43 protein-coding genes and 2 pseudogenes (2 of these 45 cut by a window edge) are annotated in these 57,671 nt (G+C 34.0%); 33 read left to right on the forward strand and 12 right to left on the reverse strand.

Going from position 1 to position 57,671, the window contains the following annotated elements:
• From ACQKOG_RS17130 to ACQKOG_RS17180, 11 genes are all read left to right on the forward strand, one after another.
• A protein-coding gene (locus tag ACQKOG_RS17130) for an aldehyde dehydrogenase family protein (RefSeq protein WP_370076406.1) crosses the window boundary here: on the forward strand, positions 1 to 1,109 show its 3' portion. The gene continues 364 nt to the left of window position 1, outside the view; only the last 1,109 of its 1,473 coding nucleotides appear in the window; its start codon lies off the left edge, out of view; it ends in the stop codon at positions 1,107 to 1,109.
• Positions 1,110 to 1,255: 146 nt separating this feature from the next.
• Positions 1,256 to 1,459, forward strand: coding sequence for a DUF3311 domain-containing protein (locus ACQKOG_RS17135; protein ID WP_323645934.1), 204 nt, complete (start codon positions 1,256 to 1,258; stop codon positions 1,457 to 1,459).
• Positions 1,456 to 2,937, forward strand: coding sequence for a sodium:solute symporter family protein (locus ACQKOG_RS17140; protein WP_427447545.1), 1,482 nt, complete (start codon positions 1,456 to 1,458; stop codon positions 2,935 to 2,937). Before ACQKOG_RS17135 ends, ACQKOG_RS17140 begins: the two co-directional genes overlap by 4 nt.
• Before the next feature lie 77 nt (positions 2,938 to 3,014).
• Positions 3,015 to 4,721 carry a thiamine pyrophosphate-binding protein gene (locus tag ACQKOG_RS17145; RefSeq protein WP_427447547.1) on the forward strand — a complete coding sequence of 569 codons (1,707 nt, stop codon included), beginning with the start codon at positions 3,015 to 3,017 and terminating at the stop codon, positions 4,719 to 4,721.
• A 54-nt stretch (positions 4,722 to 4,775) separates the two neighbouring features.
• On the forward strand, positions 4,776 to 5,123 hold the full coding sequence (locus ACQKOG_RS17150; protein ID WP_427447549.1) for an aldehyde dehydrogenase family protein: 348 nt from the start codon (positions 4,776 to 4,778) through the stop codon (positions 5,121 to 5,123).
• 326 nt (positions 5,124 to 5,449) lie between these two features.
• Positions 5,450 to 6,619 (forward strand): Glu/Leu/Phe/Val family dehydrogenase, encoded by a 1,170-nt coding sequence (locus ACQKOG_RS17155; protein WP_427447551.1) that lies wholly within the window; start codon positions 5,450 to 5,452, stop codon positions 6,617 to 6,619.
• 101 nt (positions 6,620 to 6,720) lie between these two features.
• Positions 6,721 to 8,145 carry an amino acid permease gene (locus ACQKOG_RS17160; RefSeq protein WP_427447552.1) on the forward strand — a complete coding sequence of 475 codons (1,425 nt, stop codon included), beginning with the start codon at positions 6,721 to 6,723 and terminating at the stop codon, positions 8,143 to 8,145.
• Positions 8,146 to 8,530: 385 nt separating this feature from the next.
• On the forward strand, positions 8,531 to 9,649 hold the full coding sequence (locus ACQKOG_RS17165) for a mandelate racemase/muconate lactonizing enzyme family protein (RefSeq protein ID WP_370076417.1): 1,119 nt from the start codon (positions 8,531 to 8,533) through the stop codon (positions 9,647 to 9,649).
• Positions 9,650 to 9,706: 57 nt separating this feature from the next.
• Positions 9,707 to 10,843: an amidohydrolase gene (locus tag ACQKOG_RS17170; protein ID WP_427447553.1), complete on the forward strand. Its 1,137-nt coding sequence runs from the start codon at positions 9,707 to 9,709 to the stop codon at positions 10,841 to 10,843.
• A gap of 27 nt (positions 10,844 to 10,870) precedes the next feature.
• On the forward strand, positions 10,871 to 11,722 hold the full coding sequence (locus tag ACQKOG_RS17175; RefSeq protein ID WP_427447555.1) for a GNAT family N-acetyltransferase: 852 nt from the start codon (positions 10,871 to 10,873) through the stop codon (positions 11,720 to 11,722).
• Positions 11,723 to 12,699: 977 nt separating this feature from the next.
• Positions 12,700 to 13,641 carry a rhodanese-related sulfurtransferase gene (locus ACQKOG_RS17180; protein WP_427447557.1) on the forward strand — a complete coding sequence of 314 codons (942 nt, stop codon included), beginning with the start codon at positions 12,700 to 12,702 and terminating at the stop codon, positions 13,639 to 13,641.
• A gap of 221 nt (positions 13,642 to 13,862) precedes the next feature.
• On the opposite strand, the gene ACQKOG_RS17185 is transcribed toward ACQKOG_RS17180, so the two are convergent.
• Entirely contained in the window at positions 13,863 to 14,297 is a 435-nt protein-coding gene (locus ACQKOG_RS17185; protein WP_427447559.1) for a tyrosine-type recombinase/integrase, read from the reverse strand.
• Positions 14,298 to 14,536: 239 nt separating this feature from the next.
• Between ACQKOG_RS17185 and ACQKOG_RS17190 the strand changes: the two genes are divergently transcribed.
• The 3 genes from ACQKOG_RS17190 (at position 14,537) to ACQKOG_RS17200 (ending at position 19,328) form a co-directional block, all read left to right on the forward strand.
• A complete protein-coding gene (locus ACQKOG_RS17190) occupies positions 14,537 to 16,693 on the forward strand; it encodes an ATP-dependent helicase (protein WP_427447561.1) in 2,157 nt (718 codons plus the stop codon).
• A gap of 66 nt (positions 16,694 to 16,759) precedes the next feature.
• Entirely contained in the window at positions 16,760 to 16,966 is a 207-nt protein-coding gene (locus ACQKOG_RS17195) for a hypothetical protein (RefSeq protein WP_427447563.1), read from the forward strand.
• Between the two features lie 1,306 nt (positions 16,967 to 18,272).
• The gene (locus ACQKOG_RS17200) at positions 18,273 to 19,328 is read left to right on the forward strand and encodes an ankyrin repeat domain-containing protein (RefSeq protein WP_370076429.1); all 1,056 of its coding nucleotides are present in this window, start codon (positions 18,273 to 18,275) and stop codon (positions 19,326 to 19,328) included.
• 663 nt (positions 19,329 to 19,991) lie between these two features.
• Here ACQKOG_RS17200 and ACQKOG_RS17205 read toward each other — a convergent pair.
• Positions 19,992 to 20,897, reverse strand: a complete 906-nt coding sequence (locus tag ACQKOG_RS17205) for a DUF4261 domain-containing protein (protein ID WP_427447566.1) — start codon at positions 20,895 to 20,897, stop codon at positions 19,992 to 19,994.
• Positions 20,898 to 21,501: 604 nt separating this feature from the next.
• Between ACQKOG_RS17205 and ACQKOG_RS17210 the strand changes: the two genes are divergently transcribed.
• Complete coding sequence (locus ACQKOG_RS17210; RefSeq protein WP_427447568.1) at positions 21,502 to 22,218, forward strand: tyrosine-type recombinase/integrase; 717 nt, start codon at positions 21,502 to 21,504, stop codon at positions 22,216 to 22,218.
• 105 nt (positions 22,219 to 22,323) lie between these two features.
• On the forward strand, positions 22,324 to 22,734 hold the full coding sequence (locus ACQKOG_RS17215; RefSeq protein WP_427447570.1) for a hypothetical protein: 411 nt from the start codon (positions 22,324 to 22,326) through the stop codon (positions 22,732 to 22,734).
• A gap of 213 nt (positions 22,735 to 22,947) precedes the next feature.
• On the opposite strand, the gene ACQKOG_RS17220 is transcribed toward ACQKOG_RS17215, so the two are convergent.
• Positions 22,948 to 23,082 (reverse strand): tyrosine-type recombinase/integrase, encoded by a 135-nt coding sequence (locus ACQKOG_RS17220; protein ID WP_370076671.1) that lies wholly within the window; start codon positions 23,080 to 23,082, stop codon positions 22,948 to 22,950.
• A gap of 446 nt (positions 23,083 to 23,528) precedes the next feature.
• On the opposite strand from ACQKOG_RS17220, the gene ACQKOG_RS17225 reads away from it, so the two are divergent.
• From ACQKOG_RS17225 to ACQKOG_RS17235, 3 genes and pseudogenes are all read left to right on the forward strand, one after another.
• A complete protein-coding gene (locus ACQKOG_RS17225; protein WP_427447572.1) occupies positions 23,529 to 24,158 on the forward strand; it encodes a DUF998 domain-containing protein in 630 nt (209 codons plus the stop codon).
• Between the two features lie 871 nt (positions 24,159 to 25,029).
• Entirely contained in the window at positions 25,030 to 25,935 is a 906-nt protein-coding gene (locus ACQKOG_RS17230) for an NAD(P)/FAD-dependent oxidoreductase (protein ID WP_427447573.1), read from the forward strand.
• Between the two features lie 314 nt (positions 25,936 to 26,249).
• Positions 26,250 to 26,571 (forward strand): annotated as a pseudogene (locus ACQKOG_RS17235) (flavoprotein); the annotation flags it as partial.
• A gap of 540 nt (positions 26,572 to 27,111) precedes the next feature.
• Here ACQKOG_RS17235 and ACQKOG_RS17240 read toward each other — a convergent pair.
• Positions 27,112 to 28,563 (reverse strand): PLP-dependent aminotransferase family protein, encoded by a 1,452-nt coding sequence (locus ACQKOG_RS17240; protein ID WP_427447575.1) that lies wholly within the window; start codon positions 28,561 to 28,563, stop codon positions 27,112 to 27,114.
• Between the two features lie 140 nt (positions 28,564 to 28,703).
• Here ACQKOG_RS17240 and ACQKOG_RS17245 point away from each other — a divergent pair, with 140 nt between their 5' ends.
• The 7 genes from ACQKOG_RS17245 (at position 28,704) to ACQKOG_RS17275 (ending at position 37,033) form a co-directional block, all read left to right on the forward strand.
• The gene (locus ACQKOG_RS17245) at positions 28,704 to 29,750 is read left to right on the forward strand and encodes an ornithine cyclodeaminase family protein (RefSeq protein ID WP_402872844.1); all 1,047 of its coding nucleotides are present in this window, start codon (positions 28,704 to 28,706) and stop codon (positions 29,748 to 29,750) included.
• A gap of 30 nt (positions 29,751 to 29,780) precedes the next feature.
• Positions 29,781 to 30,650, forward strand: a complete 870-nt coding sequence (locus ACQKOG_RS17250) for a PhzF family phenazine biosynthesis protein (RefSeq protein WP_053595025.1) — start codon at positions 29,781 to 29,783, stop codon at positions 30,648 to 30,650.
• Positions 30,651 to 31,199: 549 nt separating this feature from the next.
• Complete coding sequence (locus ACQKOG_RS17255; protein WP_169786300.1) at positions 31,200 to 31,355, forward strand: hypothetical protein; 156 nt, start codon at positions 31,200 to 31,202, stop codon at positions 31,353 to 31,355.
• 642 nt (positions 31,356 to 31,997) lie between these two features.
• Positions 31,998 to 32,342: a hypothetical protein gene (locus ACQKOG_RS17260; protein ID WP_415730607.1), complete on the forward strand. Its 345-nt coding sequence runs from the start codon at positions 31,998 to 32,000 to the stop codon at positions 32,340 to 32,342.
• A gap of 762 nt (positions 32,343 to 33,104) precedes the next feature.
• Positions 33,105 to 33,539, forward strand: a complete 435-nt coding sequence (locus tag ACQKOG_RS17265) for a YxiJ family protein (protein ID WP_402872838.1) — start codon at positions 33,105 to 33,107, stop codon at positions 33,537 to 33,539.
• Between the two features lie 261 nt (positions 33,540 to 33,800).
• The gene (locus ACQKOG_RS17270) at positions 33,801 to 34,577 is read left to right on the forward strand and encodes a GNAT family N-acetyltransferase (protein WP_427447579.1); all 777 of its coding nucleotides are present in this window, start codon (positions 33,801 to 33,803) and stop codon (positions 34,575 to 34,577) included.
• Between the two features lie 893 nt (positions 34,578 to 35,470).
• Positions 35,471 to 37,033, forward strand: coding sequence for a glycoside hydrolase family 10 protein (locus tag ACQKOG_RS17275; protein ID WP_402872833.1), 1,563 nt, complete (start codon positions 35,471 to 35,473; stop codon positions 37,031 to 37,033).
• Positions 37,034 to 37,910: 877 nt separating this feature from the next.
• On the opposite strand, the gene ACQKOG_RS17280 is transcribed toward ACQKOG_RS17275, so the two are convergent.
• The 4 genes and pseudogenes from ACQKOG_RS17280 to ACQKOG_RS17295 all read right to left on the reverse strand — a co-directional run.
• Positions 37,911 to 38,018, reverse strand: a complete 108-nt coding sequence (locus ACQKOG_RS17280; RefSeq protein ID WP_427447582.1) for a YjcZ family sporulation protein — start codon at positions 38,016 to 38,018, stop codon at positions 37,911 to 37,913.
• Positions 38,019 to 38,320: 302 nt separating this feature from the next.
• Complete coding sequence (locus ACQKOG_RS17285; RefSeq protein ID WP_427447584.1) at positions 38,321 to 38,458, reverse strand: hypothetical protein; 138 nt, start codon at positions 38,456 to 38,458, stop codon at positions 38,321 to 38,323.
• 578 nt (positions 38,459 to 39,036) lie between these two features.
• A complete protein-coding gene (locus ACQKOG_RS17290) occupies positions 39,037 to 39,231 on the reverse strand; it encodes a hypothetical protein (protein WP_427447586.1) in 195 nt (64 codons plus the stop codon).
• A gap of 24 nt (positions 39,232 to 39,255) precedes the next feature.
• A pseudogene (locus tag ACQKOG_RS17295) lies at positions 39,256 to 39,321 on the reverse strand (YjcZ family sporulation protein); the annotation flags it as partial.
• Between the two features lie 531 nt (positions 39,322 to 39,852).
• Between ACQKOG_RS17295 and ACQKOG_RS17300 the strand changes: the two are divergent.
• Positions 39,853 to 40,458, forward strand: coding sequence for an undecaprenyl-diphosphatase (locus tag ACQKOG_RS17300; protein ID WP_427447588.1), 606 nt, complete (start codon positions 39,853 to 39,855; stop codon positions 40,456 to 40,458).
• A gap of 269 nt (positions 40,459 to 40,727) precedes the next feature.
• On the opposite strand, the gene ACQKOG_RS17305 is transcribed toward ACQKOG_RS17300, so the two are convergent.
• Both ACQKOG_RS17305 and ACQKOG_RS17310 read right to left on the reverse strand, forming a co-directional pair.
• Positions 40,728 to 40,838 carry a YjcZ family sporulation protein gene (locus tag ACQKOG_RS17305; protein WP_427447590.1) on the reverse strand — a complete coding sequence of 37 codons (111 nt, stop codon included), beginning with the start codon at positions 40,836 to 40,838 and terminating at the stop codon, positions 40,728 to 40,730.
• A gap of 223 nt (positions 40,839 to 41,061) precedes the next feature.
• Positions 41,062 to 41,193 carry a YjcZ family sporulation protein gene (locus ACQKOG_RS17310; RefSeq protein WP_427447622.1) on the reverse strand — a complete coding sequence of 44 codons (132 nt, stop codon included), beginning with the start codon at positions 41,191 to 41,193 and terminating at the stop codon, positions 41,062 to 41,064.
• A gap of 572 nt (positions 41,194 to 41,765) precedes the next feature.
• On the opposite strand from ACQKOG_RS17310, the gene ACQKOG_RS17315 reads away from it, so the two are divergent.
• The 3 genes from ACQKOG_RS17315 (at position 41,766) to ACQKOG_RS17325 (ending at position 46,835) form a co-directional block, all read left to right on the forward strand.
• Entirely contained in the window at positions 41,766 to 42,665 is a 900-nt protein-coding gene (locus tag ACQKOG_RS17315) for a cation diffusion facilitator family transporter (RefSeq protein WP_427447592.1), read from the forward strand.
• Positions 42,666 to 42,746: 81 nt separating this feature from the next.
• A protein-coding gene (locus ACQKOG_RS17320) for an IS3 family transposase (RefSeq protein WP_427447594.1) occupies positions 42,747 to 44,104 on the forward strand; the annotation gives its coding sequence in 2 pieces (ribosomal slippage) (positions 42,747 to 43,218 and positions 43,218 to 44,104; 1,359 coding nt in all).
• A gap of 1,429 nt (positions 44,105 to 45,533) precedes the next feature.
• Entirely contained in the window at positions 45,534 to 46,835 is a 1,302-nt protein-coding gene (locus tag ACQKOG_RS17325; protein ID WP_427447596.1) for a hypothetical protein, read from the forward strand.
• A 656-nt stretch (positions 46,836 to 47,491) separates the two neighbouring features.
• On the opposite strand, the gene ACQKOG_RS17330 is transcribed toward ACQKOG_RS17325, so the two are convergent.
• Positions 47,492 to 49,138: a hypothetical protein gene (locus ACQKOG_RS17330; protein WP_427447598.1), complete on the reverse strand. Its 1,647-nt coding sequence runs from the start codon at positions 49,136 to 49,138 to the stop codon at positions 47,492 to 47,494.
• 1,169 nt (positions 49,139 to 50,307) lie between these two features.
• Between ACQKOG_RS17330 and ACQKOG_RS17335 the strand changes: the two genes are divergently transcribed.
• The 3 genes from ACQKOG_RS17335 (at position 50,308) to ACQKOG_RS17345 (ending at position 57,615) form a co-directional block, all read left to right on the forward strand.
• On the forward strand, positions 50,308 to 53,880 hold the full coding sequence (locus tag ACQKOG_RS17335) for an AAA domain-containing protein (protein ID WP_427447600.1): 3,573 nt from the start codon (positions 50,308 to 50,310) through the stop codon (positions 53,878 to 53,880).
• On the forward strand, positions 53,881 to 55,362 hold the full coding sequence (locus ACQKOG_RS17340) for a phospholipase D-like domain-containing protein (RefSeq protein ID WP_427447602.1): 1,482 nt from the start codon (positions 53,881 to 53,883) through the stop codon (positions 55,360 to 55,362). It abuts the gene before it with no gap.
• A gap of 819 nt (positions 55,363 to 56,181) precedes the next feature.
• Positions 56,182 to 57,615, forward strand: a complete 1,434-nt coding sequence (locus tag ACQKOG_RS17345) for a PIN-like domain-containing protein (protein ID WP_427447604.1) — start codon at positions 56,182 to 56,184, stop codon at positions 57,613 to 57,615.
• Positions 57,616 to 57,654: 39 nt separating this feature from the next.
• Here ACQKOG_RS17345 and ACQKOG_RS17350 read toward each other — a convergent pair whose 3' ends face one another.
• Positions 57,655 to 57,671, reverse strand: the 3' portion of a protein-coding gene (locus ACQKOG_RS17350; RefSeq protein WP_427447606.1) for a hypothetical protein. 184 nt of this gene lie beyond the right edge of the window; only the last 17 of its 201 coding nucleotides appear in the window; its start codon lies off the right edge, out of view; its stop codon occupies positions 57,655 to 57,657.

Below are 57,671 nucleotides of genomic sequence, written 5' to 3' on the forward strand. Positions count from 1 at the left end.
AAACAGGTGTAATATATGAAGCAATGGAAGATTTACAAACGATGATTGTGAAAGAACCAATGGGAGTAGCGGGGTTAATAGTTCCATGGAACTATCCATTGTTAATGGCGGTTTGGAAAGTAGCTCCAGCACTTGCGGCAGGAAATTCAATTATATTAAAGCCGGCTGAAATTACACCGATAACAGCTGTCAAACTGTTTCAGTTAATCGATGAAACAGATTTACCGAAAGGTGTTGCGCAATTAATCCTGGGTGGTGGAACCGTCGTTGGCCAGACGATTGCTGAAAGTGACGATGTGGATGTTGTCTCCTTTACAGGAAGCACAGGAGTTGGGCGTAGTATCATGCATGCGGCGACTGGAAACTTGAAGAAAGTATCATTAGAACTTGGCGGGAAATCCCCTAATATTATTTTTGATGATGCTGATTTCGAAACAGCTGTTGACTATGCTTTATTTGGAATCTTTTATGGTAGTGGACAAGTGTGTTCATCTGGAAGTCGAGTGTTAGTGCAAGAGGGAATTTACGATAAGTTTGTTGAAGAATACGTAAAACGCGCACAACAAATTAAAGTTGGCCCCGGACATGATGAAAGCTCAAAAGCGGGTGCAATAGTTAGCGAGAATCATATGAACAGCATTCTTGAATATATCCGTATCGGTCAAGAAGAAGGGGCTACATTGGCCTGCGGTGGTAATCGTATTGAGCGAGATGGGATGGAGAAAGGTTTCTTCATTGAACCAACGGTGTTTACCAATGTAACGAGCGATATGCGAATTGTTAAGGAAGAAATTTTTGGACCAGTTGTTGTGATTCAAAAGTTCAAAGATGAAGAAGAGGCTATTCGTCTTGCAAACGACTCTGATTATGGATTAGCTGGTGCGGTCTTTTCTACCGACAGTAATAAAGCATTACGTGTCATTCAGAAAGTTCGCTCTGGAATTACATGGGTGAATGCTTATCACCTCACAAACATTCAGGCACCATGGGGCGGCTACAAACATAGTGGAATAGGTCGTAGCATTGGCACTTATGGACTGGATGAGTATCAAGAAACAAAACAAATTAATATGAATTTAAACCCACAACCACTCCATTGGTTTGAGTGATACAAAGACAATATTAGCTAATTGGAAAGATAGAAATAATCAAACCAATGAGAACTAAAGGTTTTGGTAAGCGTTTACACAGATGAAGATGTATGGTAAAGAGCCAAAATCTTTCGTCGAAAATTGGAATAAGGGGGGAACGAAGGATGAATAGGAGAATTTGGTTATACTTTTTCAGTTTAATTCCTGCTATCGGGAGTTTAAGTGTAATAAATAAGATAGAACCATATGTTCTTGGCATGCCTTTCGTTTTGTTCTGGCTTTTATTGTGGGTCATCTTAACATCACTTTTCTTATACATCGTAAACATTCTAGATCCTGCTAACCATGAAGGAGAAGAGGACATTTGAATATATCACTTTTTATTACATTTGCAATTTTAATATTCGCTTGTTATTTAGGCGTTAGCGCAAGGAAAGGTAAAGAAATGAATATGGAGCAATGGGCTGTTGGGGGACGAAGCTTTGGCTCATTAACTATATTCTTTATCTTAGCGGGGGAAATGTTTACCACATTCACTTTCCTAGGCGCAAGTGGGATGGCTTATGGTGTTGGGATGCCTGCAGTATATGCATTTAACTGTTTCTATTTTATTGTTGCATATTGGATGTTACCACCGATTTGGAAGTATGCAAAGAAACATAATGTTATGTCGCAAGCAGATTTTTATGAGAAAAAATATAAGAGTGTAGGTCTTGGAGTTGTTGTTGCGATTATTGGTGTGATTGCATCTGTATCCTATTTAGTCATGCAATTTGTTGGTTTAGGAATTATTGTTTCGGCATCATCGTATGGGTCGATTTCATCAGGACTTGCTGTTGTGCTTAGTGGTTTATTAGTCACCGTATATGTAACAATTTCAGGGATGCACGGATCTGCCTGGACAGCGATATTCAAAGATATTTTAATTCTTGGAGTTATCATATTTATGGGCGTTTATTTTCCATTCCACTACTATGGTGGATTCAAACCGATGTTCCAAGCGATTGAGAGCGTACATCCAGAAATGCTCTTGTTTCCTGCTGAAGGATTGAGTATTACATGGTTTGTTACAACGTCGATTATGATAGCGTTAGCATTTTATCTTTTTCCACATATGCAAACGGGTGTTTTCTCTTCCAAAAGCGCGAAGGCCCTTCGTTGGAATGCTGCAAGTATGCCTATATATCAACTTATTATCGTATTTTCTGTTTTTATTGGGTTTGCTGCGGTTTTACAAGTGCCGGGTTTAAACGACCCAGACATGTCTATATTTAAGCTTGCACAGGGTGCATTTCCACCTTGGTTTGTCGGATTAGTTGGAGGGGCAGGAGCACTGGCGGCACTTGTTCCAAGCTCAATTGTATTACTGTCATCCGCTACACTTTTATCGAAAAACATTTTTAAAGTGTGGAGACCTAAAACAACCGACCAGCAACTTGGAAGATTAAGTCGTCTATTGGTACCCATCTTAGTCGTCATTGCTATATTTTTCGCTTTGAATGAATCGAAGTTGATTGGTTTAATTTACATTATGGTCTACAGCATTATTGTCCAGCTGTTCCCAGCACTTTTCTTTAGTCTTCTGAAAAAGAATCCGATTACCAAAATAGGTGCTTTCGCAGGGATGATTGTTGGAGTCATTCTAGTTATTTATTCGACAGTAACCGATACTACATTGGCGACGTTATATCCAAATCTTCCAAGTATGATCAAAGACTTTGATATGGGACTATTAATTATGATGATAAACTTTGTTGTCACATATGTAGTTGGCGTTAATACAGAGAAGAATTTTAATAAAGAAACAGATGGTAATTTAGAAAAATATCAACAAGTTAAAGGCTAATTAAAATTGACAGTCGCAATTAACTTGCAACTTGCCATATCAATAATAAAAAAATATGTATTATTGGGAGGAACACAATGAAGAAACTATTAGAGAAAATAGCTGTAGAGAAAAGCAAAAACTACCAAGAATACACTGTAGCCGATGCAATTGTAGAAGAATTAGTTGACGCTGGTGTTGAAGTACTATTTGGGATTGTGAGTATTCATAATATGCCGATTTATGATGCGATACTCAGAGATGGGAAAATCCGTATGGCGACATCGCGTGGTGAAAGCGGAGCTGTCAATATGGCAGATGCTTATTCGCGCGCAACTGGAAAACTAGGAGTTGTATTAACAAGCACGGGTGCTGGAGCTGGAAATGGTGCTGGTTCACTAACAGAAACTTGGAACTCTGGTACACCTCTTCTTCACATTACAGGCGAAGCGAATTCAAACTATATTGGAACGGATCAACGTTATATCCATGAATGTAAAGATCAATTGAAAATGATGGAAGGTGTGAATAAATCTGCTTTTTTATTGAAACGTCCAAAACTAATTAAACCATTCATGAGAAAAGCAATTAAAGATGCAGTAACTGTTCCGACTGGGCCAGTTACTGTTCAAATTCCTACTGATTTTCAGGCCATGATTATTCCAGAAAATAATCTAGTTAATGTAAAAACTGTTGAAGATTTAGAAGTACAAGTTACCTTACCAGAAGAAATTATTGAAAAAATCGCTGCCGCAAGACGCCCAGTGATTTGGGTAGGAGATGGAATTATTCACGCTGGCGCATCAGAAGAGTTAGTAACGCTAGTGAACAAAATTAAAGCAGGTGTCATTACAAGTGAATCAGGAAAAGGTGCTATTCCAGAAGATCACCCACTATGTATTGGAAACTTTGCATGGTTCCCACGTGTTGAGGAGCATGTAAGCAAAGCAGACTTACTTATTAGTGTTGGCGTTCGTTTCCGTGGCACTGAAACAAATGGTTGGTCTACTCCTATTCCGGAGAATCATATTAACATTGACTTGAATCCAGAAGCATTTAACCGTAATTTTGATACACAAGACTTTTTAATTGGTGATGCAAAAGCTGTATTAGCAGCAATTAATAAAGGTATAGCGGATGTAGAAATCACTCGAGATCTAACTTATACAGAAGAGATAAAAGAAGTTCGTGAGGGAGTTCGTGAAGATCTTCGAAGTACAATCGAGCCTTACGGTGAAATTGCTGAAATTATGAACGAGCAACTTCCACATGACACAATTTTAGTAACGGATGTTACAATTCCTGGTTATACTTGGGCGAACAAATTAGTTGATGTACATGAACCAAGAAATTACCTCTACATGACAGGTGGAGGAATTGGTCAAGGTTTACCAATGGCGATCGGTGCTAAAGTGGGTCAACCAGACAAACCGGTAGTACTTGTAGCTGGCGATGGCGGGTTTATGGTAAATGCTGGTGAGATGATTACAGCTGTACATGAAGATGCGCCAATAATTGTTCTGTTATTTGATGATGGAGGGTACGGTATCTTGAAGTATTATCAAGAGGCTGCTTATGGTAGAAAAACTGCTGTTGATTTGAAAAACCCGGACTTTGTTATGATGGCAAAATCTATGGGGTATGAAGCGGAAAAAGTAACTTCTGTGGAAGAGTTTGAAAAGGAATTAGCGAATGCTTTAGCTAGCAAAAAATCTTACATGGTTGTTGTTGATGTTGAGGCAGTTGGAATTCTTAATTATAAAGATTCCAATGAATATATCCGCTCTTTCCGTCCGCACAAATAAGCAAACAAAATGATGGGCATAAAGAGATCGTTTTCTATATATGGCTGTCTCCTTTTGCAAAGAATTGAACACTATGTGACCAAAAGTAATGAGGTAATAAAGGGGGATCCAAAATTAAGCAGCGATATAAACTCTATTCGTCTTGCAAACGACAATGATTATGGTTTAGCTGGTGCGGTCTTCTCTAGCAACAGTAATAAAGTATTACGTGTCAATCAGAAAGCTCGTTCAGGAATTACATGGATGAATGCTTATCACCTCACAAACATTCAGGCACCATGGGGCGGCTATAAACAAAGTGGAATAGGTCGTAATATTTACACATATGGACTGGATGAGTACCAAGAAACAAAACAAATTAATATGAATATAATCCCACAACCACTCCATTGGTTTGAGTGATACAAAGACAATATTAGCAAATTGGAGGGGAGAAATAATCAAACCAATGAGATTTTCTATTTATGATTCCCTTTGATTCATCGATAGAAAGTAGTTAAATATACGCCTGAAATAACTCTATGGAATTGTAAAAAATAAAAACTAGTGAGTTTATTTGTATTGTGGATACAAACGCTACGCCCGGGTTATAGACAATAGGACATCTTGGACGTTGGAAATCGTCCGCCAAAGCGTGATTTTGAAAGTTCCAAAGCTCTATTTGTTGTGGAAATTAACTTTGTTAAAATGCAGAATCTATTCTATATTTCGACTTAGGAGGAGAATACATGTCTACAAAACCATATTTAATTGTTGAATGGAACGACACAGAAACAGATGCAAAAGGATGGATGGTTGTACACAACTTTGTAAAGGGTTACACAGGTGGCGGTACAAGAATGCACCCATCCGTTACAAGAGAGGAAGTTGAGCGTCTTGCAGAAGCGATGGCGTATAAATATGTAGCAAGTGAATCAGAAACTACTGGAGGTTGTAAAGGTGGTATTGCCTATGATTATAAAGCTCCAGATGCTTTTGAAGTATTGAGGAGATATATAATTGCTATGCTACCGTATATTGACAACGGAGTTTCTTTAGGAAGTGACCTTGGTACGAAATATAATGATGTACTGAAAATCTTCCGTGAATTTGGGATTGAAATTCCTCTTACACAATCTATGAAAAGTGATCCAGCTGTTTTAAAAGGGATAAAAGATTACGATGATTTATTACTTCAAAAAATCGATGGATTGTATATGAATGATGTAGTAACAGGTTATGGCGTTGCATTCTCTGCTGACGAAGCTTGGAAATATAAAGATGGTAGAGAAGGTGCAAGAGTTGTTATTCAAGGATTCGGCTGCGTTGGTGCAAGTTGTGCGTTAAAACTTTCTCAACTAGGGTATAAAGTTGTAGGAATTTCTGATGCGAATCTATTTGTCGCTAGCGAAGATGGATTAGATGTTCAAAAGTTAATTGATCATAAGAATGAGTTCGGTGAAATGGATCAAAATTATTTTGAAAATGACTATGTAGTACGTCCAAACTCAGAATGGCTTGATGTAGATTGTGATATTTTAATTCCATGTGCGCTAGAAGATGTTATTAATAAATCTAATGCTAATCAAGTAAAAGCAAGCCTAGTTGTTGAAGCAGCAAACATCCCGATTTCTGCTGAAGGAGACGAAATCATCAAGGAGAAAGCTATTGATATTGTAATTGATTTCGTAGCAAACCTTGGTGCAATTAGATCTTACGATGCTGTTATTTTTGGATTAGTAGAACCAAATCCACAAGCAGTAATTGATGATATTGAAAAGCTTTGCCGTAAAAATGTTCGCACTCTCTTTACGGAGGCTAAAATGCAAAGCAGATATCAAAGAGATGTTGCATATGAAATTTTTAAACCGGCGAAAAGTGATTCAATGGAATATGTTTTTATGTTTCACCAAATCTAACAGTAGTATATTAAATTTGATAGACAGGAGATGCAAAACGCATCTTCCGTCCGTTTTCATTATAGTACTACGAGTTAAATTAACTGAAAAGGGTGAATATTATGAAAAACGAGCTTGATAGCCGGCCGAAAGAATTACAACGGTCGATGAAAAGTAGACACTTATTTATGATTTCCGTAGGTGGAGTTATGGGTACTGGTTTCTTTCTAGGTTCAGGTTATGCTATTGGAGAAGCCGGTCCATTCGGAGCTATTGCAGCTTACTTATTTGGTGGACTTATTATGTATCTTGTTATGGTTTGCCTTGGTGAATTGTCAGTAATTATGCCAGTGTCTGGTTCGTTCCAAGCCCATGCGGAAAAATTTATTGGACCGGCCACTGGATTTATGATTGGTTGGATATATTGGCTCAGCTGGGCGATATATTTAGGTTTGGAGTTCGTAGCAGCTGGACTATTGATGGCTAGATGGTTCCCAGATGTTCCAATATGGATTTGGTGTCTTGTCTTCTCGACATTATTGTTCGGAATTAACGCATTAACAACTAGGGCATTTGCTGAAATGGAGTATTGGTTTACAGCGATTAAAGTACTTGCAGTAATCGCATTTATTATAATCGGTGGAGCCGCTATTTTTGGTATTGTACCAATTCAAGGTCAAGAAGCACCATTCTTATCGAACTTTACAAGTGCTGGCTTATTACCGGCTGGATTTATCGGAGTATTTGTTTCGATGATGACAGTTGTATACGCTTTCATGGGGTCGGAAATTGTTGGAGTAGCAGCTGGAGAAACCGAAAACCCGGAGAGAAATATCCCAGTAGCGATTCGCACAATTATTATACGTATTTTACTTTTCTATGTACTTGCAAACTTTGTATTATCTGCAATTGTTCCTTGGAAAGAAGCAGGAATTCTTGAGAGTCCGTTCGTCACAGTGTTTGATATGGTAGGTATTCCATATGCAGCTGATATTATGAACTTTGTTATTTTAACAGCAATTCTTTCTGTAGGTAACACGGGTATGTTTGCTTGTGCTAGAATTTTGTTCTCTTTATCACAGAGTGGTCAAGCTCCACCGATGTTTGGAAAAGTGAACAAGCGTGGATTACCAATGAATGCGCTTACTTTTACATTAATCTTTGCTTACGTATCTCTATTGACAAGTGTTATGGCTGAAGAAACATTATTCGTATTATTATTAGCGATTAGTGGTGTTGGTGGAATTGTCACTTGGATGGTGATTGCTTATTCGCAAATAAGATTCCGTAGGCAATATGTCGCTACTGGCGGTAAAGTTGAAGACTTAAAATATCGCGTCCCACTTTTTCCATTAATTCCAATTGTATGTATATCTATGTGTTTGGTTTTAGTAGCCATGACAGCATTCGATCCTACGCAACGTATTTCGTTATTTATTGGATTTAGTTTTGTAGTACTTTGCTATATCTTCTATTACTTTAAATTTACGCGAAAAAAAGAAGTGCCAGTTTCATTAGCTGAAAATGACGGTAGATTAGCAAGATAATTCATTTTTTCTTCATTCAGCGAAGCAAAAGGTGATTGCTAAAGTTCCAAAAGCGACTGCAATCGTACTGTCAATAAGTCGATTTCATAATTGAACAATCAACATTAAAATCAGAACAAGGTTGATTTCCGCTCCAGGCGGACGCTTTCCGTGGGCACGGCTTCAATTCCTCGTTACTGCGTTCCTGCGGGGCTTTCAGCTCGCGCTGTTCCCGCAGGAGTCGCCGCCTTACGCTCCAATCAACGAGAGTATTACACTATAGTGTCGAACAATGAATGAATTCAATATACGAATCGCTCGTTTTTATAACTAGAATAAGTAATTGTGAAATTGATTCAAATAAAAAAAGTTATAGATAACGAATGAAAAGGATGAGAATAGAACGATGAAGATTAAACAAGTAGATTTATTTGCAATTGAATTACAGCTTAATAATCCGTTTGTAATTAGTTATGGCGGATATAATAGTATTCAATCTATCATTGTTAAAATTACAACTGATAATGGATTTGTTGGTTATGGTGAAGCAGTACCTGATAGTTATGTAACTGGGGAAACATTAGAAAGTACGTATAATATTCTAGCTCATACGTTAGCGCCCATTATTATTGATGAGAATCCGCTTAATATTGAGCGGATTCACGACCTTATGGACGAGACAATTTTTGGTGTTTCAACCGCAAAAGCTGCAATTGATATTGCTTGTTATGATGTGGCAGGAAAAAGTGCAGGTTTACCAGTGTATATGTTAATTGGTGGTCGTTATCGTGAAAGTATGCCAATTACCCATGTTTTAAGTATTGATACACCAGAAAATATGGCGGATGAGGCAGCACAATGTGTAGAAGCTGGATATCGTTCTTTAAAGTTAAAAGTTGGTACAGAGCCATTAGAAGATGTTAAAAAAATCAAAGCAGTTCGTGAGCGAGTTGCGGAAGACATTGCCATTCGAGTTGATGTGAATCAAGGTTGGAAAAATAGTGCGATAGCCCTGCAAATCCTTGATAAATTAGCAGGTCTCTCCATCGATTGGATTGAGCAACCTGTAACAGCAATTGATATCGATGGAATGGTTGAAATTAAAAGCAAATCGACTATACCAATGATGATAGATGAAGGTCTGCATAGTAGTGTAGAGATGCGCCAAATCATTTCGAAGCGAGCAGCTGATAAAGTGAATATCAAATTAATGAAATGTGGTGGTATATATCCTGCAGTAAAATTAGCTCATATGGCAGAATTGGCAGGAATCGAATGTCAAATTGGATCAATGGTAGAGTCATCAATTGGATCTGCAGCAGGATTTCATGTTGCATTTTCAAAGAAGATCATAACAAGTGCCGAACTAACAGGGCCATTAAAATTTGAAAAAGATGTTGGTAATTTACAATACGACATTCCGATTATTAAGCTTAATGAACGACCTGGATTAGGCATTGATGTAAATGAAGATATTTTACAAGAGCTAACAGTATATTCTAAAAGCCTTAGGAGAAAAAGTTAATTTAGACATACATCTACTTAAATAAATGTATATTATTGATTAATTAAGGAGCTAATAATGAGCAATTTAAACCCAATCGATTTTATTAGTGATAATCAAGGAAATATTATCCAGACATATCGTGACTTACACGCTCTTGCAGAACCTAGTTGGGGAGAAAAGGAAACTTCAGCTTATTTGATTGCAAAGCTTCAAGCGGCTGGATTTACTGTACAAACTTTTTCAGGACATTACGGATTCATTGCAGAAATTGAAGGTAAAACAAGTAATGTTGTTGGACTAAGGGCAGATATGGACGCTCTTGTTCAAGAAGTTGATCATGTTGTTCGTGCAAACCATTCTTGCGGACATGATGCTCACAGCACAATGGTGTTACATACAGCGTTAGCATTAAAACAAGCTGGTATTCGTCCAGAAAAAACGATTCGATTCATTTTTCAACCAGCGGAGGAAACTGGAGAAGGTGCTAAGCGGTTTATGGAAGCTGGGATTTTGAATGATATTGAGATGTTATTTGGCATCCATTTACGTCCAACTTTCGAAGTTCCTTATGGAAAAGCTGCACCAGCTATTGTCCATGGTGCCTCTGTAACTACGGTTGGTGTTATTTATGGCTTGCAGGCGCATGCAGCGCGTCCAGAGAATGGAAGTAATGTGATTGAGGCTGCGTCTTTATTAATTCAAGTGTTGCAAGGGATTAGACTTCAAGTAGGTTGTTCTTTTTCTGTTAAAATGACACAGCTTCATTCAGGGGAAAGTGCAAACACTATTCCAGGAAAAGCTTCATTTACGTTAGATTTACGTGCTCAATCAAATGAAGGTATGACTGAGTTGCAAGAGAAAACAGCGAAAGTTCTTGAATCAGTAGGGAATTTAACGAATACTCAAATTAATTATGAATTTCAAGGGTTTGTACCCGCAGCTGCACTCAATGAGAAGATGATAGAAATAGCAAAAAAATCCATTGCGGATATATGTGGACCTGAACATCTCGTAGAACCTTGTATTACACGTGGAGGAGAGGATTTCCACTTCTATACAATGAAGCATCCGCATATTGCTGCAACGATGATTGGATTAGGGTGTGGTTTAGAGCCAGGCTTACATCATCCACAAATGTCTTTTCAAATTGATGCACTCAATTACGGTACAAAAATTTTAACAGTATGTTTATTAAATGCTGCAAAAATATAAATTGAAAAGAGAAAGGAAAACTAGTATATGGGTCAGTTCGAAAACCTTTCACTTACAATCCGTCCTATCCATGATGTAGAGGAGTTTGTTGAGGTAAGTGAATTAGAAAAAATCATTTGGCAGTCAGATGATCCGGTTCCCGTTGCCCATGCAGTTACATCGGTAGATAATGGTGGAATGGTAATTGGAGCATTTTTAGACGATAAAATTATTGGATTTCAATATAGCTTTGCTGGCTTTAATGGAATCAATACTTATTTATGTTCCTATTTACTTGGGGTGCATCCAGAATACCGCATCAGTGGAATTGGTGAACAATTAAAACTTGCTCAGTGTAAAGAAGCTTTAAAAATTGGTTATGATTTAATTACTTGGACGTATGATCCATTAGAAACAGTGAATGCCAATTTAAATATTAAAAAGCTTGGTGGAGTTTGCTCAACTTATATAGAGAACTATTACGGGGAAATGGAAGATATTCTCAATTCCGGTATTCCGTCTGATCGCTTTTATGTTGACTGGTGGATTCAAACTGATCACGTAAAAGATAAAGCTGATAGAGTTTATGGGAAGCTCACTAAATATCAAGAAGATTTGGCAGTTATCAGAGTGAAAGAAAGGGAGAATGAATATCCAGTTCCTGAAGAAGTGAATACAAATTTAACTGTTGATTATGAAATATTATTTGTTCCAGTACCTGGTGAATTTCAGAAAATTAAAGAGGAAGACTTTGATCTTGCTTTAGAGTGGCGTTTGCAAACACGGAAAGTGTTTACTCATTACTTTAAAGCTGGCTGGCAAGTAAGTGATTTTATTAGAAGTGAACGCGAAGAAAATTTTAGTCCTGTTTACTATTATGTTTTAACAAAAAGAGACTAGCACTTATTTCAATCGCGTTTGCAGGTGCTCTTAAAAAAGTGCTTTTATTTATGAGCCGTGAGAGCAATCGAGATGGGTAACGGTACGTGTTACTGAATCTCGATGCATCTCATAGCGTTATTTTTAATGTAAATGTCTAAAATTTCTTGGCTCAAGAATTTAAAAAAACTACATAATATAAATACCTAAGGAAATTCCACTTATTGGAAATATAATTATTTTGGTTTCAGCTTTTCTATTACTATTATCAATGAAATAAAACGTCTTAAACCTAAAAGAGATCATTAAACAAAAGCAAATATCCTTCAGATGCATCGTTTGGAAAGAAAGAGGACAATATAGTTTGAGACGGTTATTTGAAAATACTGGTAGAGTACAGAAGGCGAGCCATTACACTCAAAACACTCTAAAAGTTCGCGTTTTAATATTGTAGTGCTATTCGTCCATCGGCTGGATACTACACAGATTAAATAGAACACGAATATTATATATAAAATTAACTAACTAATAAAGACTATTTTTCTCAAAAATTGTTGCTATCTTGACCGAAGAAGGCAATCGTCACTTATTTTGCTAAAAATACTTTAAGTTCATAAAGTTTGTAGGGGTATACATAGTTTAGATCGTCTCAGACCTGTTGTTACTAGCATTTTAAACATAAATACTTTCCAATAATCGAAAAGTTTTATGAAGATAAAATATTTGAAGAAGCCTCTAAATCTATTCAAAAAGTTTTATTAAAAATCCTGTATCAAAGCAGTATTTTTTCTTATTCCACAATCGGACCAGATTGTGGAATGGCACTTTTTAATAAAAAAGGTTCGCTGACCACTTCACAAATTCTTTGAAAACAATTTTTATACCTATTTCAGTCTAATTACCGATAGCATATTAAATGAATATCCTGTAAGGTAAATAGGTCGTAAAAGACACTATCAGGTATATCCTGCAAATATATGAAATGATAGGTGGAAACAATGAATTATCAAGTATTATTATATTACCATTACACGCAAATTGAAGATTCAGCTGAGTTTTCAGCAACGCACTTAGCCATGTGTAAAGAAATTGGTTTAAAAGGTCGTATTTTAGTAGCCACAGAGGGCATTAATGGTACTGTTTCAGGTACGATTGAGCAAACTAAGCAATACATGGCAAACATGCAAGCAGACCCATTGTTTGAAGGCATTGTCTTCAAAATTGATGCGGCAGATGGGCATGCATTCAAAAAAATGCACGTACGCCCACGTCCTGAGTTAGTAAACTTAGGCTTAGAAAAAGACGTAAACCCACATGAATTAACAGGTCGCTACCTGTCACCAGAGCAATTCCTTGCTGAAATGCAAAATGAAAATACAGTAGTATTAGATGTGCGTAACACGTATGAATACGATGTCGGCCATTTTCGTGACGCGATTCGACCAGATGTACAAAACTTCCGTGATACACCGGAATGGGTACGTGCAAACCGCGAGCTGTTCGAAGGGAAAAATGTTTTAACATATTGCACGGGTGGGATTCGTTGTGAGAAGTTTTCGGGCTGGATGAAACGTGAAGGCTTTGGCGATGTCGGTCAATTACATGGCGGTATTGCAACATACGGAAAAGACCCTGTTACGAAAGGCCAATTATGGGACGGTCAAATGTACGTATTTGATGACCGTTTAACGGTGCCAATCAATCAAGTAGAACATGTGATTATCGGTCAAGATCACTATGACGGTGAACCTTGTGAACGTTACATTAACTGCGCAAACCCTGAATGTAACAAGCAAATCATCGCATCTGAAGAAAATGAAGCAAAGCATTTAGGTGGCTGTACAATCGAATGTACAAAGCATGCGCGTAACCGCTACATCGTGCGTCACAATTTAACAGAAGAGCAAGTAGCGCAAACAATTGAGGCGTTACAAGCATAAGCATGAAAAGCTGTGCGAGTGCAGGAAATAATATTGTTTAAACACAATGCCGTTCACATCCATTGTTGATTCTTGTATAATTGCTTTATTCAGATCAATCTATATTTCTATGTAGCCGGTGAACCTTTATATAAGGGTTTATCGGTTGTTTTTTGCTTAATTTTACTTAGGGATACAAGCCCTATTTTAATTGTAAGCGGAGTGTGTTACTCGTAAAAAATTTAAGCATGTAATTCTTCTTCATTTAATACTTTTATTGCCGAGTAGTTCTTGAAGTGTTTGCAAAACAACGTTTTCTTTATTTTGCTGTAACACAATGGTGCAAAAGTATGCCGTAAGTGATGGGGCGTGAAGCGGTTAGGTGGGAGGCCTGCCTTTATCAACACATCTTTAAAGATGACATGTAAACCTCGCGGATCTAATGCTTTACGATTTTTATTTAGAAAAACAGGTTCTGTTGGATAAATTTGATATACTCTTAAAGAAGCTTTATACGATGCCAGAAGCGGCTTTAAGTGTGGGTGAAGGGGCAATATACGTTCTTTTTTCCCTTTTCCATCAATTCGAATCGTTTCATTTACCAAATCAACTTGCTCCCATGTTAATGAAACAAGTTCAGAACGTCTTAGAACTGTTGTTGCTAATAATTTAAACATTAGCACGCAGCGGTAGATACGCTCATGCTCAGATCAGAGAAGATTCTGACTAACTTTAAGGTGTCGAAAAAATAATGATTTAAATTATGATAACAGTAGCGCCCCCCTAAACAACAGGTAGGCGCTATTTGACGCTTACATTTATTCTTTCTTTGCTTTAATATTGTGCTGCTTTCCTCGGTTGAATCCTCATCATTTGGTATAATAAAGTATAGATTTTTTAGAACGGAGCAATTGATATGAATGGAGCACAAAAAGCGTTTTTTGAGGAAAAGGAGCGTTCACTTGGCGTTCGTCTAAATGATGTGCAGACGCAGGCGGTGTTGCAAACGAATGGCCCGCTGTTACTATTGGCATCTCCCGGTTCAGGAAAAACGACGACGATTATTATGCGTATTGGCTATATGATTGAGGCGCTTGGTGTGAATCCTTCTCGCATAAAGGCTGTCACGTTTAGTAAGGCATCGGCAAATGATATGAAGGCACGTTTTGCAAAGTTTTTTCCGCATTTGCCACAAGTTGATTTTTCGACGATTCATAGTTTAGCATTTCAAGTTGTACGGCAGACACTTGAACGTCAGGGCATTTCGTACGGCATCATTGAAGAATCGGACAAGCCTGGTGTTGTTTCAAAAAAACGAGTGCTTCGCGAGATTTTTGAACAATTAAATGGCTCAAAAATGACCGAAGATCAGTTAGACGAGCTACTGACGTACATAACGTTTATCAAAAATAAAATGCTGCCAGAGCAGGAATGGGCAATTGCAGAAGTAAAGGTGCCAAGAAAAGTCGAGATTTTACAGCGTTATGAGGAATATAAACGCACAGGTAGTGACCGTTTGTTAATTGATTTTGACGATATGCTATTAATGGCGAATGATATTTTCACAAAAAATGGAGAGGTGTTGGCGCAATACCAACGCCGCTACGATTATTATTTAACGGATGAAAGTCAGGATACATCGCCCGTTCAACATGCGATTATCGCGAAGCTCGTCGAAGTCCATCAAAATTTATGCGTCGTTGCAGATGAGGATCAGGCCATTTATAGCTGGCGCGGTGCAGAGCCTGATTATTTGTTGAATTTCCAAAAGATATATCCGGAGGCGCATGTTTTACTTATGACGCAAAACTATCGTTCATCTGCAACGATTGTAGAGCCAGCCAATCTATTCATTCAGCGAAATAAAAAACGTTATAACAAACAAATGTTTACGGAAAATCCTGCAGCAGAGCCAATCTCGTTTAAAATCCTAGAGAATTACAATTTACAGGCCAAATATTTAGTGGACCAGTTGAAAAAACTATCTAAACACGGCTCAACGGCTATTTTATATCGAAATAATATGTCAGCCATTCCGCTTATGGACGCGTTTGATAGAGCAGGTTTGCCTTTCTATATGAAAGATTCCACGATTCGCTTTTTCACACATTGGGTCGTAGACGATATTTTGAACTTCATGCGTTTAGCGTACAATACAAAAAATATTACGGTATTTGAAAAAGTTTACAGAAAAATGAATGCTTATATTACACCAACGCAATTGAAGGCGCTACAGAAAGTGCAGAAGGATGGCTGTGTATTCACACAGTTGTTAGAGCATGTTGAGTTAAAGGATTATCAGCCTGAATATATTAAGCGGATTCGCAAAACGTATGATAGCATTCAATTTGATAAAACAACGCCATCAGCCATGCTAGAGCATATCCGTTATGACTTTGGTTATGAGCGTACCTTAAAGAAAATGAGTGAGGAACTCGGTTTTAATTATGAAAATTTACTAGATATTGTGGATGTACTTGGTATAATTGCTCGTCATACGCCAACGATGACCGATTTTGCGGGTCGTTTGAAGCAGCTTGAAAATTTAGCACGATCGTCTCATATAAAAAATGAATTGAATGCAATTACACTGACAACATTACACAGCTCAAAAGGCTTGGAATTTGACCGTGTGTATTTAATTGACTTGATTGAGGGGATTTTACCTAGCGAGGCAGAAGAAGAAATTGAGGAAGAAACGCGACTCTTTTATGTCGGTATCACGCGTGCTATTCGCCATTTGGAATTAATTTCGTATAATAAGCGCTTTAAAACAAGTGTGGTGCCATCGATTTTCATGAAGGCGTTAAAACAAATCGTCACACCGCACGAATTACCAATTAAAGCGCCAAAAAGTCCAAGTAAAGCACTGAAGCAATACCGTAATGAACGGACGATTACAACCGAGTCAGCGTTAATCGTTGGCTCAAAAGTAAATCATGTGATCTTAGGAGAAGGGGAAATATTAGCCGTTACGAGTAGCACGATTGAATTGTCATTTGCTACGGGGCTTAAGAAGTTTTTGACGGATACATGTTTACAACAAGGCTATTTAGAAACGATGGAAGATTAAATGAAGCGTATTCGAGAAATTTTCGAATACGCTTTTATAGTAGTGCTATTTTATAGGGGTTCCTTGATGGAAAATAAACGCCATTGCCCATCATGTTCTTTCCGCCAAATGAAAATATTAGTTTATACCACATTAATTGATTGGCATTCCGCAGCGATTAATCATCCGGAAAATTTTGAACCTGATGGCGTTCATTTAGTGCCTGGAGGAGTTAAAACCGTAACGAACTTAATTCAACAAGTCATAAATATCGGGACTAATAAGTTGGCATAGTTATAAATAGAAGATACTAAAACAATGCTCAATTGTTTAAGATTTGAAGCATTTTGTTTTAATAGGGAGCCTCAGTAATATTTCTCTTTAGTTATGTTATATAGGAGGACTTTTTGAATTGTTCTAAAATACCGAACTATTTGTAAATTAAAGATTGTAAAAACACCTGTTGCTGAAAATTACTATCTTTATTAAGTGTCCTCCGTAGCTTTTATTGTGCGCTGTGAGAGCGATCGAGATGGGCAATAGTACGTGTAACGGAATCTCGATACGCCTCATAGCGTTATTTTTAAAAGTAAATGTCTAATTATTTATACAATTCTATTGGTTTAGTTTACATAATATAAATACCTTATTCATAAATTTTTTATCGGATGTTTCTTATAATTTATCGTTCAAAAGGGGATTATTCATACAAATTGTCCTAATAATCGTTTACAGTATATTTGCCAAATATTAAAAAATTTTCATATAAGTAATACTTACGTAAGTAGCAAACATTATGTTAACTTTCTGAAAATATGAAGCAGTTTTTCCTTCTTTGAGAAATGCTCTTTTCGCACAGATTGTTGCTATACTTGGAAATTCCGCTTATTGAAAATGTAATTATTTTGGCTGCAGCTTTTCTATTACAATTAGCAATACGAATACTGAAAAATTAAACGTCTTAAACCTAAGATAGATCATTAAAACAAAAAGATAAACAGCCTTTACTAGATAGTTGATTTTACATATAATATTCGTGTTTTACTCAATTTATGAAGTATCCAGCTGATGTATGAAAAGCACTTTCATTATCAAAATACGAACATTTAAAGTATTTTCAATTATAATAGTTCGTCAATAGTCCTCTGTCAGTATTTTTGCAAACAATCGTCTCTAACAATATATATCACTTTAATCCTCTTACTTTCCAAACGATGCTTCTGAAGGATATTTCTCTGAAAGAAATTGTTCAGCAAGGAAGGATAACTCTTGCTGAACAAAACTTTAAATATGATGAATAATAATTTTACTAATCCAAGCAGCAAATATAATCCAAATAATTATAAAAAGAATGCCAACAGTTGGGAAGTAAATTTTTTGTTTGCTCGATCACTTCAATGCTTGGATTACCAAAAGCGTAATACCCATCTTCTTTATAGTCATTTCCCCAAAACGGTTGCATAAGTATAACCTCTTTTCATAATTAACTGTAAACTCTCTTAGCAAAGAAATTATAACATGGTAAAATATAGATCGATATATATGGTAAATGACGTAATGAACTATATTCAAAAATCTAATGTAAGGAGCGAAAATACATATGGCGAGGAAGAGAAAAACGTTACCGAAAAATTTTAATGAACTAATTGAAGCAGGTGATATTGCGGCATTACAAGAGGTATTTACAAAGTGCGAGCTAGATGCATATGGTGGTTATAGTAAAACAACAGCCTTAAGTTTTTTCAATGTACCGGATGAATTGGTTCGCTGGCTCGTGGAACAGGGGGCAAATATAAATGCGAGAGACAATTACAAAAGTTCGGCTTTACATAATCAGGCAATAAGTTGGCGGGGGAATATTGAATTGCTTCTTGAGTTAGGTGCAGATATAGAAGCCTTGGATTATCAAAACGAAACACCTTTATTTGCTGCGGCTGCTTTTTTTAAACCAAATGCGGTGCGCACATTGGTTTCTAAAGGCGCAAATATTAGCGCGGTAAATATGATGAATGAGACGCCTTTGGACAAAGCTTTAGCAGTATGTAGAAATATAAATATTGTTGATCTAGTGGAAGTTTCTGAGATCTTTCTGAGCGCGGGTATAGCTGTAACGCCGGAAATGAAAAATTCTATTAAGCGAATTGGAAAAGACTTTGAATTTCACAGAGAAGGTTTTAATAAAGAATATTTGAACGAAACGGATGAGGCACTTTCCCGTCTTTATGAGCTATTTGATGTTCCACCAGTAGAGAAGCGAAAAACGCATGATGGTACGTCTCCAATAACAGTATCTACAAAGGGCTGGCAGGCGCAACATAATGAACTTTGGAATTTACTAATTCCTTCGCAAGGACATGCGCAAACTGTACAAGGAGAGGTTATTCGTATTACTGGTAAAGTCTCATACGAAATTTTAGATAACGGCGGCATCAACTGGGATAATGATTTTCGTAAAATGCTCAAAAGTTTGAACCATTACTTTAGCTTAGGTACGCCATTACATCCCGCTGTACTTCAGGAGTCTATCACTTTAGCGAAAGAACTTCACAATGGCGATGGAGATGAGGAACCTGCGAGACTATGCGAGTTGGCAGTGCAATGGGTACTTAGCAATCCGAATCCGATTATTTTAGAACAGCCCGAATATAAGCGCTAACATATTTAACGAATCCAATAATCATTTTTATAAACATTACTATCCCCTTTTCTAAGCACTTAAAGGCTCAGAAAAGGGGATGCCGTAAGTGATGCAACGTGAAGCTGGTAGGTGGGAGACCTGCCTTATGTGTTACTCACTGTTGGTAAGGAAAGACTAATAGTTGAGATGTATTAGTTATTTCAATTCCTTATAATTTATAGTGCATAAGAAGGTATGTCGATTAAACCTTGCAAGAGAAAAAGATTGCTAAAACTTTAGCTTCTAGAAATATAAAAAATGAAAAACACAAACGTTTTCACGAGCATTTGTGTTTTTTGTAACGTGTCCAAACTTACATTATGGAACTTCTTTGTGCTTATCGTTGTAAATGCATACATTTAATGCCAGCCATATACAATAATCGGGCGCAATTGTGAAACATAAAAAAAATGGGATGTTACATATTAGCCATGTATAATATGTAACATCCCTGATTTTTTTACGATTTAGACCTTGATAAAGTATGATAACCACGATTATCTAAGGCGCCCCATTAATAAAGTCTAAGCATTAGAAACAAATTTTGATAAAACTAGTACTCAAGGATTAAAACCATTGAAATTAGGCTCCGCACTTTTGGTTGTATTAAAAGGACCTACACCAATATACCCAAAGGAGCAACTATTCTTCAGACCCACCCTGGTGACCTGCATAGTTGCCCTCACCGGGATCAAGATCAATGACTATGCGGTGCGGAACAGCCAATGCATATTGATGCTCGCAGCGCCAACGCATCTCCTCTGTAAAACCAATCGTTTCTCCATCTGTAATAATATCACCTTGATTAAACAAATAATAAGCAAAGTTAGTCAAGCAGTCTGCAACCTCATTGGTATCCATATCATAGAAGTGGCATTGCACATCAGGAATGCCTAGTGCAGCAAGCCCAATGGAATCCATGAGACCTTCCTGGCGTTCACTGCCAGTACCCTCAACATTGTAGAACCGAATGTTCAATGCTCCATACAACATTTCGCCCTCATCAATAGCAGCCAAAAACACGGATGGCTCGACCAACTTATTGCTTTCTCTAAAATAAATCGCAGCGCAAGGGACCGTTTCCACTATTGCACGAAGAATATTCGTATGTAGTTCCAATCTTTTTTGGGGCTCAAGTCCAGATGCCATCATATCGACAAGTAACAATGCGTAACTACACTCTTGCAACGTTTGGCCTGCTTCATTCCAATGCCAACTTTGCTGTAAAGCGGCTTCATAATCAGATATCGGACCTACATTCATGCCAGTAAGCGTTGTTTGCGCAGGCATTTCTCCTTCTGCATATTTCACCATATAATTCAAATGAAAGAAATGAAGCATTTCGACTTTCTCATGTTGCTCATAGGGCTCCCATACTGCCAGCGACCCACTCTTTTCATTTTGTGGTCGATCTGTTTTCCCCATGTATTGTTCTATCTTGCTGTAGAGTAGTTCGCGGTCCACAACTGGCTTTTCTTTAAACAGCAGTTCAATAGCATAAACTCTAGCAAATCCGAAGTCTTTCTCTTGCTCTATGATTTCATTCATAAGGCACTCTCCTTCATTCTGTATTGATTTCTTAATCATATATTGATGTGTTCATCAACTTCATCAAGAATACACGAAAGATTACCAAGCGCCTATCATACTTTTTCCCTATCATTGCCAATTATGAGTTTAACATATGGTTTTGAAATAATTGGTATTATGCAATCGGGCGCGATTGTGGAATACGCGTCGCTGTAAGTAAAGCATTCTCAACTATCTAAAAAGATCATTAAACAAAAGGTAGTATCCTTGAAAGAAAGTAATTGAAAAGAAGGTGATTGAAGCAACAAAAAAATTATTAGATATGATTGTTCGTAATTAATCCTTACAAAAGATAATTAACGAACTATTTTGCATTAAACAATCCAAAACATTCGTATTAAGATGATAAAATTGCTACTCGTCCATCGGCTAAACACTTTATTGATTAAATAAAACACGAATATTATATATAAAGCTTCTTTCACAAGTGTTTGTAGAATAAACATTATTTATTATTCAAAGGACTGTAAAAACAACAATCAATTGGAAAACCCCAAGTTATACAATGTTAACGCTACTTCTAAACGTTAATTTGTATTTAACTTGGGGTTTGTCCGTTTAAATGAATAACACGATTACAGAAAAAAGCACTTTAGAAGAAGCATATATGGAGCAAGAGCAATATAGTGTTTGGTCATTAAATTCCAAGAAAGTATATCAGGGAAATATTAAAAAGATATCTGAACATATGAAGAGCCTAGAATTAGAACCAACAATCGAGAATGTAACAAGTAAGTACTGCAAAAAATGGTTGAAAGATAACTATGAAATCTATAAACCAAGAACTCAAAACCAACAGAAAAGTACAATGACTTCTCTATTTAAATACTTAAAAAATGAGAGGGTAGTAAATAATAATCCATTTTTGAACGTAACCATTGAAGATTATTCAGGTGAAACGCATTTTTCTAAAGACTTAAATATTATGGAGCTGTATCAAGTATATAAATCAGCACATGAATTACAAGCAGATGGAGTAAACATTCTCGCACCGATGCTGTTGGGAATTTATACTGGATTACGTAATACGAATTTAATCAAACTAAAGGTTAAATCGCTAAAAAGGGAAGATATAAAAAATAATCAGGAGGAAATAGAAACACCAATCATTAATTCAAAAAATAGAGAAGGATTACTACCAATCCCACCAAAAGCAATGGCTGTACTTTGTGCATATGCTCAAGAAAAGCCACCAGACGATCCTTTGCTTTATGGTTTAAAAGGAAAGGCTTTTGCTAACAAACAGATGAATTACATTGTTAAAAAGGATGGATTATAGAAATGCCGGTCTCCAATGGAAGTGACATGAAAAAGAAAACTAAAACAGAAAAGTATTTTACCCCACACGGACTACGATATTCAATAAGCAGGCATATTCCATGATATGGGGGTCCAAGATAATTCTATTCGAATGCTGCTATTACATTCTAAAAAATCGTCTTTAGGTGCTTTAGATAGCTATTTCCTTAGGTCTTCTCGAGAATTAAAACAGCTACGTACTGCACAGATGTTATTGGAAACAGTTCTTAAAACCGCATTAGAAATGGAAGAGAAGTTTGGTGAACTAATGGATTTAGAAACGATCTATGAACAACTACCAGTAGCATTTGAAAATCTATTAAAAAATCCACACTATATTAATGAATTTAAAGATCAACTAATTCGTTTTACTTTTTTTAAAATGGAGCAGGCAATGTTATCGAATACAAGTCCTTATTCTAATAATGCTACACTTTTTTCTAATCCTTCAATAGAAGGTAAAAATGTAACATCACCGTTTCAGACAACTGATTGAAACCCTTATTCTTATCGTCAACAAGTCGGGTTTCAATCAGAAGGATTTTCAATGGGCGTCAACAAATATGAATAATCCTTATCAACCGCAGTTAACAACTAATCATTATCATTCTATATCCAAATCATTTGAACGGTTACGATTTTTCTAATAAAAAATAACTACCCAATTACGGCTAGTTGCTTCCACTTAAAGAATAAGAAATCGAAATATTCAAAAAGAATCAATTGCTTTCTTTTTCTGTTCAAATTCAACGTGTGTATAGACTTGAGTTGATGTAATACTTTCATGACCCAGTAGTTCTTGAAATGTTCGTAAATCAACGTTTTCTTTATTTTGCTGTAACATCAACGTTGCAAAAGTATGCCGTAAGTGATGTAGCGGGTAGGTGGGAGGCCTGCCTTTTTCAACACATCTTTAAAGATGACATGTAAACCCCGCGGATCTAATCCTTACGATTTTTATTTAGAAAAACAGGTTCTGTTGGATAAATTTGATATGCTCTTAAAGAAGCTTTATAGGATGCCAGAAGCGGCATTAAGTGTGGATGAAGGGGCAATATCCGTTCTTTTTTCCCTTTTCCATCAATTCGAATCGTTTCATTTACCAAATCAGCTTGTTCCCATGTTAATGAATCAAGTTGTATAAAAAGAAAGAACCTTTGAAAATTTTTTTTGGATGATGATAATAAAGTCGTTTAAATCATATTTTAAAAAATAATAAAGTCATTTAAAATTAAATTGTCGATTATGCTCTTCAACAAACGGGGAAGGAACTGTTGCGGAACTGAATCGATGAACTTTGGGACGTCTGAATTTGTCCATCGAGAAAATCCTATCGATTGTGGCCGTATTGTTCTTTTTGAGTTATTTCATTTTTTTCTCATACTTCACTTTAAGAAAACAGGCTATCATCCTATTCGACATGCTGTAAGTGACTACGGTGTAGGTGCTACAAAAAATTTATTTTTAATTTACGCTTGGTTCAGCAATTTAGGGGCATTGTCACTTTCTATCGTGTTGTTGAATATAAAAGATCGCTTCTCCATATCCGCGTCCATTCCGATTTTAATCATTCTAATGGCCATCTCCCGTATCCTCATGTTATTCTTTCCAACTGACCTAGAAGGAGAAAAACTTACGGTTCAAGGAAAACTCCATTACTTATTTGCTATTCTTGCGTTCGCTTTTTCCTATATGGTCATTGATCGTGGAGGAAGTCATTTAAAATTACTGGAAGGCTTTAAAAATCTAAATCAATTTTTTAACATCGTAACCATAGTTTCTTCTATCTCGCTTGGGGCTGTTATTGTAACTATGTTCAAGCCTTTGCGATTTATCTTTGGGATTTGTGAGCGAGTGTTCCTGTTGTCAATAAACATTTGGTTTATTGTCGTAAGCATCTGGTTCGTTTACATTCTTTGATAAATGAATGTATTGGTAGGAGGTTTTTAACAATTAAACAAACACGCGTGATTGTTGCTTTTATTTAAAGTCAAATTATAAGCTGAAACTATTATAAATAGTGAGTTCTTATTTAATGTCACACATTATATGTATAAAAATTAAAAGGATAGAAGAGCTGAAACAAATTCGCTCTTTCTATCCTCTTTTTTACCAAAGATGCCCTTATTTACTACAACAATTAAATCAATCCAATGTTGCATTAAGGAGCTTGTATCAATTATTAATTGTACATTAAAGCCTAATTCTTAAACTTCTAGGTAATAAAAGATATAGGTTGTTTTCTCAAAGAACGGGGTAGTTTAGTTGAAGAGTGGTGTTTTACATGTGTTCAACAATCGGGCCAGGTTTGTGGAATAAGCGTCTGATTCCTTTTTTAACTATAGAGTATTTCAGTTGAGGAAGCTAAAGTTGAATATGTATAAGAAAAATAGACTCGATTCCACTAAAATAGGAACTAAGCCTATATAACTCACTAGCACCTATTTGTTGCCACATACACTCCGCACATTGTGAAGAGGTTGCTTAATTGGAATTAAACTGAATAATTCGATATAAAATAGGGACATTTTATCAATAACGATAATTTGATCTTTTTGATTTGACAACTTATTATTCATGAATGATTTTGTAGTCTCACTATACTATTGATGTTCAGATTTAGGAATGAAAATAAAAGCAATATCTCCTGTTGTCGCTAAACACACCGTCAGTTCTTTTCATATTTAATATTAGTGTGTAAAGAATGGAAATCCATGATGGGGGAAATAATGTAGTTCTCTATTGCAAATAACAATTCAAAATAAAACAAAATCAATACGGAGGTAAAAAAATGAATGTCCTTGATTGTATCATTATAGGTGGAGGTCCTTCTGGGTTAAGTGCTAGCTTAACTTTAGGAAGGGCTAGGAGAAACATTGCATTATTTGACGATGGAATGAATAGGAATAGAGTGACACAATCGTCACATGGATTTATTACTCGAGATGGGATAAAACCACAAGCGTTTAAAGAAATAGCGTTAAAAGAGTTGGAGAATTACCCGTCCGTATCATATTTTACTGCAACAGTTACTGAAATCATAAAGGATATAGGTAATGAGCGATTTACTGTCAAAACATCTACTAGTGAGGAATTTGTTTCAGAAAAAATAATACTCGCCACCGGTATTCAAGAAATATTTACTATATCAAGTATAAGAAAGTTTTATGGGAAAAGTCTATTTAGTTGTCCATATTGTGATGGCTGGGAGCAAAAAGATAAGCCATTAGTGGTTATTGCAGAAAAAGAAGAGCATGTACTGCATTTGACTAAGTTAATTTATAATTGGTCGCAGGATTTGGTTGTCTTAACGAATGGAGTTCAATTATCTAAAGAAGGTAAAATAGAGTTACAAAAACACAATATCAAAGTTATATCGGAAAAAATAAAAGACTTAATAGGTAATGACGGTTACTTACAAAAAATAGAGTTTGAAACAGGAGCAACAATTATAAGATCGGGTGGATTTGTTGCCCCATCTTATTATCGCCCAAATCAGTTTGCTGAGAAGCTTGGCTGTGAAATTCATGAAAATGGAAAAGTTATAACAGATGGTGTTGGTAGAACAACCCAAAAAAACATATATATCGCAGGGGAAACAGAAAGATCTAAACCATCCTCTTTAATGATTTCAGCTGCTAAAGGTAATAAAGCTGCGGTTTCAGTAAATACTGATCTAACGATGGAACGCTTTTGATTACGTCATAACACCTTCTGCTTTAACTAAATAGGAGCTTTGCCAATATAATTAAACACATCAGCGCCAATGTGTTGCCACATATACTCCAAACATTGTTTTAGAGTTAGTATAAGAATTTACGAAGAACGGATTTTGATTTTAGAATTCGTTTTTTCTTGTTGTTTAAAAAGGATTAAAGGTTTTTTTGTTGAAGTTATTGAACTAACGGCACAGCTTAGTTTATAAACTTATTCAACAATCGGGCGCAATTATTGAATAAGCTCTTTATTCTACTTCAACGAACAGGGTGCTATAGTTCAATAAGAATGGGACTTGTGTTCAATGCAGGAAATCAACCGGATCTTACGATTAATTGCTAACTACGCTTTTCAATTGATTCAGCAGCAGAATGTGTGCATGCTTTAGCGACACTAATTGATCCAAATGTGCATAGTTGTGGCACAGTAAGAGCACATGGAGAAGAAATATTAGGCCAACCAGAAAAGGACTTCTATATAGTCGGAGCTAAAAGCTATGGACGTGCACCAACATTTATAACGGGTTATGAACAAGTGTTCAATAACAGCATATTTATCAGATGATGAAGAAGCTCCGAAACGTGTGGAATTAGAGTTACCTGATCAACTGGGATAATGATTTTCGTAAAATGCTCAAAAGTTTTAACCATTACATTAGCTTTGGTACGCCATTACATCCCGCTGCACTTCAGGAGTCTATCACTTTAGCGAAAGAACTTCACAAAGGCGATGGAGATGAGGAACCTGCGAGACTATGCGAGTTGGCAGTGCAATGGGTACTTAGCAATCCGAATCCGATTATTCTAGAACAGCCCGAATATAAACGCTAACATATTTAACGAATCCAATAAGCATTTTTATGAACAATACTATCCTCTTTTCTAAGCACTTAACGGCTAAGAAAAGGGGATAGTATGCCGTAATTTGCTTTAGGGGCCGAACAAATACGCAGGACTATGGATATTTGTGTTAAAGTTCGGGTTCTGCGCATAGGTTATTTGAGTTATAAGACAATTGGTTTTTTAGAAAATTAGATAGATTAATGATTCAAAACTTCAGGAACTAGAGGAGTTGATGATGCTTTCGAATCTCATACAGTGGTTATTCAATACTCATTTTTATAATTATTTGCCATATTTAAATCTCTATATGAAACTTAAAAAATTTGTTCTGCTACCAATTCTGAAAGAGTTTTAATTGCATAGTCAATTTCATTTAAGGATGCATAAGAATAAGAAATTCTTAAATATTGATCAGAGTGAAACTCATACAAATCTCCAGGGTGAACAAGTATTTTCCGACTTAAGGCTTTAGTAAAAAGCTGATACATGGATATACCTTCATTTAACTTAAGCCAGATGAAATATCCGCCCCTAGGGATATTCCATGTACCGATGCCGGTAAAATATTTCTTTAATGCTTCAAGAGCAACATCTCTTCGGATCTTAACATTTTTCCTCATTATATCGTTATGCTGATAATAAAGACCACTAGAGAATAGTTCTGTGGTTACATTCTGGGAGAGTGAGCTCGTTCCATAATCAGTTTGCATTTTTATATCTGCCAATCTTTCAATGACTTTTTCTGATCCAACAATCCATCCAATCCTGAGACCAGGACTTAAATTCTTCGATATTCCACCAATATATAATACAAGTCCATTGTTATCAAATGCCTTTATTGGCTGTGGAGGTTGTTCATCAAACCAAAGCTCCCTATATACATCATCCTCGATAATAGGCAAACGTTCCCTATCACACGCATCAACAAGCGTTTTTCTTCTTTCAAGTGACATGACACTCCCGGTAGGATTTTGAAAAGTAGGTATTGTAAAAAGCATTGCTCCTTTTCTCCGCCTATGTCGATCAACCAATTCTTTTATTCCTATACCTTCTTCATCCAGCTTAATTCCCGAAGGCTGCATTCCGAACGATTGAAAGGTTCTAAGAGAGTATAGGTAGGATGGCTTTTCAACATATACTACTGAGTTCGTGTGCAAAAGGCCAAGGGAAATAAGCTGCAGTGCCTGCAAAACACCAGAGGTAATCAAAACTGAGGATGGATCAGCTTCTATTCCTATTGTTTTAAGGTATGTGCATACCTCTCTTCTTAGATGGATATTTCCTTTTGGTTCTTCATAACCCAGCGATGCCATAGACTTAGACAGTTTTTTTAGTACGCCCTGAATCATTTTGTTAGGTATTAATTCAGGGGAAGGTTCGCAGGACCCCATTCTGATGATATCAGGTTGGAATTCAGCCTGATTGATCTGCTGCATTATATTTTGATTTGTTTGATGTAATCCCGAAGATATATAGGGGAGCCAATTATGTGAATGATTACTGGACATTAATGTCCATGTATTGTTTATTACTTTTGTACCTCCACCAGCATTACCGCTAATAAGGCCTTCAGCTGCCAGCTCTTCAAGGGCAGATACTACGGTACTTCTGTTTACACAGAAAATTTCAGAAAGTGTCCGCTGACTTGGCAATTTGAAACCAACTGGCCATTCTCCAGTTGCTATTTTATCTTTTATGAAGTTAACAATCTGTATATTCAATCGATAAGGACTATTTCTATCAGGTCTCCAGTTGATATCCAACATAAAATTCCTCCAAAATCATAGTATTTTTACTCTATCATTTGGTTGGTTAAATAACAACCAAGAATGGTTGGATACTTTTTGTTGTTGTTCAAATACAATTACATTAACAGATATTAAAATTTTTAAGGAGAATGATAACTATGGTACCAATAAGAATTCTAAGTGATAATGATGTTAAGAACATTCTAGATATCAAGAATACAGTAGCATGTGTAGAAAAAGCCTATGCGCTTAAAGCCAACAATCAGGTGAGACTATTCTCCATGGTATCTGAGGTGATTTTTGAGGGTAGGGCAGAAATGGATATTAAATCAGGGATGCTTAATGAAGAAGATGTGTTTGGATTAAAACTCGTTTCATGGTTTGGTGATAATAAAAATCAAGGGCTTCCAGCTATAACTGGGCTGACTATGTTATTTGATTTGAAGAATGGGTTTCCTAAGGCAATGATCAACGCAAGTTATTTGACAGGAATGCGTACTGGAGCAGCAGGTTCAATAGGCGTGAAACACCTGTCAAAACAAGATTCAAAAACACTAATAATTGTAGGTACAGGAGTTCAGGCGATTTTTCAAATAGCAGCCACTCTATCTCAAGTTCAGACAATCAACAAGGTATATATATATGACCCCGTAAAATATGAAAATGCATCAAAATTCCAGTATTCAATAAAGACGGAACTATATAAAATCATAAATGATATCAACGATACTTATAATAAGTGCTGGAAACAAAGAATTGAGTCAGTTCAGTTTGTAGCTGTAGAAAATCCAGTGAAAGCTTTGGAAGAAACCGATGCAGTAATTACGATAACGCCTTCGCGGAAACCACTGATTTTTAAGGAGTGGATTAAGCCAGGCATACATTTCAGCTGTGTGGGGGCAGACATGACTGGAAAACAGGAAATAGATGAAAAGATCTTTGAGGTAGCTTCTGTATATGTAGATGATATTACACAAGCATCGACAGTCGGAGAAACACAAAGTGCTATAAGGGCTGGTATATTAGGCAAAAACAATTTGACTGAAATCGGACAATTCATACTTGGAAATGCGAAAGGACGTACAAGTGATGAAGAAATTACGATTTTTGATAGTACTGGCATAGCATTGCAGGATCTTGCAGTTGCAAAATATATTGTATCAAAAGCAGAAGAAATGAATGTTGGGACAATCGTGCAAATATAAAATCGATATACAATTTGGAGGGATCATATTATGAAGTTAAAAGTTTATACATTAAATTCATTTGCAAAATCCATTGAGGGAGGGAACCCTGCCGGAGTGGTACTTAGCGCTGATTATCTATCAGATGAGGACATGAAAAAAATAGCAGGTATCATCGGTTTTAGTGAGACTGCTTTTGTCATGAAGTCAGACCTTGCTGACTTCAAGGTTAGATTCTTTACACCTAATGAAGAGGTTGATCTTTGTGGCCATGCAACGATAGCAGCGTTCTATACACTTTCAAGCCAAGGATATATTAAACCAGGAAAATATTCTCAAGAAACAAAGGCCGGAATTTTAAATGTAGAAGTAATGGAAGACCTATCAATTATGATGGATCAAAATGCTCCAAGCTATTATGAAATAATAGACAAGGAGGAAATTGCAGATTCCTTAAATATTACTATAGATGAAATGTTGGGGGATCTACCAGTGCAAATTGTATCTACTGGCCTTAGGGATATACTTGTACCGATTAGAAACTTAGATATATTAAATTCTATAAAGCCAGATTTTGAAAAAGTAACAAATATCAGCAGTAAATATAATACCATTGGTTATCATATTTTTACCCTTGAATCACTAAAGGGTTCAAATGCTCACTGTAGAAATTTGGCACCTTTATATGGAATTCCAGAAGAATCTGCAACTGGTACATCCAATGGTGCCCTTTCATGTTATCTATATAAATATGGTAAAATCAAACCTGAACATGTTATTAATATATCTGTTGAGCAAGGTTACTCTATGAAAAAACCTTCAGAAATAGTTATAGCGTTAACCACTCAAGGGAAAGAAATTATTGAGGTAAAGGTGGGCGGAAAAGCATTGAATTTGTCTGAAACAGAGGTTGAAATATAATTGTAGAATATAAATTTCTAATAAATTGAAATAATAAGATAGCCGGATTAGGTGTTATGTTACATCTATTATGGCTGTTTTTTATCCTTGGTAATATGTTGGCTATTATTATAGCCAATGTTCTTAGTTGCATTATTTATTTTCTTTGTATTTAGGTCTCCGAATATAAATCTATGGATTCCAATTTTCTTATATGTTTTGATAGACATTGAGTTTATTGTATCGTTAATTTTAGGGGTCAAGTCTAAAAATATAACTGTAAAGGTGTTCAGTATTCTTTCAAACATTACATTTATGATACCGTTATCAATATTTATATTTCTGTTACTGTTGGCAAATGGAATTTCTGGACCATAGAGAATCAAAATCAAGGAAACTCGTTAGGGCTTCCTTAATTTATTATTCGATTATCAACATAATAATTTAACAGAGCCAAATTAAAAAATAATTACTTATTGTTGTTCATTTGGATTTACAACGTTAAGAGCAAAAAGTCCCCAAATCTCGCTTTGGGAATGTTAAACTTTAATTACACGAGGGGGCGAAAAAATGGATTATACTAAAATCTATAATGAGGAACTGATTGCCTTAGTAAAAGAGAAAATAAAGTCAGTCGGTGAAATTAAAGCGGTGAAGTTTTTGAGAGAGCAAACAGGTATGTCCTTAATACAGGCAAAAAAATTTGTAGATTTTTGTAAAGAATAGACATAAAAATTAGAGTCAATAAATTAACCTGTGTTTTATTGCAACAATATTTATAAAGCATACAAAATAAATATAATAAACGTTCCCAAATAAAAGTTTGGAAAGAAACTGAAATCCAAGAAATGCTGTAAAACCAACATTTCTTGGATTTTCCTTTGAATATTGTCTATGCAGCTTTTTATGCAAATATAGAAACATGTCTACTATAGTGCTTTTCAATATTATTCAGAGTCTGTTAGCTGAATAATAATCAGTAAATTTGACGCTTTAAACCTGCATTATTTAATCGTCCTATACTTCAATTACAGGGGCTTTAGTTGAAAACGATCTTAAACAACCGGGCGCTTTTTGTAATGAGGAAAGCATCTTTCTTCATGAAAAGGGCCATATTGTTTAATTGTTAAACCGAATTCTATATATGGTAAAATTATGTTATAGAGAAGGGGTTGCATGAATTTTTCTGGAGATACGGTAGATATGGTTGGATTGTTGTTTCCGTTAATACCTATATTGTTAGTAGCGTTACTATTAAGATGGGTTCAGATCATTTGAGTAAATATTAAAATCCAAATTGAACAAAACAAAGAAATCATCTCTTTACTCAAAAAATAGTAGAGAAAAGATAAGAGGAGATAAAAAGCAATGATTGAACAATGTATATGTGATGAAACATATGATTTAAGAGTAGAAGCAGATATCGGAGCTGATGCTATATGGTGTAATAAATGCCTCAGTAACTTTGAAATATCATATGTTCCAATTTCCATCGAACTACAATCGGAATTAACAAAATGGATATTAAAATATGGTGAGTGGATTGATTGGGCTAATGATGGAATAGTTCCTAATGGGATTGAACTTGAAGAAATACATAATCAACAAGGATTAAAGCTAACGGAAAAAGTAAGGAAGGAACTTGAAGGGAAATACAAAGTTTCATTTTCCCCTTCTACATTTGCGAAAAGGCATGCAAACAAAAAGAAGTAAACTGGTATATAAGACATGACTAAAAAAATAGACCAGGCTCAAAATTATTGAGTACCTGGTTTATTTTGTTAAAAAATATCTATGCTGTCGGGTCCTTTTACAACAAGAAAAGACCCGAAGTTCTTATCCCAAAAGACCTGAAGTTCTTGTAAATGTACAACAGATATTATGGGGAATTGACGTATCCAAACCCTCCTCCACGCCAAATAATTTTAGTTTACATAATATAAATACCTTGGTCACAACTTTCTAATTATCGGATGTATCACATAATTTACCGTTCAAAAGGGGATTATTCGTTTAAATAATGCTAATTATCGTTTAATGTAGATTTGTCCAATATTTATGAAATTATTCATAAGTGTGAACAAACTAAGCTGGTTGATACCTTATCTTAACAAAGGATAAAGACTTTTATTATGCGCTGGGAGAGTAATCGAGATGGGCAACGGTACGCGTTACTGAATCTCGATAGGTCTCATAGCGCTATCATTATTTTGAAAATTAGTAAATTACATCAGTTGAAGCATTAAGAAAAGATAAAGAGCACCATTTACCAGATGCTTTTTCATTGGAGTACTGTTATTCAACTAACGGCAGTTTAGTTGAATAGTGCTAACAAATGTTCAACAATCGGGCCATATTATTGAATAAAATTCTTTAATGAAAGGTTCCCAAAACGACGCTTTGGAAAGGTTTGTGCTTTGTCTAATAAACTAATTTGATAAAATAGATAAATGACACACTTATAGAGGTGAAAATATGGATGATATTTTAAAACAACTAGCTGAAATTAAACCCGAATTAAGAAAGCCATTTCCTACTAGTGATATTAATAAAATATGTGAAGATTTTCGATCAGAATTTTTGAAATTATCCGATGAGGATGAGGTGGATTTCTATGAAGATTTTCGTTATTACTGTGTGAACATATCTGGAACGCTAAGTTATGTTTTAGAAGATATGACAAATCAAATTCCACAAGGACAAATTGACATGCTTTATAAGTCTTTTTTTGAATACTATAATCAATATGAATTTCTTGAAGACCGGATTGCAAACTATAATCATTTCTTTCAGGAATATAAAACCTTTGAACAAGCAAGAAAATTATTATTACAGCTGTTGTCAAATAACCATTATCCATTAAAACGACAGAGTCTTTACACAAAAATAAATCTGACTTTTGAGAAATGAACTTGAAAATTATACAACAAAATTCAATAAAATGAGTTGCATAGACAGCCCTTTTTTCTTTATTGAACTAAACCAGCTAATAGAAGGTTAATCGTTATTCAATTAAAGGGCGCGATTATGGAACAAGGAAAAGCGTCTTTTTTACGAAAAAAAAGATTGAGTCGAACGTCTTCTTTTGAAATAATTGGTACTAATCAATATGTTAATTAATGGAATAAGATTCGTTAGAAAAAGAATTTTTAAAATATAGGAGGGTCGCCCATGGATAAAAATGAATTAATCTCACTATTCCACAAAGAACTTCGACAAGAGGCTCAAGTAAAAGGTTACATAAGAGAGGAAACAGAACATGTCGTGCGTCACATTTCACAGTTTGGTGAAAAAGGGTTCATTGTCTCATCTAATGTAAACGAAGGCGATGTAAGAGAAATTATTAAGAACGAGTTAAACTATTTTAGTAACCTTGAGCTGGATTTTGAGTGGAAGGTGTATAACTACGACAAGCCTGCTAGTTTGAAAGATATTCTTGAACAAGAAGGATTCACAATAGATGACCCTGAAGCACTAATGGTCATGAAGTTAGATGAACAGCACCCCTTGCTTAATAATGACCGACACTTCAATTTAAAGGAAATAACAGATGAACAAGGCATTCAAGACATTATTGTTCTAGAAGATGCCATCTGGAATGTACCGCATGCTGAGCTGGGAGAAAGACTTTGGAGAGATAAACAGAATAATCCTGAATCCCTATACCTTTATGGAATTTATGAAGATGGTCAGCTTGTAAGTGCAGCTTGGATGTATTTGGAAGAAAAATCCTCCTTCGCCAGCTTATGGGGAGGTTCAACACTACCGTTGTTCCGAGGAAAAGGTTATTATACAACACTTTTAGCTACTCGTGCAAAAAAGGCATATGAAAATGGGCATCCTTTCCTTACTGTTGACGCCAGTTCAATGAGTAGGCCTATCCTAGAAAAGAGTGGTTTTCTATGTCTTGCATACTCTTATGGCTGCCAGTCACCTTCTACCAAGTAGTAGAGCCTCTTATTAAAAAACTAGCTAATAGAAGCTCATGTGTTATTCAGTTAAAGGGTGCGATTGTGGCATAAGCGTTTCTTTTCTTATTCAACTCCCATGAAAGAACTTAATCATCTTTCATTTTCTGTGGTGTAGCGCTGGTTTTTGCGCTACATGGATGGCTACCGGGGTGCGTTAGTTGAAGATTCGCTTTCCGAAATAATCAATCTTTTTTACAAAATAATATTCAAATGTACTAAAAAAGCTCTCATTTTGATCAATGTTTTTTCAAAATGATGGTTTTTCTTCTGTCATTAAGTCAATGTTTGTAGCACCTTCTTAATCAATATTTTTTACAAAGCAACAACAAAAGAGTTCGAACATATTTGATATATATAATATGTTTGAACTCTTTATTTACATATGTTTGAATGTCGTTATCCTAAGACAAACAAATAATAAAGTTTTATAAAAATCATCTCTTCATTTATCCTTTGAGATGATTTTTTTATTGGACATTTATGTTAAAACTGATGTTTATCTTGTGAAGAATTTCTTCCAATCCTTCCACCGTATGGTCCACTTTATCAAACAAACTTAACAATTGACCAAATGATTGCTTTTCAACGCTATCATAAAATTGGCGTCAAGAATTTAAATAAATGGAGATTACCGGTGAAGGGAGAATAATTGGGGATTTGTGGTATTATATAGTGAGCGAAGAAACAGAATAAAATTTTCCAACGAGCTTCGCAAACAATTGAAATTACCAATAGGGGGTCTTGCCGACAAAATTTAGAAGGATAAATCAGTTCCTACTTTTATAGAATAGGCTGATATGGTATTTACTTAGGTTATAGTAACAGCTAGGTTTTAATAGCTGAGAATTAAAAGGAGAGATTTCATTAATTATGTTTAAAAATTTTTTTGGAAAGTGCTTAGTAACTTTTTTTGTTTTACTTTTACTTATCCCTGTTTTTACAAATCAAAAGGCTACAGCTAATTCACTACCTCAAAATGAAATGCGGGCAGCCTGGATTGCAACAGTATCTAATATTGATATGAAGGCAGGTATGAGTAAAACCCAATATACTCAATGGGTTCAAAGTACATTAGACAAATTAAAAGCTGATAACTTTAATACAGTTATTTTTCAAGTTAAGCCATTAAATGATGCACTGTACCCGTCAAAGCTTGCTCCATGGTCATTGTATATAACAGGCAAGACACAAGGGACCAATCCAGGTTTTGATCCATTACAAATAATGCTGGACGAAGCACATAAGCGAGGATTAGAACTTCATGCTTGGGTAAACCCATATAGGGTCACTATGCCTTCGCAATCTTTGTCTAATCTTGCTGCCGATAATGTAGCCCGTAAAAATTCTAATTGGGTAGTGAAATACGGTAAACAATACTATTTAGATCCTGGTTTGCCGGAAGTTCAAAATTACTTATTATCAACCATAGAAGAATTAGTAAGCAACTATGATATCGACGCTGTACATATGGATGATTACTTCTATCCTTATAAAATAAAAGGAGAGACTTTTCAAGATCAACAAACTTTTAAAAAGTATGGTGGCTCATTCAATAATATTGAAGACTGGCGCAGAAATAATGTTAATCAATTAGTAAAAAAGGTTTATGCAAGCATTAAGGCAATTAAACCTCATGTTCAATATGGAATATCTCCGTTTGGAATTTGGCGAAACAAAGGGCAAGATTCTACTGGTAGTAACACGAATGGAATGAGTAACTACGATGATCTTTATGCTGATACAAGACAGTGGATTAAAGATGGAAGTATCGATTATATTGCGCCTCAAATCTATTGGTCCAGAAATCATAAAGCAGCAAATTACTCTGTTTTATTAGATTGGTGGGGAAGAGAAGTTCAAACATACGCAAAAGTCCATCCTGTTAATTTATATATTGGCATGGCCGATTATAAAGTTGGAAATGATTCTGATACTGCATGGAATAATAAGACGGAACTTATCAGCCAAGTAATCGCCAACAGAGCAAATAAAAATGCTCAAGGGCAAATGCATTTTTCTCTAAGAAGTATTAACAATAACGCTCTTGGATATGCTTCTTATCTAAATCAGCAACTATACAATTATAAAGCTTTAACACCTACAATTTATTGGAAAGGCTCTGCAATACCTTTATGTCCAACTGATGTTAAATTGAGTAAAGAGTCTTTCGGCATGAAGCTTACTATTACAGATGAAAATAGTACTCAACCAAGGAAATATGTAATATACCGATTTGATGGAACAAAAGAAGGATCATATGAAGACGTTAAAAATATAGTAGACGTGGTTTATAACACACAAGGTAATACTGTTTATGTAGATACTATTGCAAATAATAGTAAAGTATACACATATGGTATAAAGTCTATATCTGCTACAGGTGTGGAAAGTAAAACTGCTTTTGTTCTAAAAGACGGAAATCCTTACCAGTAGCAATAGAGCCAACACCTGAAGGGCCAGAGCAACCAGAAAAACCTATAGATTCAAAGCCTGTTGGTAGAAAATAATCGATCTTTTTTATAAAAACCAATCTTAAATTTGAGGGATAAGAATCCATTTTGATCAATCTTTTTACAAAATGGATTCTTTTTATTTATCGTAAAATGCTGGCTTATGAAGAATTTTTGAACAAACTTTATTTTAAAGCAACATTTTAATGAATTTTTATTAAAAGACTACACTTAATTTTATATGAGTGTCTGCAAGTTCTTGTCCATATACAGATATTATGGGGAGTTGACGTATCCAAGCTCTCCTCCACGCCAAATAATTTTAGTTTACATAATATAAATACCTTGGTCACAACTTTCTAATTATCGGATGCCTCTCATAATTTATCGTTCAAAAGGGGATTATTCGTTTAAATAATACTAATTATCGTTTAATGTAGATTTGTCCAATATTAATAAAAAATATTCATAAGAGTGACAAACTTAGTTGGTGTTTGTTACTATATCTTAACAAAGGATAAAAAAGTTGATATGGATTATTTCTCCTTATCAACTTTTTACTAACATCAAATTAGTTGGTAACAACGAAAATCAAGGAGGTATTCGCCCTAACTTATGTCAAATCGGGAAACGTGGAATGCTTTTATTGTTCGCTGTGAGAGCGATTGAGATGGGCTACGGTAAGTTTCACTGAATCTCGATTCGTTTCATAGTATTGTTGTAAAAATTAGTAAACTCGATTATAAGAAGAAATATTTAAAGGATCACCGGAGGATAGTGACCCTAAATAAGAATTAAGGTGTAAGGTTAAATTAGTATTCCCTTACAACAGTTATGAGCATTATAGGCGGTATTTGGTATTAATAACCTTTATGCATGAAAGCAGCCCCGACAATAATCAAAAGAATGAATAGAACAACAATTAGCGCAAATGCTGAACCAGTACCAGTACCATTATATTCGGACATAGTAATTTTCCTCCTTTCAATAATATGAATTGTTGTTAAAAGGAACCGCGGCAATTATCTACTTAATAAATAGGCTCTGTTTAATAGCACTGTTGTTTTTCGGCAGGTACGTATCTGCGTGTTTAAATTACAGTAACATACTTATTCGGGGGTGTTTGTTATGAATATTCCTGATATTCAATTTTTATCTGCACACGATATCGAACGTGTATTAAGCCACTTAAACATCTCTGTCTACCTAATAAGTAGCAGTTCATCTTGAGTGACTTATTCTATGATAGCAGTAGCTATTGCTGGAAAATTCAATCATCTTTACCGTTAAATCGAACGTAAATCGTTACCTCAGCATTTAAATAAATATCTTTTACAACACCGTTGATGATATTAGCATTCAGTAACCAACACTTGTTAATTTTGTGACTAATAAATCGATAATTCAAAAAAAGGATTCCTACGTCTCTAGATAAACGGGCCCATACCTGGGAAAAACGGGCTCATACCTGGGGTAAACGGGCTCATGCCTGGAAAAAATCGGCGTCCTTCATTAAAACGCATTGGAAAACGCATTGGATTTACCATTTTTTCAAATCCCTTCAATTGATATAATATAGGCTATGTTCAATCAATGAAGTGGATTAGACTAAGACACAAATTTGGGATCTTTGAAAAGGAAGATTTAAAGTACTGTTATGTAAAATAAAATGTATTCAATTTCGGTGTGATATATAATTATTATTCAAGGTAGTATTGTTCTATAGTTGAATAGCTCATTTTTATGATGGTGTAAGCAGAGCTGTGGATAGATTATTTATTGCGACCTTAAGGAGCTGCTTCAAATGAAACCATTTCAAAAAGTCATTTCGAAGATAAAGATTTACATACCTCAAACAAAGTATAATTAATATAAAAAATGTCTGCTTATGGGGTAGAGCAGACATTTTTACGTGGGAATTTTGGACATAACGATGTACTTCTATTATTTTGATATCTATATATTCATTTGTTCAAGTGTACATTCTTAGAATATACGTATTCCAATCCCTATGACGAAAATAGCTGCAATAAAGAAGAAGGGAATAAAAATGATTCTAATGCCTGAGCGCATAAAAATTCCTCTTGATGGATCAACTCCTTCTAGTATTCCTCTTTGAACTCTTCCATGGATATCTCTGACTTCCACAGCCCGACCTTGGTGTCTAACTAGTTGACACATAGTAACCCTCCTTTCAGAAGAAAATTATACTAAGATTCCTACAATAATTAGTAGAACAAACAATTCAACAATTAATGCCAAAGAAGTTGTCGTTACTCCTTACATATCACCTCCGTAATTTAATATATGAGTTGTAAGAATAATTCTATGGACTAATTGTCAATAATCACTTGGAGTTTTTAGAAATGGAAGATCAAAATGGTCTGTCACTCTTTTAAATGATAGTAGATAACATGTGGGCAAATAAGCGAAAAATAAAAAAATAGATGAGGATTAGGTTATTATTTAGATAATAACTTGTTAAAGGCTATACAATTGATTGGCAGGGTTGTTGACTGGAAGTCTTATAGTCAATTATTCCTGTTCAGAGGGTTATTTTATTTCCTATCGTACTTTGTCTTAAATACTATGGCTATTTATATCTAGGAACATCTTGGGCTTCAACTGTATCATTACTACTAAGGAGCTTGTCTTAAAGTCATAAGCTAAATTTCGAGTAATAGTGACAATAATGTTAGATTAGACTCTTTATTGTCATCTTAAACGATAGCTCGTCGATATCCTTTTTCTTATCATAGCTATATAAAGCCATAGCTATATAAAGCTAAAGGAGAGAGTATATTGAATATATCGGAAATGAATAATAACTTATTTAGAATGGTTAATGACATAGGAAAAGAACTCACTTTCATTAATTTTCCAATGGTTATTATAGCTGAGTATACAGTTTTTTTCTTAGCTATTTTTGTTATATTGTTCTGGTTTACCAAAAATAAAGAAAACAAAATGATGCTCATTTGTGGAGGAATTTCTTTCATTTTGGCTGAGATTTTGGGGAAAGTTGCAGGATTATTGCATTTTAATAAACAACCATTTGCAGTACTTTCAAATACTAACCAATTAATAGAAAAAACAATAAATAATTCTTTTCCTAGCGATCATACCATATTATTTTTTTCATTCTGTATGTCATTTTGGTTATTTAAAAAAGGGAAATGGATTGTCTGGATGTTGCTAGCGATATTAGTCGGAATTTCACGTATTTGGGTGGGAGTTCATTACCCATTAGATGTTCTTGTAGGTGCTTTTATTGGTATTACTTCTGCCGTAATAATTTACTTTACAGTTTCAAAATTAACAATAATAACAACCCTAATTACTAAGTATGAATCCATTGAAAAAGGTATCACTAGCAAATTTTATGAAGCTAAAAAATCTAAAGTTTAGAGAAGATTAACACCAATGCTGACAATGAATTGTATTTAAAAGTCAGAGATCCGAACAATTAAAGATAATAATGGAAACTATATGTAAAAAAAACATGTAACTAACTAGGTGTGGCTTTTAAATATGCCATTAAAGGTTAAGTATATCATTGAAAAGGAAACATAAAAAGGGTCACCGGAGGATAGTGACCCTACTAAAGAATAGAAGGGAAAAGATAAGTTTGTATTATCCTACCTAAAAGTTATGAGCATTAGAAGTTGTGTTGGGTATTAATATCTCATGAAGCTAGCGCCGACAATGATTAAAAGAATGAATAGAACAACAATTAGCGCAAATGCTGAACCAGTTCCATAACCGGAAGTACCATAGTATTCAGACATAGTAATTTCCCTCCTTTCTATTATTTTATAATATGTAAAGTTTTCAATAGAGATTGCGATATTTATCTACTTACTAAATATAAATTAAAAAATTTTTTTCAAATATTTTAATGTAAAAAGGTCACTCTTGTAAAAGTGACCTTAAATAAGATGTAGTAAAGCTAAATAAGCTTTACACATTATTCTCGCTATTTGTGATTAGTATTAACAAAGGTTCTTTAGTTTAATACATGAAAGTTGCGCCGATAATAATTAATAGAATAAATAGAACGACAATTAGAACGAATGATGAGCCACCATAGCCGCCGCCATAATAGCCACCGCCGTAATAGCAATTGTTATTGTAATTACCCATGTTACCGAAGTATCCCATGTAATTTCCCTCCTTTCTATATCTATTGTATGTAAAGTTATAGAAAGTAAGGAGGTAATCATCCTATTGGAAAAATTAACAGAATCAGGAGGGGGTTGTTTTTTTTGGATAGTGAGTCGTCAAAAAAATAAAAGATGATAGGTTAAAAATAATGTTAACTAAAGGACATATCCAATCGGGTATGGCTTTTTATTATGTAATATGGGACAGCAATATTAATAAAAACTATGGGCGAGATGAGAGTTTGTTATCCCGAATCCATTGTATGTAAGGATACAAGAATAGATAAGAAGGTATATGACACTAAATAGTTCCTTGAGTTGGAGAAAGCGTCTATTTTTGAGAAACCTAAATTTGATTAAATTGATCTAAAGAAACTTATTTTTACTCTCGAATTTTATTTAATAATGGTAAAAAAGGTTGCTGTAGACCCACTCGATATACGTCTGATATCATAAGTTGAGTATTAATTGAAGGAAGAAGATTAAGGGTATTTGAGGGGGAATTCTTCCCTCATTTTTTGTTATGAAACTTCTTAATCGGAGGAGATATAAATGGTTAGTGAGAGAGAACAAATTAGCAAAAAAGTTGCATGGATTGCACTTGTATCCAACCTAATTCTAATGGTAGGTAAAATATTCTTTGGCCTTTTTGGAGGTAGTGAGGCTGTATTTGCAGACGGAATTCACTCCGGTGCAGATGTAGTAGCTTCGATTGCTGTGCTAGCAGTTGTAGGTATCTCTAATAAACCACCTGATAAAGATCATCCATTTGGGCATGGTAAGGCAGAGGTAATTAGCGAAGCAATCGTCGGAATTATTTTAATATTAGTTTCACTATATATATTTGTAGAAGCAATTTTAGCATTTTTTGAAAAACCCAGTGTACCACAATACAGTGCATTAATTGCAGCCGTAATTTCTTATATAGCGAAAGAAATATTGTATAGATACTCCATAAAACAAGGGAAGAAGTGGAATAGTAAGGCTATTATAGCGATTGCATTAGATCATAAAGGTGATATTGTAGCTTCCCTTGCTGCGTTTATTGGAGTCCTTTTAGCGATAATAGGAAATGCAATTGGATGGACATTTTTGTTATATGCTGACGCAATTGCAAGTGCTCTAGTAGCTTATTTTATTTTTAATATTGCAATGGACTTAGTTAGACCTTCTGTTGATGTTTTAATGGAAAAAAGTGTGGATCAGGAACTTTTAGACGAGTATGAAACCACTATTCATGAATTTAATCAAGTACGACGAATAGACAAAATCCGCGCAAGAGAACACGGCCACTATAAGCTTCTAGACATCCGACTATCACTTAATCATGATTTAACAATTAAACAGGGCCATGATATCGTTCGTGAGATAAAAAATGAAATATTAAATAAATACCCAGACGTAGAGGAAGTCCTTATTCATGTAAATCCTTACTATCTAGAAGCTAATTAAAAGTAACTTATAAAAACCTCACTTCAATGAACTGCGCCCCAATTGTTAGACACATCTAACAATTGGAGGTGCAGTTTTTGTATGGTCAAAAAATATACTGCCAAAGATAAATTACAAGCTGTTGAGCGTTACTTAAATGGAAAGGAAAGTTCCTATGATATAGCTAAATCTATGGAGACTGATAATAAAGCAATCCTTAAATGGGTTAAGCACTATGAATACAATGGTGTTGAAGCTTTTATTCAGCCATATACAAATTACACACTAGAGTTTAAAATGGATGTACTAAATTTTATGATTGAAAATGGTACGTCCTTAAACGAAACGGCAGCGATATTTAAAATACCTGCCCCTTCAACAATTAGTGTTTGGAGAAAGCAATATGAAACTCAAGGATTAGATGCCCTTCAATCAAAGAAAAAGGGGCGTCCATCCATGAAAAAAGAATTTAATAAACAATCGAAACAAGCACCAGTTGAAGGCTCTACCGAAGCACTTGAAGCACGTATTAAACAACTAGAAATGGAAAACGAGTATTTAAAAAAGTTGAATGCCTTAGTTCAAAACAAGGAAAAATCACCAAACAGGACAAAGCACAAGTAGTCTATGAGTTAAGGCATAAATATCCGGTGAAAGCACTTGTAAAACTCGCTGGCATTCCACGAAGTACGTACTATGATTTAGTAAAACGTATGAATCGACCAGATCCAGATGCCGATTTAAAAGTAGAAATAAAGGCGATTTATGAAGAACATGAAGGACGTTATGGCTATCGTCGTATTCGTGACGAGCTAGCGAATCGTGGGCAAAAAGTGAATCATAAAAAAGTACAACGTATCATGAAAGAGTTAGGTTTAAAATGTTTAGTACGTATGAAAAAGTATAAATCCTATAAAGGAAACGTTGGCAAAATTGCGCCAAATATTTTAAACCGCAATTTTAAAGCAGATGCCCCAAATGAAAAATGGGTGACAGACATTACGGAATTTAAATTGTTCGGTGAGAAACTTTATTTATCGCCAGTTTTAGATTTATTTAACGGGGAAATTATCACGTATACAATTGGCTCTAGACCAAACTATTCACTTGTTTCAGACATGTTGGACAAAGCGCTCAAACGTTTACCTGAGCACCACCAGTTACTCATGCATTCCGATCAAGGCTGGCATTATCAAATGAATAAATATCGTCGCGCCTTAGAATCAAGAGGGATTGTTCAAAGTATGTCTCGTAAAGGAAACTGTTACGACAACTCTGTCATGGAGAATTTCTTTGGAATTATGAAATCCGAATTCCTTTACATGAGGGAATTTGAAAGTATAGAGCATTTTAAAATAGAATTAGAAAAATATATAAATTACTATAATACGAAACGGATCAAGGCAAAATTAAAAACGAGTCCGGTGCAATACCGAACTCGTTTTACCCAAGCTGCCTAATGAAATAACCGTGTCTAACTTTTAGGGTCACTTCACAAAAGTGAGGTTTTTTGCAAAAGGTGAAGTTAAAAGTACTGGTATTTAAGCACACCGGATAAAATTTGAATGGTTTACAAAGGCTATATTTTGTGATTTAAATAAAATTGTAATAGGATTTTTTTTGAAGACCAATGATATTAATTAAAAAAATTATGAAAGGTCTCACATGTGATAAAAATACACTAAAATATATAAGAAGGTGTTTTCAATAGAAGAAAAGAATATGGAAAACGTCAAAGACGAACAAGTAGTTGAATTTGTTGATGAAATAGACGAGGAAATTATGTCTGTTATTTATCGATTATACGACAAGACGTTAAGAGGATTAGTTAATCGTTAAAATATTTTCACTTTAACCTTTGTTTTTTAATTGAGCATTTCGCAAAAAGTGTCTGTAGATTCTTGTCCATTTTATTTTTTTAAAAATCTAAGTTTGTCTGGACATTCTTGTCCAAAATGTCTGTAGATTCTTGTCCATATACATCCATGTACAGTAGTAGACGAATCCAGGCCCTCCTCCACGCAAAATAATTTTAGTTTACATAATATAAATACCTTGGTCACAAATTACTAATTATCGGATGCTTCTCATAATTTATCGTTCAAAAGGGGATTATTCGTTTAAATAATGCTAATTATCGTTTAATGTAGATTTGTCCAATTTTCATAAAAACTATTCATAAGAGTAAACAAATAAGCTGGTTAATACTATATCTTAACGAAGGATAAAAGTTGATATGGAGTATTTCTCCTTATTAACTTTTTTATTATCATGAAATGATTTTGTAGATAATTTAGTCAAATTAGTTGGTAGCAACATCAAAGAAATACGGAAATTGAAAACTCACTCAATAAGAAGTAGCTAAAAAATGCTGACCGCAAACTTCGTATTTGGCAGTGGTTGAAAAAGGCGATAGGAAGATTACCATTCAAACCTTAGAAAAGATTACTGAAATGTTGAAGAAGCATCAAGTTGTATCTTTAAATTTGACACTCCAAACTTCGATAATAAGTATTTTGAAAAAAAGTAGGAATACACTTCTTTTTTGGCTAACGCTCGTTTTCGTCATTATTGAACGAACCGATAAAGGAAAAGATCGAAAAATTCATCAATCTGGATTTAAAGGAAAAAGTTTTGAATAATATGATTCTTTAGTCGATTTCTGTTACTATAGTATCATATCAACTAGAATCATATGGTTCTGTAAAAAGTTTTTAGAAGTTATCCAAGAACATAAACTAATTGAATTAGAGAATGAACTAGAAGAGTTTACAAGCGATATCTCTGAATAATAAGTATTAAATGTCCATTATGCATCAGTATAATTGAATTACTGGATGTATTCAGCTGGCTACGGCTAAATATCCACTTCGTATTGGGGGCAAATTAATGATTCAAAAAGAAGATATAGAAAAAGAAGTGGTAGAAATAGAAGATATAGAAGATATGGAAAAAGATAAAAAAGCTCTTAAGAATAAATTAGAAAAATATTTATCTAGAAGAATAGATAGATTTGCCGAACTTTACTCTAACTTTAAATTTACAATATTTGTATTTGGTATTGTAGCAATTATGAGTTTTTTGATAGTCTATGGTTTCTTATATGGCTATTATTTTGGGGGGGATTTTGAAAGTACAATTTCAAATTTTAATGTAATCTCCAATTTTGTTCCATTTGATATACGTACGATGTCTATAATTTCATTTTATTTTTTATGTATTTTTTATATTATTTATAATATAGTTTCTCTTGTAAAAAAAGGAAATAGTAAAATTTGGTTGGTTTTCATACTTTTATGTGTATCTTTAATATTAAATATAATGTTAACTCTATTTTTTTCAAGCAGTATTGAAATAAAAAGTATACTTGGTTTTTCTTTAATTTGGATATTCATAGGAGCATTAGTTTGGGGCTTGTTCATTTTGGTCAAAATCATTAATGAAACGAGTTTATTTTTATATGGAAGTGTATCAACGGTATTTTTTTGTATAATGATTTATTGTATATTAGCTTTATTTAAAGTTGATGAAGTAGTTATAAAAGATATACTATTCATTTCTTTAATAGTTCTTTGGCCAACTCTAACAACATTATATATTTATTTCAGCAATAAAAGATGGATGATATTTGTTAGTTGCTTACCTATAACTTTAATCTTCTTACTGGGAGTTAAGTATTTTTGGGAGATCCTTCATGGATATGTTTTATTGATTGCAGTGTTATTATTGAATTTTATTACATTTTATTTGACAATGCTAATTAAACGAAGGCTCGATTCGAAAAATAACAAAAAGAGCAATGAATTAGTAAATGAAAGTGAAGATACAAAAGATAACAGTGACACTAGCGAGGAACAAGAAAAATATGGGTTTTTATATGAAAGCTTAAAGAAACTTTATGTATCGTTAGTAATTAAAAACGATCAATTAGATAAATTTAAAATAACAGCAGTTTTATTACTAGCTTTTGTTACAATACTACATGCTTCGCTTTTGTTTGGTAAGGGTTTAAGAACTGCTAATTTTTCAAAAGACAATCAGTTAGAAATAATATATGTTGAGAATGGTAGTAAACAAGAAATAACAGCAAATTATTATATTGAAAAAGATTCTGTATTATATATTTCTAATGAAAATTGGAAACTTGAAATTATTAAACCTATGAATTATCATATCAGACCAAAGGAATAATAATATTTGTAGGTAATCACGATTTTGTTGGTATTGGTACAGGGAAGCTTATGATTGAAAGAAGTAATTAAAAATCTCTTTACCCTTTTTTTAACCCAAGTGCTATGGTAAAATATTTACTTTTACCTTGCGGTAGAAGCAATTTTAAAAGCAAGTCTAGTGTGTTCAATTATGCAACTTTGCATAAACGAATTCATTGGGCGTGCTTTTTTACTTTCATTCAAACTTTTTAGGGAGGGCATTTACAATGCAAATAGAGATTTTTTCATCACAAATAATATAGTTAAAGAGTGGATTTTAAATGAGGGATGCATGGAATATTAATAACGAAAAAATGTACTTTACTCCATACAATTTATCCTCAGCATAAATGGAAACTTACAGGTAGTTGCACGTAAAGTAGCATTATTGTAAGCTACTTTATAATCACGGCATAGAGATATTAATTGCACTTTTTTCATCAGCAAGGGAAAAGTTGCGAACCATCCAAAGTAGTTACAGTTGCTTATAAATTCTTTAAAAAACAAAAGAAGAGAGAATTACACAGTAAAGAACTTATAATTACGATGGCGAGAAAAAAAGACAGTAAACAAACTCAAATTTTTAAGTTTGTCTACAGTCTAAGCTGAGGAATTTAATTACCTGGCTTTAATTTATTACGCTTTTTGTTCTTCAAACAAGCTAATACCTTGTGATGAAAATACTTGAATCGCAATAGCAATTCGGTAAGCACTAATAGCGTAGTTTCGAATTAACTCCTCTATATTATTTGCACTGAAGATGTCTTTCTGATATAAGTTATTAGCAAGTAGAACTATTTCACGTATTCTCGATATATATTCGCCGCTTGACGTATAATTCCATGATCCGCTTACAATACCATACATTTGAATTTTATCTACATAGTTATGGTTATCATCCTCTGATACGAGGAGAGGAGTGTAGAGACGTGAATAGATAGATTGTAGATTTCGTGGGAATTCATCCCAATGGTGACCATGTTGCACAGGATCAAAGTTTTGATTATGAGCCATAAGATCTTGCATAATTAGTACAAGCATACCTGCTTCAGAGTTGAGATTCTTTTCATACATATTTTCCAATTGATGTTTTAAAACATTCGCTACGTCTTTAGCGTCATTCTTCAAGTACTCTGGAATTGTATATGGAAGTACCGTATAGTCATAAGTCTTTGTTCGACCTTTAGTAATAGACTTAGCACCTTGCTTATCATGTACATCTTCATTTCCATCAGTAATTAAAAGACGCTCTATCTTCTCTAGAGTAAGAGGTACATTATTTTTAGATGTATCACTTTCAGATTTAATTCCACCAAATAGAACTGCTTTAATAGATTCGATCACATTTACACGTTCCTCATTACTTAAGGAATTTAATTCTTTTAATTTCATTTCTAGGTTGTCAGGGTTAGATAGTTTAATTTTCAAATCTTTTGTAAACCTTTCTAACCTGAAATCATCTTTAGATGCTTCAACTGCAGAAGTCACTCCTTTTAGGAGCTTTCCATCCCCATCCTCTCTAATAGTATCGTCAAAATGAGGGTACACAATATAGTTCGAGCTTAATCGATAAGCATCAAGCTGTTCCATTGCTTCGTAAGGTATTAATTCGTTAATTATTTGATCCTGAATATCATTCATAATTTCGTCTACTTGCTCGCGTTTATAGTCTAAAAATTCATCATCATTCTTATAAGTGGCTTTTAGGGTTCCAAATAAGTATGTAACTTTACTAGAAACTAAGTAATCCTCTAAAACTTTCAAACAGTTTTTCAGTTCCGAGCGATTCTGACTTGAAACGACAAGAAGATAATTATCAACGATAGGGATATATGGATTATTTTCAAGTCCAACCCCTTCAGTGTCGTAGATTATTAACGTTGATACATCTTCACGGATTACTTCTTTTGCCCAGTCAGACATCTCAGTAATCAGACTCCACTTTAATCCTTCGACACCTACTAAATATTTCACCTTTTCCTGTAAACTCTCAGCCCCCTTAATTACTTCTTCCGCTTCTTGGATTCGGCTGGATAATTCAGGGTTTGTATGTTCTAAGTCTTTAGAATCGTTGATGATAGAAAGACGTACTTTAGATTCTTCTTTATCCAACTCACGGTGTACTACTAAACGCATAAGACTTTTTGTTTTGTCAAGGCCTTCACCTGCGATACTACTTCGGATTTCACGCTCATTCGCTGAGAACATTGCAATTAGTGAGCTTTTACCTGTCCGTGCTGGACCTATAATTGCTACGGATTGTGTCTTGTAAGACTGTGTCATTTCTTTATTCCCTCCTTGTAAAATGGTGTGCTATTTCAGGATTCGAACCTGCTAAGACCTCGTCATAAGCACATGTGAAGAATGAGGAGATTACTCCGATTGAAAATTTATTTTCTATCTTAAATTGTTAAATTTCGGATAAACAAGAGATTATATATGAGTCATTGAATTTCAAGATAGCTTTATCTAGAAATATATATTTTCGATTAAAAATACATTTACACTTTCTCAGAAATGATTAAAATCTATTTACTCAATTTATTCAGATAAACGAAAATATAATCCTTTAATATAGAAATTAACATATAAAAGTGGAAGTATAAACCTAAAATATGATTAAATTAGTATATTAAAATTTAATTTAAAGAGGTTAAAAGTCATAATGAACCTACTTCAATTTCTTTTTAGATCTATATTAACAATATCTTCGAAACGGAAAAGTGAGGTCATAATATAAAAGTTCATTTCTAAAGCATCAATTTATGGGTATAAAAATTTAAAGTAAGTTGATTTAGATTTTAACCGATTAGTAATATTTATAGGGGAGAATAACAGCAGCAAAAGTAATTTATTAAGAGCATTTACATTCCCATTCGTAAATAATGAAATAGGCGCTGTAAATAAAAATCTAGGTTGGAATGAGATTAACAATGATCTTAAAAGAAAATACTTTGATTTTATTGAAGCTAACCTAGATAGAATCAAAAATGACAAAGTTTCTGTGGAGAAATTTCAAGAACAGATACCATAAAGGAGCTAGAGATTTTAAATGATTACATGCCACATATGCAAAATAGCCATCTATATAGAAAAATTTTCAAATAGATTTCCATTCTTCGTACGTACCGAAAGGATGCATATTTTTATTATTTCGGGCTTACAGAAGATGTATTAATTGTATATAAATTAGATTGTTTAGTTAGAAGCACGAAGGAGCTATTACCTTTACAGAACAGTTATAAGAAAAGCGAGTAGATTTTGATTTTGAAGATAACTTAGGTGACGAGAATACATAAGAGATTTAACGAACAAATACAACTTGAACTCTGGGAAAAGCAGCTAGGTTTTAATTGGTATAAGTAATATAGAACTTAAAAATTTACGTTTATTTCTTTTTTTGTAATATAATAAGAGAATAGATACGGATTAATGAATTAGAGGTGCTATAAATGAAGTTTATAAAAAATAGATATAAAATTTTAAAAAAGTTGAACGGTGGCAACATGTCAAATGTCTATTTATGTATAGATTTTGATAAAGACCAAGAGACGGTAGTGATAAAAACTTTTGAATGGAATAAAGAAGAATCTAGTGAATTAAACAAAGCTTTATTCAATAGGGAACTAGAGAATTTAGAAAAACTTCAAAATAAAAATATTGTTAGTCTTCTAGAAAAGGGTATAGACGTAGAAAATAAATTAAACTACATAGTTTTAGAGTACTTTAGAGGTGATTCATTAAGTGACGTTATATACAAAGGGGTATTTAGTGAAAAACAAAAGATGAAAATCATTCTAGATATTTTAGAAGGATTAGATTATGCGCATTCTAAAGGTGTTATTCACAGAGATCTTAAGCCTTCTAATATACTAATAAATGAGTCTAATCAGATAAAAATAATCGATTTTGGGATTAGTAAATTAAAAGATAGTATATATAAAGATTTTACAGTAAAAAATTATTTAACACCAAAATATGCTTCACCAGAGCAAAGGTTTTTAAAAAATCTAGATTTTAGAAGTGATATATATTCAATAGGGATAGTAATTACCGAAATTTTTTTAGAAAAAGAGTTTGAATTCGAAGAAAATATTATTGAATATGTTAAGCAAAGTGGATTAGAAGAGCACTTTAAAAATTTACTTTTAATCATGATTGATGAGGAAGTAGAAAATAGAATTGGTACAGTAAGTGAACTTAGAAGTAAGTTTCAAGCATTTAATAAAAGGGAAACCAAATTATATGGAATAGGATTTGCTGATTCTGTAGTTAAAAGGCTTTGTCAGTTTGGATATTTAGAAAATGAAAGTCGTAGTGAGGCTAGTAAACTAATTGCTAATGATTTAAATAAATCCTTAATTTACATGGATAATGATAATAATTTGAGAAGTGATCAAAATACTTATAAGGTGTATGGCAAACAATATGAATTTAAGTGTGTTGTTGATAAAAGAACCGATAGTACATTTACTATTATAAGTATATATTTCCCTAATAAGTCGCAGCACAACAGTAATAAAGAGTGGGCGATTATTCATGAAGGAGAATTTGAAGTCTGTGTTAGTGTAACTAAAGATAATGACTTTGATAATATTCATGACTTAATTTCTAAATTTGAATTTGAATATAGAGCGAAAAAATTAAAAAATGATCAAGAAATTAGTGAAAAGAATAGTATTCAGAGATGGGAAAAAGTTCTTCGTATTTTAGAAGAAGACTTAGAAGAGAACAAATCTACACTGCAGTACCGTCATTTTGAAGTGGATTCTTTAGGGGAAAAGATCATTATAGAATTAAAAAATGAGCTTTCAGAAAAAGTGTTTGATGATGAGCAGTTACTCTGTATGACTTCTGTACATAATATTAATAGAACAAAACTAGCTGGTTATTGTATTGATGCGGATGGAAATAAACTTGTTGTTCAATTGAGTAAGGATGCAAGTCCAGATGATTTTGCTAAGTCTGGAGAGATTTCTATTGATAGAAGAATGATAGAGACGGCACTTAATAGACAAAAAAAAGCACTAAAATCGATTCAATATAGAGAATTAAATAATCCTAGAATATCGGATATTTTATTAAATCCTGAACAAGCTATGTATTCAGATTTATATATAGATTTAGAATATGCTAGTGAAATGGATGATTCTAAACAAAAAGCTGTTGAAAAAGCAATGCTGGCAAAAGATATGTTTATTTTACAGGGACCTCCTGGTACCGGTAAAACTACTTTTATAAGCGAACTAGTAAATCAGATTTATAAGGAGAATCCAGATAGTAAAGTTCTAATTTCTTCTCAATCCAATGTTGCTGTTGACCATGCCTTAAATAAAATTAAAGATATGTTGCCTAATTTATCTATGCTACGTATAGGTAGAAAAGATAAGCTATCTTTAGGTGCGGAAAAATATATGATTGAAGAGCAATTATCTGAATTGATAGAGAGTATAAGAAAGAACAGTTTGGAATATATAGATAATCTAAAAAAACAGATTAATATGGATGGAGCGTTAATAGACAAATACGAAAAAATTTTGGAAATCGATCGTTTGAAAGAAAATATTGAAGTTATTGATACAAAAATTTTAGATACTCAATCTAGGCTTGATGTGATTGTAGAGAGTTATGAAGAACTAAAAAAATTAAATTATGAGTTAGAGAAGATAACGCATGTACTGAATAAAGAAACAAAACAAACTGATGATATAGAACTAAATGATATTGCGAAAACATTCAAAGACAACTTTATAAGTTTTGGTAATAAATTTTTAACGAATTTAGACAGAGCTAAGAATTTATCTGTTGATAAAATGGAGATTGAAAATTCACTCATTGAAACCATGTATAAAGCTGATGAAGTTAATCAGGAATTAAAGGAAGCGTATTCATATTTAGAAATAGAAGATGTAGAACAATTTTATAGTCTAAAAGAAGAAGTCAATTTAACTATGAAGGGAAATCAGGAAGAGCTAGAGTTTATTTCTAGAATAGAAAGCATTCAGAACGAATGGTTTTCACGTATTGGTTCAGATGAAAAATTACTAGATGTTTTAATAAAGAAAACAAATATAATTGGTGCTACCTGTTTAGGGATTTCTAGCCTTTCGTATAATAGTGAGATTGTTTTTGATTGGGTAATTATAGATGAAGCAGGAAGAGCTACTGCGCCCGAATTGCTAGTACCTATAACACTTGGCAAAAAGATTGTCTTGGTAGGCGATCATAAGCAGTTACCACCCATTTTAGATAAAAATATACAAAAACTAGACTTACAACAAGCAAACATTAAATTAAAGGACTTAGAAAAAAGTCTATTTGAAGAATTAATGTTAAATATCAATAATAATTGTGTTGGCAGGTTAGAGCAGCAGTATAGAATGCATCCAGCTATAGGTAATCTAGTGAGTAAAGTATTCTACGAAGGAATGTTAGAATCTAAGACAACTGTAGCTAAAAGAAATCATGGTATTTCAAAATGGGATGGGAAAGGTGTTGTATGGCTTACAACTTTTAAGAGTCCTAAAAGGTTTGAACAAATTATTAAGAGTAATTCACATCAGACGTATCAAAATGAATTCGAAGTTAATATAATCTTTGACAAACTTTTAGAAATGGAAGTAGAATACGCTTCAAAAAAACTATATAAAGATGTTGGAGTAATTGCGGGTTATCAAGCTCAAAAATCTCTAATTAGAAAAGAATTTGAAACGAAATATAAAGATAAACTTAAGTTCTTAAATGTAGAAATTAATACTGTAGATGCCTTCCAGGGAAGAGAAACAGATATAATTTTTTATAGCATCGTAAGAAGTAATGATAAGGGGAAAATAGGATTTTTAAGTGATGCAAGACGTTTAAATGTAGCTTTATCGAGAGCAAAAGAATTATTAATTATTGTAGGTGATCACATTTCAGTAACTAAGGAATCTACTACTTTTGATAATTTAGAAAATCCTTTTTTAAAAGTATATGAATATATTAGTTTAAATGAAAGTATTTGTACTTTAGAGGAGGTATTATAAATGATTGAAAAATTAGCTGAGAAATATAAAGATTCCGTTCCTGAAGGTAAATTGGTTAAATATGTTTATGCTGCTTTTCCTGTATATAAAATCCACCTGAATATAACACTTTTGAAAAAGAAAGATATAGGTATAGTTGAAGAATTCATACTAAAACTATTGGATATTAATATCAATGAAATCGATAAAATGTCAAATATTTTAGGTATAGAAACTAGACTTATAACAGATTCAATTGCAATGCTATTTAAGGATGATTTAGTAGTAATTTTAAATGACAGACCTAAGATATCAGACAAAGGAAAAGATATTTTACGCAACTCAAAATTAATTGTCCCAGAGCAAGTAAGTTTTCATTTTCTAATAGATGGATTTACTGGAGAAGCATTGCCTCATAAAGCTTCTTATACAGCCAAAGAAGTAAAAACAAAAGATTTTCATGTATTATTACCAGATAAAGAAATACCTAGTACAAATGAAATCGCATTTAATGACATCGCTCGATTAATAAAAAAACATAAATCAGAATTTCTTGATGACACATTTAATGGAGATTTAATTTCTATTAATAAGATAGAAAAATCCTACACTATGTATAAAAAAAGAAGTTTACTTGTTTTTTTAGATAAAAATAATAATTTAGATGTCAAAATATTCGATGGTCTTGATAGAGAAGTTGAGTATGAAAACATATTATTAAAAATGCAAGAGTCTGGAATTTCTCAAATTCCACTTGATAAAAAAGGAGTAATAGACCAAGTTGAGTTTAATAAAGAATTAACTCAATTAGTGACGGAAGAAGTAATTAAACAGGCTGCAGCAAACACTACAGAAACTAAAAATACAAAACTAAAGGAGTTTGCCGTAACTCGATTAATTTTAGAGCATGAAAATATTTTGAAAAATCCAGATGACTTACCTGAAGAGGAAGTCTATTCAAAAACTCAAGAAATAAAAATGCTTAGGAAACAATTGGATGAAATTAAACTTAATAAAGAAAATAGTACTAGATTCATCGAGACTTATGAACATAGATCTATTCTTATAAATGCGTTAAAGAAATCAAAAAAAATGGTCGTTATTTTATCTCCGTGGATTAAATTTAGTGGTTTTGATACTGAGCTTCAAAATGAAATAATTAATTCTTTAAAACGTGGAATAAGAGTAATAATAGGGTATGGTATAGCTGAAAAAGACGACAGTGACCCTAGAGCGATAGAAAAGTTAAACAATATGAAGAAACAAACATATGGAAAGAAAATGATTTTCAAAAAATTAGGTAATACACACGAAAAAGTCTTATTGGTTGATGGGGAGTATGTAGTAATTACTAGTTTTAACTGGCTTTCATTTAGAGGTAATCCAAATTGGGGATTCCGTCAAGAATCAGGGCTTTATACTGAAAACGAGGAAACAATTAATCAAGTAATTAATAGTATAAATGATAGAATGGTAATTCAAATTGAAAATTATTTAAAGTAAATAGAATATAGTTTTCATTATTAAGTTGCTCCACAAGCACTTCACGCGGAGCCTCAATGTCTATCTTTATTAACTCGTTAATTGGGATCATTCAGGGGCTATTTTATAACAAAAAAAGCATGGTAGCCGTGAGCTTTCCGAAGTAAGAACACGTAAAATCTTACTCATTGCTAATACCATTGCCACTTCAAGTAATATCATTTACGTAGCACTATCACAAGACTTAAAAAAGCTTGATATTGATGGATTATTAGTGACAATTTACCACATTATTTCAGATTAACGCTTCATTTCAAAAATCCAACAAGAATTTATTGTTGAGAAATTCAATGAAAGCTTAGATGTAGAAATAGAAAAACTGAATTGCATTCTGCACGCGCATTTATAATCTAGAATCTTCCCATCATAACTCGGTTGATATGGAAGATTTTTGTTGGTTGGATAACAAGAGTAGTGTAGTATAAGGTCATTCACAAGGCCAGCTAGTGATATCCCATCTTATACCATTAGGACTGTTGAATTTGTTTCAGGTAAAAAGCTTCACTACGATGAAACAGAATTTTTCCGTTTGGAAGATTTATTGATTTACATCTTCGAAAACTTGCAACGACAGGCTCAAATAAAACGAAACGATTAGCACAACAACAACCAACGTCAGTATAGGTTTCAAACGGTATGTTTACCCATGTCGTTTCCCTACTAAAATTTATTTCATTTTGTCGAAAGATTTTTCTTGAATATTCAAAAATAATTAGATAGATTGTCTGACACGCTGTGTTTTCCAATCGAATTTTAAAATATTAAAGGTGGTTATTTATCATGGTGCAAGAAACAACAACAGCTGCAAGCAGTAACGATACAGTTGATATAAAATCCCTGCTTGAACAGGGTTACACGATTGTCTGCGATACGAATATCTTTTTAAATTTGTACCGTTTATCGCCTGACTATGCTTCTTTTGCATTAGATTGTATGCGCGAAGTTCAGGATTATATTGTGATACCCTCAACGGTGAAGCTTGAATTTAAACGAAATTTCGCAAAAGAATTCACTCAACGAAAAAATACATTAGATCGCCTCACAGATGAACCGAAAAAACTTATTGAAAATCAACGTGAAAAGCTTAAAAACAATTTTAATACACTTGTGAAGAAGCAATTTCCTGATGCCGAGCAAATGATTGAAGAAATCGATGAGGCTTATGATAATTTATCAGCGATGATAACGAATTATTTTGATGAGCGCAGTATTCTTTCGTTGTTAAAGGATAGTTGGGAGAACGATGTGGTAGAATCATTTGTGAATGAATTAGTGCAAGCACAAAAAGTGATGTGTGAATTTACAACGGAAGAATTGTACAACATTTGTTCAGAAGGTGAAACTCGTTACAAAAGGAAAACGCCACCAGGTTTTGAAGATGCCAAAAGTAAAGACGGTATCCGTAAATACAGTGATTTGATCATGTGGAAAGAAGTTATTCGCTATGCTCGTGACAATCAATCGAATATTATTTTTGTCACAGATGATATTAAGGCAGATTGGTGGGACACAACAAAATCGCCATTTGAATTTTTACCGACACTTGTAAGTGAGTTTGAAAAAGGAACAAAGCTCCGTACCACTTCAAATGACGGTATAACAGGGCTATCAATGAAAATCCAACCCCTTACTTCGACAGATTTTTTTGAAAGCGTTTCAACAAGTTTAGCTGTTACGAAATCCGACCTTGTGGAACAAGCCTTACTCCTTACAGACGATGATTACATTGACAATATTCAGCAAGATGCCATGGCGTTTATTCATGAGGAGTTGCCTTATTCGGAACATGAATATATTGAGGAGTCCATTTTGGTGTTTGTTGGTTCAGACGGTATCGATGTTTGGTCCGTTGATACGTGTGAATTTGATAGTTACATCATGCATGAACGTGAACAAAATGAAATTACCTATCATTTGTTATTCCACGTAGAGGCGAGCACATCTTCCTATGATTATTTGGGAAAAGATTATGACACGAAGGAATTGATTCTTTCGAATCCAAATGAACACGAAGTTGCTGGTACAATATGTGTCGAAGTGAAACGAAACGTGAATCATTTATTAAATTTTGTTGATAATAGAGATTATGAATCGATGATTATCCTATCAGCTGATTTTGATGGAGTGAGCTATAGCGAACGCGATGATGAGTACAAAGACGAGATGCAAGTGCCTGATACATACAGCAAATGCGGAAGTTATGGGCCATTTTAACGATGAAGGTAATAGATATTGTACTAATTGTTCAGTCGATTAATCCGCGTGATAAA

This window comes from Lysinibacillus sp. NPDC093216 (genome assembly GCF_050280325.1).
In the GTDB taxonomy this organism is placed as follows: Bacteria; Bacillota; Bacilli; order Bacillales_A; family Planococcaceae; genus Lysinibacillus.

Bases quoted from the DNA above. Each gene is read 5' to 3' on its own strand.
- ACQKOG_RS17135 (WP_323645934.1), top strand. From the start codon at position 1,256: ATGAATAGGAGAATTTGGTTATACTTTTTCAGTTTAATTCCTGCTATC.
- ACQKOG_RS17145 (WP_427447547.1), top strand. From the start codon at position 3,015: ATGAAGAAACTATTAGAGAAAATAGCTGTAGAGAAAAGCAAAAACTAC.
- ACQKOG_RS17155 (WP_427447551.1), top strand. From the start codon at position 5,450: ATGTCTACAAAACCATATTTAATTGTTGAATGGAACGACACAGAAACA.
- ACQKOG_RS17160 (WP_427447552.1), top strand. From the start codon at position 6,721: ATGAAAAACGAGCTTGATAGCCGGCCGAAAGAATTACAACGGTCGATG.
- ACQKOG_RS17165 (WP_370076417.1), top strand. From the start codon at position 8,531: ATGAAGATTAAACAAGTAGATTTATTTGCAATTGAATTACAGCTTAAT.
- ACQKOG_RS17170 (WP_427447553.1), top strand. From the start codon at position 9,707: ATGAGCAATTTAAACCCAATCGATTTTATTAGTGATAATCAAGGAAAT.
- ACQKOG_RS17175 (WP_427447555.1), top strand. From the start codon at position 10,871: ATGGGTCAGTTCGAAAACCTTTCACTTACAATCCGTCCTATCCATGAT.
- ACQKOG_RS17180 (WP_427447557.1), top strand. From the start codon at position 12,700: ATGAATTATCAAGTATTATTATATTACCATTACACGCAAATTGAAGAT.
- ACQKOG_RS17185 (WP_427447559.1), bottom strand. From the start codon at position 14,297: ATGTTTAAATTATTAGCAACAACAGTTCTAAGACGTTCTGAACTTGTT.
- ACQKOG_RS17190 (WP_427447561.1), top strand. From the start codon at position 14,537: ATGAATGGAGCACAAAAAGCGTTTTTTGAGGAAAAGGAGCGTTCACTT.
- ACQKOG_RS17195 (WP_427447563.1), top strand. From the start codon at position 16,760: ATGGAAAATAAACGCCATTGCCCATCATGTTCTTTCCGCCAAATGAAA.
- ACQKOG_RS17200 (WP_370076429.1), top strand. From the start codon at position 18,273: ATGGCGAGGAAGAGAAAAACGTTACCGAAAAATTTTAATGAACTAATT.
- ACQKOG_RS17205 (WP_427447566.1), bottom strand. From the start codon at position 20,897: ATGAATGAAATCATAGAGCAAGAGAAAGACTTCGGATTTGCTAGAGTT.
- ACQKOG_RS17210 (WP_427447568.1), top strand. From the start codon at position 21,502: ATGAATAACACGATTACAGAAAAAAGCACTTTAGAAGAAGCATATATG.
- ACQKOG_RS17215 (WP_427447570.1), top strand. From the start codon at position 22,324: ATGGGGGTCCAAGATAATTCTATTCGAATGCTGCTATTACATTCTAAA.
- ACQKOG_RS17220 (WP_370076671.1), bottom strand. From the start codon at position 23,082: ATGTTACAGCAAAATAAAGAAAACGTTGATTTACGAACATTTCAAGAA.
- ACQKOG_RS17225 (WP_427447572.1), top strand. From the start codon at position 23,529: ATGAACTTTGGGACGTCTGAATTTGTCCATCGAGAAAATCCTATCGAT.
- ACQKOG_RS17230 (WP_427447573.1), top strand. From the start codon at position 25,030: ATGAATGTCCTTGATTGTATCATTATAGGTGGAGGTCCTTCTGGGTTA.
- ACQKOG_RS17240 (WP_427447575.1), bottom strand. From the start codon at position 28,563: ATGTTGGATATCAACTGGAGACCTGATAGAAATAGTCCTTATCGATTG.
- ACQKOG_RS17245 (WP_402872844.1), top strand. From the start codon at position 28,704: ATGGTACCAATAAGAATTCTAAGTGATAATGATGTTAAGAACATTCTA.
- ACQKOG_RS17250 (WP_053595025.1), top strand. From the start codon at position 29,781: ATGAAGTTAAAAGTTTATACATTAAATTCATTTGCAAAATCCATTGAG.
- ACQKOG_RS17255 (WP_169786300.1), top strand. From the start codon at position 31,200: ATGGATTATACTAAAATCTATAATGAGGAACTGATTGCCTTAGTAAAA.
- ACQKOG_RS17260 (WP_415730607.1), top strand. From the start codon at position 31,998: ATGATTGAACAATGTATATGTGATGAAACATATGATTTAAGAGTAGAA.
- ACQKOG_RS17265 (WP_402872838.1), top strand. From the start codon at position 33,105: ATGGATGATATTTTAAAACAACTAGCTGAAATTAAACCCGAATTAAGA.
- ACQKOG_RS17270 (WP_427447579.1), top strand. From the start codon at position 33,801: ATGGATAAAAATGAATTAATCTCACTATTCCACAAAGAACTTCGACAA.
- ACQKOG_RS17275 (WP_402872833.1), top strand. From the start codon at position 35,471: ATGTTTAAAAATTTTTTTGGAAAGTGCTTAGTAACTTTTTTTGTTTTA.
- ACQKOG_RS17280 (WP_427447582.1), bottom strand. From the start codon at position 38,018: ATGTCCGAATATAATGGTACTGGTACTGGTTCAGCATTTGCGCTAATT.
- ACQKOG_RS17290 (WP_427447586.1), bottom strand. From the start codon at position 39,231: ATGTGTCAACTAGTTAGACACCAAGGTCGGGCTGTGGAAGTCAGAGAT.
- ACQKOG_RS17305 (WP_427447590.1), bottom strand. From the start codon at position 40,838: ATGTCTGAATACTATGGTACTTCCGGTTATGGAACTGGTTCAGCATTT.
- ACQKOG_RS17310 (WP_427447622.1), bottom strand. From the start codon at position 41,193: ATGGGTAATTACAATAACAATTGCTATTACGGCGGTGGCTATTATGGC.
- ACQKOG_RS17315 (WP_427447592.1), top strand. From the start codon at position 41,766: ATGGTTAGTGAGAGAGAACAAATTAGCAAAAAAGTTGCATGGATTGCA.
- ACQKOG_RS17325 (WP_427447596.1), top strand. From the start codon at position 45,534: ATGATTCAAAAAGAAGATATAGAAAAAGAAGTGGTAGAAATAGAAGAT.
- ACQKOG_RS17330 (WP_427447598.1), bottom strand. From the start codon at position 49,138: ATGACACAGTCTTACAAGACACAATCCGTAGCAATTATAGGTCCAGCA.
- ACQKOG_RS17335 (WP_427447600.1), top strand. From the start codon at position 50,308: ATGAAGTTTATAAAAAATAGATATAAAATTTTAAAAAAGTTGAACGGT.
- ACQKOG_RS17340 (WP_427447602.1), top strand. From the start codon at position 53,881: ATGATTGAAAAATTAGCTGAGAAATATAAAGATTCCGTTCCTGAAGGT.
- ACQKOG_RS17345 (WP_427447604.1), top strand. From the start codon at position 56,182: ATGGTGCAAGAAACAACAACAGCTGCAAGCAGTAACGATACAGTTGAT.